The following is a 50,161-nucleotide window of genomic DNA, read 5'->3' on the forward strand; positions in this document are numbered from 1 at the left end:
CTCGTTCACCACCACGTCGCCGGCGTCGACCGCGGCGCGCAGCTCCATGCCGGTACCCACGACGGGGGCCTCGGAACGGATCAGCGGCACGGCCTGGCGCTGCATGTTCGCACCCATGAGGGCACGGTTGGCGTCGTCGTGCTCGAGGAACGGAATCATGGCGGTCGCCACCGACACCATCTGGCGCGGCGAGACGTCCATGTAGGTGACCTCGGTCGGGGAGACGTACTCCATCTCCTCGTTGCCCTTGCGGGCGAGGACCCGGTCGTCGAGGAAGTTGCCGTCGGCGTCGATCGGCGAGTTCGCCTGGGCGCGGACCTCGCGGTCCTCCTCGTCGGCGGTGAGGTACTTGACCTCGTCGGTGACCCGGCCGTCGACGACCTTGCGGTACGGCGTCTCGATGAAACCGAACGGGTTGACCCGCGCGTACACCGACAGCGAACCGATCAGGCCGATGTTCGGGCCTTCCGGGGTCTCGATCGGGCACATCCGGCCGTAGTGCGAGGGGTGCACGTCACGGACTTCCAGGCCGGCCCGCTCACGGGACAGACCACCGGGGCCGAGCGCGTTCAGGCGGCGCTTGTGGGTCAGACCCGACAGCGGGTTGTTCTGGTCCATGAACTGCGACAGCTGGGAGGTTCCGAAGAACTCCTTGATCGCGGCGACGACCGGGCGGATGTTGATCAGGGTCTGCGGCGTGATGGCCTCGACGTCCTGGGTGGTCATCCGCTCGCGGACCACGCGCTCCATCCGGGACAGGCCGACCCGGATCTGGTTCTGGATCAGCTCACCGACGGTGCGGATGCGGCGGTTGCCGAAGTGGTCGATGTCGTCGACCTCGACCGGGACCTCGGCGCCGCCGGGGGCGGTCATCGCGCGGTCGCCGGCGTGCAGGCGCACCAGGTACTCGATGATGTTGACGATGTCTTCCTTCGTCAGCACCGAGCTGGTGACCGGCTCGCCCAGGTGGACGCCCAGCTTCTTGTTGATCTTGTAGCGACCCACGCGCGCCAGGTCGTAGCGCTTCTCCTTGAAGAACAGGTTCTCCAGCAGGGTCTGCGCGGACTCCTTGGTCGGCGGCTCGCCCGGACGCAGCTTGCGGTAGATGTCCAGCAGCGCCTCGTCCTGACCGGCGGTGTTGTCCTTCTCGAGGGTGGACATCATGATCTCGGAGAAGCCGAAGCGCTCGACGATCTCCTCGGTGGTCAGACCCAGCGCCTTGAGCAGCACGGTGACCGGCTGACGACGCTTGCGGTCGATACGGACACCGACGGTGTCGCGCTTGTCGACGTCGAACTCCAGCCACGCGCCACGGCTCGGGATGACCCGCACGCTGTGCAGATCCTTCTCGGTGCTCTTGTCGACGGTGTGGTCGAAGTAGACACCGGGCGAGCGCACCAGCTGCGAGACGACGACGCGCTCGGTGCCGTTGATGATGAAGGTGCCCTTGTCGGTCATCATCGGGAAATCACCCATGAAGACCGTCTGGCTCTTGATCTCACCGGTGTTGTTGTTGATGAACTCCGCGGTGACGAACAGCGGAGCCGCGTAGGTCATGTCCTTGTCTTTGCACTCGTCGATGGAGGCCTTGACCTCTTCGAAGCGCGGATCGGAGAAGGACAGAGACATCGACCCGGAGAAATCCTCGATGGGCGAGAGCTCCTCGAGCACCTCCTCGAGCCCACCGACCAGGCCGACGTCGCCGCGGGCGGCTGCCCGCTCACGCCATTCGGGCGACCCGATCAGCCAGGCGAAAGATTCCGTTTGTAGATCGAGAAGCCCGGGCACCGCAAGCGGCTCCCTGAGCTTCGCGAAAGACACCCGCAACGGGGCCCCGGGGATGGACCCCGTAACTCCCAGCTTCGAATTGGCGCTTGTCTGGGTGGAGACTGCCAAGATGCGTCCTTCCAGCACCTCACGCGCGTCGCGTGGTGGTCCGCGACCGTCGCTTGTCTGCTACGAATTCCGCTGGTTACAACCCGAACGAAACTCGAACAGGCACCAACGGAAGTAACACCGGAAGGTGGAACTTACGTGTGCAAATCGAGGTATGGACAGGAGGCAGCCAGCGCAACGTCCAAACTTACACCTACTGACACGGAGGTGTCAAAGTACCAGCCGTGCGAATTTTCGCGAGGCTGACGCGCCGTGTCCGGCCCACCCTGCTCAGGCCCGGGTCCGATTCCGCTGGCTGCGTCGAGAACCACGGTGAGCCGAGTGTCGACTGTGACGGATTACCGCCACGGTGACAGCTGCCGCTGCTGTGAATAGCGTGACGGGTCCGGCGGGACTCGTCAAGTGGCAGCACCGGGCGGACAGTCGGCGAGATCGACTGCCGCGCTGCGCTTATCCCGGCTGTCCGGCGGCCCTGATCAGGTGCTCGTCAGCGGTCGACGATGTCCTCGGCCAGCCATCGGCCGTCCACCTTGCGCATCTGCAGCACCACCGGCCCGGCCACGCTCTGCTGGGCGATGCCGTCCTTCTCGGCGCTCACCACGAGGTTGACCAGAACCTCGGCGCGGTCGCCCGTCAGCTTGGTCACACCGACCGGCTCGACATGCGCTTCGGTGCTGGTCCCGGCTTGTTTGATGGCCGAGATGGTGGTGGCGGCGTAGCTGTCGAGCTCCGCGCGCATCTTGCCGGTGAGCACCTGGGACACCGCCGCCTGATAGCCGTCGATGTCCTTCAGCTGATAGCCGTAGACGGTGCGCAGCGCGTGCTCGGCGGCGGCGCGCACCTCCTCGGTCGCGGCGTTGTCGACGAAGGCGGCGTTGTCGTCCGGGACGCCGGGCCGCAGCGCGGCGATGACAGCGAACGCGGCCAGCGCGAGCGCGGCGACACCGCAGGCCAGCGGGAGGGTCCACGACCGGGCGCGCTCGGCCTTCGGTCGACGGCGCGGCAGGAATCGGCGCCGGTCCCGTCCGCTGGACACCGGGCGCGACATCCGGGCGGCGCGGGTGACCTTGGCGCGGGGCGCGCGGGTGGCATTCGCGCCGGTCATCGCGGCGGGCCCACGATTGTCCGTACGGCGGGCACCGGCGCGGGCGCCGGCGGCGACGATCCCGCGGGTTCCGGTCGACGGCGTGCCGGTGCGGCGGACCGAGCGCGAAGTACGTTCGACCGGGCGGCGCGAGGAGATCTTGTTGACGGGTCGGCGTTCAGCCATCGCTGTTCCTCCTGGCACCGGTCGGCGGCTGGGGTCGTGGAGCGGACGGTAGCGAGCCGGGCCTGGACGCGACGGCCACGCCGGCCGAGGGCGTCGAGGTGCGGACCGGGTCGATGGCCGCGCCTGGGGGCGGGACCATCGTGGGGCCGCCGGGGCGCGGGCGCGATCCCCGTGCCGTGGCCGCCGAGACATCCAGGGCGGGGCGTCACGGGTGCTCACCTGCCGGGGGCACGTTGCCCGGCGCATCCTGGGCAGGGGCACCGCGGGGGTCGTTCGGCGCGGGTGTGCCGCCGGGCTCACCGGAGGCGGGGCCGGGAGCGGGCGCCGGGTTGTCGGGCGAGGTGCCCTGCCCCGGCGCCGCCGGATCGGCGGGGTTGGTCCCGGCGTCGTCCAGCGGCACCGGCTGCCCTAGCGACGACACCTGTTCGGCCTTCCAGATGTCGCCGTCCTTGGCCATATCGAGACTCCAGGTATATCGATATCCGGCCGGCTGCTCCCCCGGCTTCGCCTCGGTGACCCGAAGCACCACCAGGGCAGAAGCGCGATCCAGCTCCGAGTTCAACGAGGTCAGCGCGGCGCCGAGCACACTCGACGCCATCCGCACGCCCGCCTGCTTCGCCATTGCCTCGGCCTGCTGCTGATGTTCGGTGGCCGAGGCCAGGATCGGCCCCGTCATCGACGAGCGCGCGATCGCCAGCGATCCGGACACGTCATCGATGTTCATCGAGGTCATATTGATCGCCGCTTGCTGAGCAGCGTCCAGCGCCGCATCCCGCGCCGCCGCGCGCGGCCCATCGGTGAAGAAGCCCGCCCGCACCCACCCCGCCCCGAACCAGGCTGCCGCGGCCAACGCGACGACCAGCGCCGCCACCGCTGCCACGGTCACCAATCGAAGCGGACCGGACGGCTCGGCGCGGAAGTCCGGCGATGCGCGGTCGGCGGGTTCGGCCGATGTGTTGCCTGCGGTCTCCGCATCGTCGCGGGACGGCTCCCGGGTGTCCTCGGGGTCGGGCGGGTCGAGATTCAAGGGGCACCTCGTGTCGTTCGGATCAGCGTTTCGGGGTCACTCCCAGCAGCGTGGAGATCTGGACGGCGATGGGGGTGAGGTTGAGCTTGTCGGGGTCGACCTTGGGGTTGTCGTCCCAGGGCTGGGTGATGAGCGGGTCGGCGAGCTCGGCGCGGGCGCCGCCGCGGACGGCGGTCGGGTTGCCGAAGGGCACCGCGCAGTGGGCCTCGGTATTGAAGGGGAACTCGTCGCGGGTGTCGTCGAAGTCCGGGTTCTGTGCCTTCATCTGGTCGAGGATGGCCTTGGTGCCCTCGTAGCCGACGGTGCAGGCGGGCGGGTTGTTGGTCTCGAGGACGAGGCCGAAATGGCTGGTGCCGTCGCCGGGCGCGGTGGCCGAGGCGCCGATGGACAGTTGCGGCAGCATTTGCAGCAGCGGTTTGAGGGCATAGAACTTCGGGGAGATGGCCAGCAGCAGCACCCGCAGATTCGCCAGGTCGGTGGTGAGCGCGGCGCCGCTCTCCGCCAGCAGCGCGCCGATCTGCTGTCCGGCGTCGGTGCCGGTGCCGATCAGCCTGCGCACCGCCGGATCGCTGGTTCGCAACTGGGCGGCGAGCTGGTCGAGGCCCGCGCTGAATTCGCGGATCGACTCCGATTGCGCGGCCTGAGTGCCGAGCGCGACGCGGCCGTCGCGGATGAGTTGCACCGTCTGCGGCAGCGCCGCGCGGAAGCTCTCGGTGAAGGTGTTCAGGGATTCGAGCAGCCCGCGCAGATCACCGCCCTTGCCGTCGAGTGCGCGGCCGAGTTCGGTGACGGTGATACTCAGCGCGTTCAGGTCGACGGTGCTCGCGAGGGTGTCGACGCTGCCGATCAGCTCCTCCACCGGCACCGGTGTGGTCACCGAGTCGATGATCGATCCGTCCCGCAGATACGGTTCGCCCACCGTGTCCGGTTGCAGATCCACATACTGCTCGCCGATCGCCGACCGGTTGGCCACCACCGCCCGCGCCGATGCCGGTATCTTCGGCGAGCTCGCATCGATCACCAGCTTGATCAGCACACCGTCGTCGGTGAGGTCGACGCCACCGACCCGGCCCACCGGGACCCCGCGATAGGTGACCTCGGCGCCGGTGTAGGCGCCGCCGGTGTGCTCGGTGCGCAGCAGCACCTCGTACTGGCCGAAGCCGAGCATGTGGTCGAGCCGGATATAGCGGGCGCCGACGTAGACCACGCCGAGTACCGCGATGATCGCGAAGGCGACCAGCTGCCACCGAACCATGCGGGTCATCGCGGTCCACCTCCGAACGGTTCCAGTAGCGGCCCGAGCTGCGGCGGCAACCCCGGCACGCCCGGCTGCCCCGGCACCGGGACGACGGCCATGGCCGGCGGCAGCGGGAACAACGACACCGTGGGCCAGCCGGGACGCGGCCCGTTGCCGCCGTAATACGGATTGGCCGGATCGACGTTGACCGGCGGCCCGACGGGCGGGATGTACACCGGGTCCGGTTTGCCGACGCCGAGGTTGCTCAAGGTGACGCCGATCTGCTGATCCACCGACAGCCAGGTGTTGACCTGTCCGCCGAAGGTGCCCTCGAGCGTCGAATCCGGGAACGGATAGGTCGGCACCAGCGGCAGCGCGGTCACCAGATCCGGTGCGGCGCGCCCGAGTTCTTGCAGCGCGGGCCGCAAGGCGCGCAGATCGCGGATGAGATCGTCTTTGGCCGTATCGATGACGTCGAACCCGGCCCGCCCCACCCGGTCCAGCTGGGCCAGCAGCGCGATCAGCTGGGGCCGCTGTTGTTCCAGGATCCGAATGCCTTCGGGCAGTTCGTCGAGAATCCGGTCGAGTTGCCGGGTCTGCGCCGCGACCCGGTTGCTCAGCGTCTCCAGTCCGTCGAGTGCCCTGGTGATGTCGTCGACCTGATCCTCGAGCCCCCCGATCAGGGTGTTCGCCTGTTCCAGGACCGCCCGCACCCGGTCCTCGCGCCCGCCGAGCGCTTTGTTCAGCTCGCTGACGATCGGCTGCAATTGCGCCACCCCACCGCCGTTGAGCAGCAGTGACAGCGCGCCGAGTACCTGCTCCACCTCGGTGGCATGCCTGGTGTTGGTCAACGGGATCACCGCGCCGTCGGTGAGTCTCGGCCCCGAAGCATCGCCCTCGGGGGCGGACAGTTCGATGAACTTCTCCCCCAGCAGATTCGATTGCCGTACCTCGGCCAGCGCGTTCACCGGCAGGTCGACCGAGGAGTTCACCACCGCCGAGACATTCGCGGTCCAGCCGTCCTCGGCGAGGCTGATCTCCTCCACCCGCCCGACCGGCACGCCTTCGACCTTCACCGCCGACTGCGGCACCAGATCGAGCACATCGTCGAAGCGGATATCGATGTGCATGGGGTCGGATCCGACGTCCGCGCCGCCGGGCAGCGGAATGCTGTAGATGCCGTCCGACGAGCACGAAGCCATCAGCAGCCCGGTCAGCACCGCGGCCGCCACGGTCGCCATCCGCCGCATCATTTCGGGCCTCCCTGCGAGGGCGGCAACCGGTTCGACGGCGTGCCGGGCACGGTCCCGGGGACGGGGGCGCGCTGCTGGTTCTCGGCGCTGAGAATGCCGAACGGCAGGATCAGCGTCGGCGTCTGCACGGCGGCGGTGATCTGGTCGGTGATGTGCTTGCAGCGTTCGAGCAGCGGGCGCATCTGCTTGCCGAGCGCCTCGAACTTCGGGTCGCTGGGCATGAGCTTGCTCATATCGAGCATCCGGCACATCGCGCCGAAGGGGTCTTGCAGATCGGTGAAGTTGGCCCGCATATCCAGCGTGCCGGATTCACCGTTGTGGATATTGATGAGGTTGCTCAAGGCCACCGGCAACACCGGCAGGGCCTCGGCCAGTGCGTCGCGCCGGTCGGCGAGGGTCTGGGTGAGGGTGATGAGCGAATCGGCATTGCCCTGGATCAGTTGCCGGTTGGCGTCGATGAACCGGGCGACGTCACCGAGGGCGATGGAAAGCAATTCCAAGGCGTTGCCGAGGTTCTGCCGTTCACCGGCCAGGAACGACGACAGGTCGGCGAGCTGGACGTTGAATTGGCGTACCTGCTGGTCGTTGCGGGCCAGCATGGTGATGAACGCTTGCAGATTCTTCACCGTGTCGAATATGTCGCCGCGCGAATCCGACAGCGTGCGCGCGGCCGCCGACAGTTCGGTGATGCCGTCGGCAATCGCGGCGCCGTTGCCCGCCAGGTTCTGCGCCGTCGTCTGGACCAGCTGGTTCAGTGCGCCGTCGGCATTGGCGCCGTCCGGGCCGAGCGCTTCGGACAGTTCGGTGATGCTGCGGTAGAGCCGATCGACCTCGACCGGGGTGGCCGTGCGCTCACGCGGAATCGTCGCGGTGCGGTCCATTGTCGGGCCACCGCGATAGACGGGCGTGAGCTGGATGAAGCGATCCGAGACGATCGAGGGAGTGATCTGGGCGGCCCTGGCATCGGCGGGAATGTCGTAGGAACGGTCGACGCTCATCACGATCTTCACCTGATCGCCGAGCGGTTGCACCGAATCCACCGAGCCGACCGGCAGCCCGAGGATCCGCACATCCGAGCCCTCGTAGATGCCCACCGACCGATCGAAATAGGCGGTGATCGTGGTGGTGTTGAGCCGGTCGAACACCCACCACAGCGCGCCGGCCAGCACCAGCGCGATGACCGCGACCAACGCGATCGCGATCTTGCCGCCACGCCGCAACGCCATCAGTTGCCTCCCAGCGTGCGCACCGGCGGCCGGTAGCCGGGGATCTCCGGCAGGCCGGGCGGGGTGATGTTGACGATCACCGCGTCGAACCAGCGCCCGGTGCCGAGCACATTCGCATACAGCCCGTAGAACGGGGCCGCCAGCTCCAGGGTCTTGGTGATGTTGGCCTGATTGGCATTGAGCAGGTCGATCGCGGCCTGCAGATTGGTCAGCGCGGGCCCGATCTGTTTCTCGTTGTCGGCCACCAGCGCACTCAGTTCGGTGGAGACGGTCTGCGCGCCTGCCAGCAATTGCGAGATGGCCTGCTGACGGATATTCAGTTCGGCGAACAGTTGCCCGCCCGAGGTCAGCAGCCGCTCGAATTCGGCATTGCGGTCGGCCAGGACCTGGGTGGTCTTCTTGGTCGCGGCGAATAGCTTGCGGAGTTCGTCATCGCGTTTGGCGACTGTGTTCGACAGCCGCGTCACTCCGTCGATCGCGCTGCGGATATGCGGCGGCGTGGTGGCGAAGGCGTCGGAGAGCACGCGCATAGAGGTGGCCAGTTGGGTGGTGTCGATCTCGTCGAGGGTGCGGGCGGCGTCGCTGAAGGCGTCGATGACGTCGTACGGGGACACGGTGCGCGACAACGGAATCCGATCGCTGGGATCGGCGACCCGCGAGCCCTGCGGGTCCAGCGCCAGGTACTTCTGCCCGAGCAGGGTCTTGATCTGGATGGACGCCGTGGTCTCGTCGCCGATCCAGGTGTCCCTGGTGCGGAAATCCACCACCACCCGGTCGCCGTCGAGCCGCACCCCGGACACCGACCCCACCTTCACCCCGGCCACGCGCACCTCGTCGCCGCGGTCGAGCCCGGCCGCCTCGGAGAATTCGGCCGAATAGGAGATGCCGGCCCCGATGATGGGCAATCGGTCGAGGAAGAACGCCGACATCGTCACCAGCAGCACCATCACCAGCCCGAGCACGCCGATGAAGGCGGGGCTGCGTTTGCCGAGCAGAACGCGGTCGTCCATCAGCGGCCCCCTTCCCCATGACAGCGCGGTGCGGCGTTGGTGTAGAGCGGCTGGTTGATCGTCGGCAGGCCCGCGGGCAGGTTCAGCTGCGGCGCGTCGGGAGCGCCCGGACCCGCGACGATATCGATGCCGCACAGATAGAACTGGAACCAGGAGCCGTAACTGCCGACGCGGCCGAGCTTTTCCATCTTGATCGGCAGCGTGGCCAGCGTTCGGTCCACTTCGTCGCGGCGCTCGTTGATCACCCCGGTGAGCTGATTGATGCCGGCGATGGTGCCCTGCAGCGACGGCCTGGTCGGCACCAGCAGCTCGGAGGTGGCGGTGGCGACGTCGCCGAGGGAGGTGACCGCGCGGCCGATAGTGTCGCGCTGCGCCGCGAGTCCGTCCACCAGCGCCGCGGTATTGACCACGAGCTGATCGAACTGGTCCTCGCGGGCATTGATGGTGTCGAGCACCTCGGTCAGATCACGCACCAGCTCCCCGATCACCGCGTCCTTGTCGGCGATCTTGTTGGTGAGAACCGCGGTGCTGGCGACCAGATCCGCGACGGTGCCCTGCTCGCCCTGGAAGACCTGGATGATCTCGTAGGACAGCTTATTGACGTCCTCGGGCTGCAAGGTGCGAAACAGCGGCCGGAACCCGTCGAACAGGGTGGTCAGGTTCAGCGCGGGCCGGGTGCGCTCCAGCGGAATCGTCGCGCCCTCGTTGATCTTGCGGCCCTGTTCGCCGGGACCACGCTCCAACTCGATATAGCGCTGTCCGACCAGATTGCGGAAACGGATGGTGGCCATGACCGAGGCGGGCAGCCACTCCCGGTCGGTGAGTTCGAATTTCACCTCGGCCACCCGGCGGTCCACGATCGAGATCCCGGTCACCTTGCCGACGCGGACACCGGCGATACGGATCTCATCACCGGGATTGAGCGAGGTGACGTCGGTGAAGCGGGCCTTGAACATGGTCCCGCCACCGGTGTAGTTGGCGATGGACAGCCCCAGCATCACCGTCGCGAACAGCGTCACCACCACGAAGAGCACGAGTTTGGTGAGCGGCCCGCCAAGACCACGCAGCTGCGCCTTCATCGCACACTCACCTCGCTCCCGCGAAAGGCCGGTGCGGCGATCCTGGTCACCCACCCAGGCACCTGCTCCGGCGAACTACCCTGCGCGGCACCGTAGATCGCGCCGAGCGCATGCTGCTCCCCCGGCGAACCCGCGATGGTCGGCGTGTTGCCCGCGGGAAACACCCCGAACTGGGGTGGTTGCATGGCGCCGATCCGCTGATCGCCGGGATTGCGGCTCGGCGGCTGATAGGAGCCGTCGTTATTGGGTCCGCCCGGATACTGTCCCGGATCCACACCCAGCGGGAACTCGGGGAAGCAGGCCGGGCCGCGGGTGTCGAGCCAGCGCGGTTCATCCTGATTGGGCAGGTAGCGACCGCGGGTGTTGACCAGCTCGATCGTCACCCGGGAGCCGGGCCGGTCGGTGCCCATGCCCATGATCTCGTCGATGCGCGGGCGCATCTTGGCGAAGTTGGCCAGCGCACAGGCATAGGTCGGCGAATAGGTGGCCAGCAGTTCCAGCGCCGGACGGGCGTCGGCGGCCACATCGATGACGTTGTCGTGGTTGGCGATCAGGAAATCGGCGGTCGCGGCGGAGGTGGGCGTCAGGGTGGCCAGCAGGACGTCGATATCGGTGCGTCGCTGCACGATGGTCGCGTTGGTGGTGCGCAGTTTGTCCAGCGCGTCGATCAGCTGCGGTGCCGCGTCGGCGTACGTGATGGCGGTTTCGGCCAGGCTGCGCAGCCCCTCGCGCAGTTCGGGCAGCACCGCGTTGACGTCGGTGAGGATGACGTCGAGCCGGTCCAGCGTCGCGCCGAGCTCATCGCCCTGCCCGGCCAGCGCCTGCGAGAGCGCGCCGAGGGTGGCCGCCAGATCCTGCGGCGGGATCGCCTGCAACAGCGGCAGCAGATCGTCGAGCAGTTTGCTCACCTCGATGGCATTGCCACTGGCGTCCTGATGCAGCGTCACCCCGGACGTCAGATGTTGTGGGCTCGGATCCGGCGGAATCAGCAGATCGACATAGCGTTCGCCGAACAACGTCTTGGGCAGCAGCCGCGCGGTCGAGTTCACCGGAATCTGCTCCGCGCGCTCGGGATCGATCGCGAGTTCGAGGGTCACCTGACCGCCCTCGGCCCGGCTGGAACGAACCTCGCCGACGGTGACGCCGCGCGCCTTCACATCGGCGTTCTTGGTCAGCGCATTGCCGACGCTGTCGGTGATCAGCCGGACCTCGACCGAGTTCACGAAGGTCTTGTTGTAGATGGCCACCGTCGTCCACAGGAACAGCCCGACCACCACGAAGAAGGCGATGCCGAGCAGCCGGTTGCGCACCTTGGCCGTCGACCGCCACCACTGCACCCGGCTGCTCATCCGGCCACCCGCACTGTCGTCGTGGTGCCCCAGATCGCCAGGCTCAGAAAGAAATCGAGCACATTGACCAGCACGATCGCCGCCCGCACCGCCCGGCCCACCGCCACCCCGACCCCGGCAGGTCCTCCGGTGGCATGGAAACCGTAATAGCAGTGCACCATGATGATCACGAAGGCGAACACCAGCACCTTGAGGAACGAATACAGCACGTCCTCCGGTGGCAGGAACAGCCCGAAATAGTGGTCATAGGACCCGCTGGATTGGCCGTTGAACCAGATACTGATCATCCGCGAGGCCAGGAAGGTGCCGAGCAGGCCGACGATATAGAGCGGGATGACGGCGAGGAATCCCGCGATCACCCTGGTCGTCACCAGAAACGGCACACCGGGCACCGCCATCACTTCCAGCGCGTCGATCTCCTCGGAAATGCGCATGGCGCCCAATTGCGCGGTGAAGCCGCAGCCCACCGTCGCCGACAAGGCCAGCGCCGCCACCAGCGGAGCGATTTCCCTCGTGTTGATATAGGCGGTGAGAAAACCGGTGAGCACCGAACTGCCGAGCGAATCGAGCGCCTTGAAACCCTGGAGCCCGACCACCACGCCGACCGAACCCGACATGAACACGATGACGCCGATGGTTCCGCCGATCACCGCGAGCGCACCGCTGCCGAAGGTCACCTCGGCCAGCAGCCGCATCACCTCCTTGCGGTAGTGCACCGCGGTGCGCGGAATCCAGGCGATCGCCCTGGAGTAGAACGACATCTGCTCGCCGGCGCGATCGATGACGTTCAGCGGCGCGCGTGCGATATCCCCGGCCCGGCGGGCCGTTTTCGCGAAGGCCGGATTCCGGTAGCGGACAGCCACCGTCTCAGGAGCCCTTTGCGGGAACAATCTGCAAATAGATCAAGGTCAGGACCAGGTTCACGAAGAAAAGCACCAGGAACGTGATCACCACTGATTGGTTCACCGCGTCGCCGACTCCTTTCGGACCCCCGCTCGGATGCAGCCCCTTGTACGCGGCGATCACGCCCGCGATCAGCCCGAAAACGGCCGCTTTGATCTCACCGATCCACAAATCGGGCAGCTGGGCCAGCGCCGAGAACGACGCGAGATAGGCGCCCGGCGTGCCGCCCTGCAACAAGACATTGAAGAAATAGCCCCCGGCGATGCCGACCACCGACACCAGGCCGTTGAGCAGCAGCGCCACCAGCATCATGCCGAGCACGCGCGGTACGACCAGCTTCTGCACCGGATCGACGCCGAGCACCTCCAGCGCGTCGATCTCCTCGCGGATGGTGCGTGAGCCCAGATCGGCGGCCACCGCGGAACCGGCCGCGCCCGCGATGATCAGCGCCGTCACCACCGGCGCCGCCTGCTGGACGGTCGCGAGCACGCTGGTCGCGCCGGTGAACGATTCGGCGCCGAGCTGTTTGATCAGCGACCCGGTCTGCAATGCCACGACCGCGCCGAACGGAATCGCCACCAGGGCGCTGGGCAGGATCGACACACTGGCGATGAACCAGGATTGCTCGATGAATTCCCGCCATTGGAACGGCCGGCGAAACACCTTGCGCGCGACATCGAGAAACAGCGCGAAGATCTTTCCGGCCTGAGCGAACCCGGACTCGACCGGAGTCCGTAAACGCGCGAGCGTTGGGTTCACGGTGGCCGATGTTACCTGCGTTACACCTTGCGACAGGCCCGCATAACTGCCGTGTCGCGGGGTTTATCGGCAGCCGGGCCCGAAAAAGCCGAATACCGCGCCGGTGCTCCGGCGCGGTATCCGAGGGGGTGTGGTCTTTACCTGTTCGGCATCTGCTGGTGCGGCACGGTGGCGTCGTACGGACCGCCCTGCGACAGCTGGGCGGTGTCGTAGGACATCACCTGGGTGTCGTCGTTTTCGTCCAGCGACTGCTGGATGGCGACCTGCGCGGCATGCGGCAGGGTGTGCATGATCTCGCGCACCCGCTGCTTGCGGCGATGCACAGCCTGACGCACCGGCATACCGGGCTGAGCCTTCATCTGCGGGATGATGCCCTCGATCTCCTCGGCGCCGCCGTGGTGGTGACCGGCGTCGACCATGGCCTGCTCGCGGGCCATCTGCGCCTCGTCCTTTTCCTCCGACATGCCGATCGGGCCGATCATGCGGCCGTTGAGGAACTGCTTGACCACCGGCTCGTCCGAGGTGAGCAGCACTTCGCGGGGGCCGAACATCACCAGCTGGCGGCGGAACAGCATGCCGATGTTGTCGGGCACGGTGCGGGCCAGGTTGATGTTGTGGGTCACGATCAGGATCGTGGCGTCGATCTGGGCGTTGATGTCGATGAGCAGCTGGCTCAGGTAGGTGGTGCGGACCGGGTCGAGACCGGAGTCCGGCTCGTCGACCAGGATGATCTGCGGGTCGAGCACCAGCGCGCGGGCCAGGCCGGCACGTTTGCGCATACCGCCGGAGATTTCGCCGGGGAGCTTGAACTCCGCGCCGAGGAGACCGACCATCTCCATCTTCTCCATGACGATCTTCTTGATCTCCGACTCCGACTTCTTCGTGTGCTCACGCAACGGGAAGGCGACGTTGTCGAACAGATGCATGGAGCCGAACAGCGCGCCGTCCTGGAACAGGACGCCGAACAGTTTGCGGATCTCGTAGAGCTCCTTGTTGGAGCAGGTGGTGATATCGGTGCCGTCGATGTAGATCGAACCGCGCTCGGGGCGCAGCAGACCGATCAGCGACTTCAGGAAGACCGACTTACCGGTACCGGAGGGGCCGAGCAGCGCGCTGACCTCCCCGGCGGGCAGGGTGATCGAAACGTCCTGCCAAATCCGCTGGGAACCAAAGGACTTGGTAATGCCTTCGGTCCTGACCTCGACGCCCACGCCAACCTCCACATTTCTCAGCGAGCCGACCCACCGGCGAACCGCGCGCTCGACCTCGCGGTGTGTCACGTCACAGTGGGTTCGGTCACTCTATCGCATGGGCATGTCGTCGCACACCCCAACCTGACCGAAGAGTAACCACCGAACGGACCCGTTATTCGGGCGACCCCGACATGTGGCCGGAAAACACGAACGGGCGGCCCCTCGAAAAGGGACCGCCCGTTACGGCGTTTCGCTCGGAAATTACTTGACCGAGACCGAGGCGCCGGCCGCTTCCAGCTTCTCCTTGGCGGCGTCGGCAGCGTCCTTGGCGACCTTCTCCAGGATCGGCTTCGGGGCACCCTCGACGAGGTCCTTGGCTTCCTTCAGGCCCAGGCCGGAGACGATCTCGCGGACCACCTTGATGACCTGGATCTTCTTGTCGCCGGCACCCTCGAGGATGACGTCGAACTCGTCCTGCTCGGACTCGGCCTCGGCGGCACCACCGGCAGCGGCGCCACCGACGGCGGCGACGGCGACCGGAGCGGCCGCGGTGACCTCGAACTTCTCCTCGAACTTCTTGACGAAGTCCGACAGCTCGAGCAGGGTCATGTTGCCGAAGGTCTCGAGCAGTTCGTCAACGTTGGCCATTGTTGTTTCCTTTCGGTAGATGATGTCTGGGTCGGACGAGGATCGCGCCCTGTTTGATTTGCGGCGTTCACGGGGCCTGCGTGGTTACGCTCCGCTTCCGCCTCCGGCCCCTGAGCTCACGCCGCGGGGTTGGTGGCGCTTATTCGGCGCCTTCGGCCCGCTTCTTGTCCTCGAGCGCGGCGGCCAGGCGGGCCACCTGCGACGCGGGAGCGTTGAACAGGCCTGCGGCCTTGGCCAGGTTGCCCTTCAGCGCACCGGCCAGCTTGGCCAGCAGCACCTCGCGGGTTTCCAGGTCGGCGATCTTCTCGACCTCGGACACGGACAGCGCGTTGCCGTCCATGTAGCCGCCCTTGATGACCAGCGCCTTGTGGTCCTTGGCGAAGGTCTTGAGCGCCTTCGCCGCGTTGACCGGCTCGCCCTGGATGAAGGCGATAGCGGTCGGTCCGACGAACAAGTCGTCCAGGCCCTCGACACCGGCCTCGGCGGCAGCCCGCTTGACCAGGGTGTTCTTGGCGACGGAGTACGTGGCGTCGGCACCGAGCGCGCGGCGCAGTTCGGTGAGGGCACCAACGGACAGGCCACGGTATTCCGTGACGACGGTGGCCGTCGAGCTCTTGAACTGCTCAGCGATCTCCGCGACCGCGGTGACCTTCTCGGGTTTTGCCATACTTCGCCTCCTCTCTGATGTCGGTTCGGACCCGAACTACCGACCTGAGGTGGCGATACAACAAACGCCCCGGACGCAGAGCGTTCCGGGGCGCAATAGGACATACGATACGAGCCGGGGCCCGTGTCGAGTACCTGCCTCGGCTCTCCCTGCGTGGGCCGCCGGCTGCTGCCGGACCTTCGACCGAACCCATGCGGGAACGGCGACCAACGGTCTTCGGTAGAACGGATTGGGTAGCGATCGAACACGTCGATAACTTCGCTTCAGAGTACCGGTAGGTCTCCCATCTGGCAAAACGGGGTTCAGGCATCCCGTTCCCTGAACTGGGCTGGGCCTCGAGTGCGACCACCCGCAGGGCCGAATCCCCACCGGTCCCGGCCGGGCCACGGTGTCGACTGAACGCTGCTCAGACCAGAGCCGGCGCCGCTCAGCGGCCGGTTCACGGAAGACGCCGGCTGCTCCTGCGTTCGTCCGACCTGCGCTAACCGTTCCGGGCATCGTTCAACTGCTGCATCAACACCTTGCTGCCAGTCCTGACGTCGGGGTGGAGGATCTTCGATAAGGCACGATAAGCATTGTCCCGGCGGTCTCGGCCGACCGCGCGGAACAACTGTTCTGCCCAACTACCGGACACCGGCGCACGGCCTGCCTCCTCGGTCAGCCGTTGTCTCAGTTGCTGGTTCTCCTGCTGCAACTGGTCCAGGTCCTCCTGCAGTCGCATGACCTCGGCCTGCATGCTCTTGGCTGCGAGATCGAGTGCTTCACACTTCTGCCTCCAGCCCGCTACATCAGCGAAATCGGCATGCACCGCTGTGTTCGGCCCGTCCGTCCCGGCGCCGCGTTGTCTACCCGCCATGGCGACTTTCGCGCCGCCCTCTTCGAACTTCGAGCAGAGGAACGCGATATCGGCGGATACGCGCCACTCACGTTTTTTGGGATCCCATTTGCGGTACCGAGCATTCGATTTGAGTACCTCGAGAAGGTCGCCGTCATACTCGCTGAAGGCGACCAGCCAGTCCGCTCCCACTGGAGTGACGGTAACCGTCACCATGTGTATCCCTCCCGTGCATATCGTCGGCCTCCCCGACGGAAAGCTCCGAAATATCACACGCTTTGATCATGGGCAACCAGACCGCGCGGCTCCGGGTCCGAACCAGCAGCACGGAAGGCCTCTCCAATACCGGAGTGTCACCTGTGCGCACCACGTCCGACCGAACCCGATAGTCGCCTCCATTCAGCAGTGCCGGTCCAGGAAGTGACAGACCCGGCCGGCTTCGTTGCTCCCGGTGGTCGACAGGCGCAGCAGCGGGAAGCCGTAGTGATGGCAGATCTCGTCCTTTACTGCGTCGCGGGCGAGCTGTACCGGGTCGGCCTCATGCGTGCGGAAGCCATCCACTTCGATGGCCACCAAGGTGGCATTGGTGATTCGATTGAACAGAACGAAGTCGAATGATGCTCTGTTGCGGATGAATTCGCGCTGCCGCGGATCGAGCCCGGTTAGATCTCGGCGGAAGACATTCGCCAGCAGTACCTGCCGCTCCATGCCCAGGTGCTGGTACTGCGGCGCGCCAAGGATCTCCTCGAGCAACGCAAGAGCGATATCTTCGGAGGGCACAGCCGTGCGGCCCCATGTGATCCGGGGATTCCTGCGCCGGCGCTCGTTGTAGTCGCTGTACAGCAGGTCGAAGATCGACACCACGTCGCTGTCGATGACTGCGTGGTTCGGATCCCGGTGCCGTATATAGCCGATCAGATCGCGGATGTGCCGGCTTTTCGGTAGCTCGGACGGATGCGTGACCAGGATGAACGAGCGCATTGCCCGGGAAACCGCCACATTGATCAACCGTGGATCATCGGCGAACTTCACGACCTCGTCACCGGCCCGGCTGTCGAGCACCGTGGACATGACGATCGCGTCCTTTTCCCGGCCCTGGTACTTGTGGACGGTGTCGGACTCGATGTCCTCGATCAGCGCGTCGGCGGCTTTGTCGGCCTGACGGCGAAAGGGAGTGGTTACCCCGATCCTATGAGGCGGGATATCCGCGGCTATCCATGGAAGAGCTTCGTGCAGAATGACATCGATCTCGCGCTGGTTGCTCCGGCCATTCGACGTGGGATCGTTGTAGCGCTGTCGCATGTGATTACCGGGGCTGGTGCGCACCACTGCCATGGGAGTGGTGCCCGGCGCCGGTTTCGTATAAGGAATCAGCTCGCCGGAGTAGAACTTGCGGTTGCAGAACTCGATGATGTCCGGATCGCACCGGTAGTGTTCGCGCAGCATTGTGCGGGGCACCTCGCCGCCGTACCGGTCGACGATCGCCCCGAGGATGCTGTGGGTGTATTCGAAGACCGGATCTGGTGCGGGCGGAACGCCTGCCAGGTTCTTATCGATCGGCGCCAGCTGATTCAGATCACCGACAACGATGAGGTTCCTCGCTCGGGCCAGCGCCGGCGCGACGGTCACCAGATCCACCTGTGAGGCTTCGTCGATGATCAGGTAGTCCAGCAGCGCCGAGGGTCCAATGCTGTTCGGCAACGAATGGCAGGTGCTCAGGATCAGTGGATAGTCCTGGCTGAACTGCCTGAAGTTGTGCCGATACCGGAACGTATAAACGGTCCGGGTGAGCGCCCTATATCGGGTGCGTAATGCCGCAGCGAGCAGCTCCTGGGACAGCTTCGTATGCTCGCTGCGCAGCCTGTCGAAATTCCGGCCGTCGAGGGATCTGGTCAGCCGGTCGACCCGGCGCTCGAGTTCGGCGATCTTCTTGTCGTAGTACAGGCGTTGAATCTCCAGGACGATATCGACGTCATCGGCATCGACCTTGCGCAGCGCCCAGTACTTGAAGTATCGGTTCATGGTGGCGACCAGCCGTGCCCAGCCGCGGTCGCGGATCCAGGCGGGATCGGTGTCGGCGATGAAATCGAGCAGCTTGTTCGCACTGTAGCGGCGCAAGAGCGGCAGCTTATCGGCGTCCGGCACCTCGTGACGGTCGAGGAACGACTGAAAGTGGCTTTGTTCCAATCGATACGCGTGCAGCTGGTTTCGCAGCTCGGCGCAGTCCCGCTCATGTTCGAGGAGCTCGGTCAGGCGCCCGGTCATGGTGCGCAGGGTGTCCGCTGCCTCCTCGGCGGGTTCCGTGCCATTGTGCAGCAGGGTGTCGACGGCCTCGTTGCGTACACCTTGGCGATCGAAGAACTCCTGCCGTTTGACGGTATTGCCCAGGTTTGCCGCTACCATCCCGAAGCGTTCTCTGGTCAGCTTCTCGAACACGTTGTCGACGGCGGAGTTGGTGAACGACACCACTCCTACGGTTGCCTCCGGCCGACAGATCACCGAGGCGATGATGTTCAGGATCGTCTGCGTCTTCCCGGTGCCCGGTGGACCATCGATCACCGAGAGCGGATATTGCAGTGCCCGGGTCACCGCCTGGCTCTGGCTGATATTGGTGCGGAACGGGTACACCGCCAGGGGGATCTCGTCGTCCGGCCGGCGCTCGATGGGGCCTCGTTCGAGAATCCGAGCGAGTGCGCTGTCCGGATGAACGAAGCTCAGCCCCTGATGGTTTCGCAGGAGGGTGCCGGAGTCGCCGGTCAACCGCCCTGCAACATCGCGCCAGTAGGCCAGAACATTCTTGGCGCTGGCGGCACCGGCAGCATTCCGCACTACCTTGGCCCGGGCTGCGCCGCAGGCGGTCCATGCGCCCGCACGGTCCAGCACATGCCACCACGATCCGGTATGCGGCGGGCCGGTGAAAAGGTACGCCTCGCGCGCGTCGGTGGGAGAGCCGTCGATGAGAAGCACTTCGTGTGGTCGCATCGAAATCTGTTGGGGCCGGCGCAGAACAATTACCCGGTCCCATCCGAAGGGGTACTTCTTGGCCCCGCCGAACCGCACGAAAGCCCGTTCGGGCTGAGGATCGAATTCGACGATATCCAGGGTCTTGTCCTCGTGGCCCTGGTTGTCCTTGTTCCGGATGACAACCGCGATAGCCCGCGGATCGAGCATCTACCCCCCTGGTCTGTACAGACGGCGCGCGCCGCTCGGATCATGGCCGGTCCGTCGGAGCCAGGCCGAGATACAGCGCCGAACCCGATGAAAGTTATTGTGTGGAAGTATTATTCGCGACTCCGCCCCGACCCTGCAAGGTGATCCGGCAGCTATCCGATTGGTACACCGGCCGAGTTCCAGCCGCACCGCCCGGCCGGTTGTCTGGGCCGCGAATACGCCAGTGGGAGGTTCCCGCGGGCCCTCCGGGCGTGATGTTCGGATTGATCGAGCGTGCTCGGCGGCGGTTGCCGCGTCGATGCACAACGCGGTCGAGCCCGGCGGCGAACCCACCGGGCTCGGCACGGCACGCGGTCCGCCATGCGACCCGGATCAGCGCTTATCAGCCGAATCAGTGGCGGTTATCACATTTTGTGGTGCTGATGCTCGGAGCAGCAACGGATCACCCGGCTAAGCACCCAGACCGATGGAGTCGGCTTCCCTTCCGGGCCAATGGACGGGGGGATCCACGACAGGGTCAACGACTCGTACCCTGCCCGGTCGTGTGGGATCCACGCCATTCAGTGAAATCAGCCGCTGGCCATCGGCTTCTTCAAGAGCAGCCACGGCATGCGGCAGTCCGGCACATACCGTAGCGATTGCCGCACCGAGCCCAACCAAGCCTCCGTGCTTGTTGTTCTGCCGGTACTCGATTCGATGCAGTCGAGACTTTGCGATCGCATCGACCTCGCTCGCACGCTTGAGCTGTTTAGTGTCGTTGGTGACGATTGCATCAAAGCCTGCTTCGGCGGCGCGGGCGTAGAGGGCGATGTCCTTGGTCCCTGACCAACCGTCCAGATCGTGTATATGATCGATGCGATGCTGCTTCATGAGTATTCGAACAATATCTGCCATCGGCCGAGGGACATTCTCGTCCAGCAGCAGTCTCAACACGCCACCCGCCGCGGCGCCTGGTCGGCGTAGCTGTCGACGTAGTCCGCGAAATCGACCGCGTCTCGCGCTGCGGCGGCACTGACACCGGGGTAGAAATCAGTAATACGCTCCGGGGCGATGCCGTCACGCATCAACGCTGCTACCTCGGCTGATGGAATCCGAGTCCCCTCGATCATCGGCTCCCCGCCGCGAACGGCCGGATCCACAGAAACGTGTTCCCGGGGGGACAACAACGCCGGTATGTGGCGACCCCCGCGGTAGAACGGCTCGAGTACGTCCACCAGTTCGTGGATCACGACGTTTCCTTTGCCGCGTACCAGATCAACCGCATGGTCGGGTTCGGCGAGATAGATGGTGTCGCGATCCGCGACCAGACGGTATGCCGACAGGTGCTCGCGCTCATCGAGATCAGCACGCAGCGTGTTGAGCGCTCGTCGGATCTTTTGCAGCGATGCTTCTTGCCTCAGCTTGACACATACCCGAAGCGCCACGACATCGCGGAACGAATACAAAATCGGGCGGGAGGCCGAAATCTCGGGCAGCAGCACCGGAGGGCGACCAGGGGCAGACCGGCGCCAGTGTTCAAGTTGACGAATCGTAGCCCCCGACAGGGCTGCCGCCAGCTTAGGCTCATACGACATCCGAACATCACCTCCCGCGCCTCGATCGTTTGCCCCAACCGTACTGCATCTTGCCCGGCCAGCGCGCTTTTCCGTGCAATGCTCCGAAGGGCATTCAGCATGCCGTCGCTGCTGTTGAACCAGCCTGACGAACCGCCCTTGCGGACCCGCTCGATCGGTCCTCAGCGGCTATGGCAACCATTTCGACGGCCGCGACATGTGTACCAACACGCCAGGATCGATCACTTGCGATGCCGTCCCGAACGGGTGTGTGTAGGTGGGGAATCGGCGCTATCGTCCCGGTCGCGGTCGCCGTCGGATCGCTCACCGATTCGGCGTGGTTTGGGCAGACGCCTGTTTCCGACGGCCGGGTCGGCATCGCCAGTTCGCTTCCGGCGCTCGTCGAGATCGACGACACTCCCGTCCCGGTTGCCGTGCGAGTCGGCCGATGTCGTCGTCCCCCAGGTCGTAGCAGCGCTGACCGGCCAGGAACCGGTTTCGCGCTCCAACTCCGATCGCATCACCGGCCTGGTCGGGGCGGGGTCGTAGGCGGTGCCGTACTCAGGACGCCACTGTTTCGGGGGCGCCGGTTCTGCCACTCGCCGCGGGCGCCGCGGGAGCGGAACAACCTTCGGAGACCGCCGCTCCGGTTCTTGCTGATCCGACATCGAGCTAGCAGCCGCCCGATACCACGACAGCGGCCGGCGCACCGAGCCGATGTCTGAGCCTTGTGCTGAGTCCGTCACTCACACCCCCATTGTCTCTCAGCATTCCCGCAAACGCAGAACCGGTCGGCGCCCCCCGCGTGCTGCCGCGCCGGGGCGTTGTGGGCCGCGAACGCCGAAACGGCGGGAACGCAGATCGCGTTCCCGCCGTTTCGGCTGGTGCTCAGGTGCTGCTTACGCGTCCTCGTCGAGGAGGTTGCGGGTGCGGTTCGGGTCCACCGGGATGCCCGGTCCGGTGTTCGTCGAGACCGTCACCTTCTTGACGTAGCGGCCCTTGGCGGTCGAGGGCTTCACACGCAGGATCTCGTCCAGCGCGGCGCCGTAGTTCTCCACCAGCTTGGCATCGTCGAAGGACGCCTTGCCGATGACGAAGTGCAGGTTGGCCTGCTTGTCGACGCGGAAGTTGATCTTGCCGCCCTTGATGTCGTTGACGGCCTTGGTCACGTCGGTGGTGACCGTGCCCGTCTTCGGGTTCGGCATCAGACCACGCGGGCCGAGGACACGCGCGATGCGGCCGACCTTGGCCATCTGGTCCGGGGTGGCGATCGCGGCGTCGAAGTCCAGCCAGCCGCCCTGGATCCGCTCGATCAGATCCTCGGCGCCGACGGCGTCCGCACCGGCGGCCTCGGCCTCGGCGGCCTTCTCGCCGGCCGCGAACACGATGACGCGGGCGGTCTTACCGGTGCCGTGCGGCAGGTTGACGGTGCCGCGGACCATCTGGTCGGCCTTACGGGGATCCACACCGAGGCGAACGGCGACCTCGACGGTCGCGTCGGTCTTGGTGGTGGCGGTCTCCTTGGCCAGCCGCGCGGCGGCCAGCGGGGAGTAGAGCTTGGTGCGATCGACCTTCTCGGCCGCGGCGAGGTACGCCTTGCTTCGTTTTGCCATGTTTTCTCTGTCCTTAGCTGTGGTTCAGAAGTGGTTGATCGGGCCTGGCCGGCCCTCCCACCCGGTGCAGTAGAGCTATCAGCCCCAGTGCCTGATCGAGGGCTTCGCTACGCCTGCGTGGTTACGCTGCGCTGCCGCCTCCGGCGCTGACGCTCAGCCCTCGACCGTGATGCCCATCGAGCGAGCGGTACCGGCGATGATCTTCGCGGCCTGCTCGATGTCGTTGGCGTTCAGGTCTTCCTGCTTGGTCTTGGCGATCTCGCGCACCTGGTCCATGGTCACGGTGGCGACCTTGTTGCGGTGCGGCTCCGCCGAACCCTTCTGCACGCCTGCGGCCTTGAGCAGCAGCTTGGCGGCGGGCGGGGTCTTCAGCTTGAAGTCGAAGGTCCGGTCCTCGTACACCGAGATCTCGACCGGAATGACGTTGCCACGCTGCGACTCGGTCGCGGCGTTGTACGCCTTGCAGAACTCCATGATGTTGACGCCGTGCTGGCCGAGCGCGGGGCCGACCGGAGGGGCCGGGTTCGCCTGGCCGGCCTGGATCTGCAGCTTGATGATCCCGGCGAGCTTCTTCTTCTTGGGGGGCATCTTTCTTCCTTGGTTTCGGTTCCTTACGGTTGCCGTAAGCCTTGCGCGGGTCTACACCCGCAGCCGGGCGCACCCGGCACCGCGCGATGAGTCCGGTGAACTCCCCGATTCTCGCGCGAACCCTGACACCTTACCGGGATCGCCCGCGCGGCTGATCGAGTGGGGCGGGCGGACCGCCCCACGATCAGATCTTCGCGACCTGGGTGAATGCCAGTTCGACGGGGGTTTCGCGGCCGAAGATCGACACCAGCACCTTGAGCTTCTGTTGTTCGGCGTTGACCTCGGAAATGCTGGCGGGCAGCGTCGCGAACGGGCCGTCCATGACGGTGACCGACTCGCCGACCTCGAAATCGACCTCGATGACCGGCTTGGCGACGGCCTCGGTGGCGGCTTCCTGAGTGGCGGAGGCGGCAGCGGCAGCGGCGGCCGGTGCCTTCTTCTGCTGCGAGGCGGGCACCAGGAACTTCACCACATCGTTGATGGTCAGCGGCGAAGGCCGGGAGGTCGCGCCGACGAAACCGGTGACGCCGGGGGTGTTGCGCACCGCGCCCCAGGACTCGTCGTTCAGTTCCATCCGGACCAGGATGTAGCCGGGCAGCACCTTGCGGTTGACGTTCTTGCGCTGGCCGTTCTTGATCTCGGTGACCTCTTCGGTGGGCACTTCCACCTGGAAGATGTAGTCCTCGAGGTCGAGGTTCTGCACGCGGGTCTCGAGGTTGGCCTTGACCTTGTTCTCGTAGCCCGCGTAGGAGTGGATGACGTACCACTCGCCGGGCGCGCGACGCAGCGCGGCCTTCATCTCCTCCACCGGATCGGCCGGGGCCTCGTCGATGGGGGCCTGTTCGGCAGCGGCGGCCTCGTCAGCGGGCGCGGATTCGTCGACGGCCACGGACTCGTCGGCGGATTCCTCGACGGAGCCGGCGGCCGACTCGGCCACCGCGTCGTCGACCGGGAACTCGTCGTTTGTGTCGTTCTCCGGGGTGCTCACTGGGGCACTCGCTTCCTGTGTCGTCACGTAAATCCTCTGCGTGCCGGGCCGGGCATGGCGGAACACTCCAGCCCGCCCCCGGGATCGGCTGCCGGCGTCGGCGTCGTACTACTAGCCGAACAGCCAGTCGACACCCTTGACGAACGCCACATCCAACCCGCTGATGAACGCGACCATGAAGACCACGAACACCAGAACAACGCTCGTATAGGTGACCATCTGCTTCCGGTTGGGCCAGATCACCTTGCGCAGTTCCGCGATCACCTCACGCAGGAACTTGATCAAACGCTTGAACGGATTTCCCGACTTCTTGCGTTCGGCCCGATCGGAGGTCTTGGCTGCCTTGCGCGGTCGGTCGATCGTGGCGACCGCGCCGTTATCGGCCGACGAGGACGACGAACCGGTGCGGGCCCGCCGGGCGGACCGCTTGCCGCTCGGCCGACTCGCTGCGGCGGTGCCATCGCCGTCGTCGCGAGTGTCCCGCTCGTCGCTCACGTCAGAACCCTCTCTCATCGCTGGCATCCAGGGCAGGGGCGACAGGACTTGAACCTGCAACCTGCGGTTTTGGAGACCGCTGCTCTGCCAATTGAGCTACGCCCCTTCGGCTGGACGGTGGTGCTGATGCCCAGCCACATGTGCTGTATTCAGTTGTTCGCTGGTGTCACACAACACGCGCGCCGCTCCGGCAGTTGCCGGCCCCGTCAGCGGAGATTCCGGAGCTGCGCTCCGGGCCGCCTGGAACCAGCCTTGCAGAGCAGCGCGCATCGGCTGGTGACCCCAGAAACCCGAGTGTACGTGAAGACCGGTGGCATTAGCCAATCCGGCCCCCACGAACCAGGTCAGGACAGCTGGACGGTGGCGGTCGCGCGCCCGAAGATCTTGCGACCGGCCGACTTCGCGACGATGGCGACGACCGCGGTCTTGGTCTCGGGATCGACCGACTTCACCTTGCCGGTGAACTCGACCTCGGCCGGTTCGTCCACACCCACGTAGACCGGGCTGGTGAAGCGAACGTTGTACTCCTTGACCGCGCCGGGATCGCCCAGCCAGGAGGTGACGAACCCGCCGCCGAGGCCCATGGTCAGCATGCCGTGCGCGACGACGTTGTCCAGGCCGACGAGTTTGACGACTTCGTCACTCCAGTGGATGGGGTTGGCGTCGCCGGAGACGCCCGCGTAGTTCACCAGGTCGCCGCGGGTGAGCCGGACGGTGCGCGGAGGCAGCTCGTCGCCGGCGCTGATCGAGTCGAAGGCGATGGCGTGCTTGCTCGGCGTGACGTCGGGCACGGTCGGCACCGGCGCGGGGGCCGAGGTCGGCATCGTGCGCGGGTGATGCTGCGGGGTCTCTTCGCCGAGGCCGTGCATGAGCACGTTGCGGACCGCGCCCGCCAGGTTCGGGTCGATATCGCCGCCGCTGCGGCCGATGAGCGTGGTGTAGGTGGTGAGCACCAGTTCGTCGCGCTGATCGGTGACGATGTTCTTGGTGACGATGATGTCGCCGCCGAAGGCCTGCCGGAACGAGTGCAGGTACACGTCGCAGGTCAGCTGGTCGCCGACCTTGATCGGCCGGTGGAATTCCAGGATCTGGTCGGTCTGCATGATCTGGCTCAGGTCGTAGCCGGTGACGACCTCTTCGAACAGCTTGCGCTGGGCCAGGATGCCGACCAGGGAGATGAAGGTCAGCGGCGCGAGCAGGCCGTCGTAGCCGTACTCCTGCGCGACGTCTTCCTCCCAGTGCACCGGGTGGTAGTCCTGCACGGCGCGGGCGTATTCGCGGACCTTTTCGCGGCCGACCTCGTAGTAGTCGTCGACGCGGTAGTGGTGACCGACCATGGCTGCCGCGTGTTCGGCGGGGTCGAAACTTTCGCCCGTCGCGACCGCTTCGTCTGTACCGGTGTTCATTGTCACGGGAGGAATGTACCTATCTGACCCCGCACGGGGAGTCGGTGGAGCGTTGACCACCGCTGGCCAGATGCACCGTGGAAACGCAGTCGGGCCGGACGCGAGGTCCGGCCCGATGCTTGTTTCACGGCGGTTGTGTTCCGGCTGGTGCCGGAAGCGAAGTCCCGGCGCCGATTCACGCGGTAGCTACACGCGTGGTTGGCTCAGCGGGACTCGCGGTGCGCCCGGTGCGTGCCGCAGTTCGGGCAGAACTTCTTCAGCTCCAAGCGGTCCGGGTCGTTACGCCGGTTCTTCTTGGTGATGTAGTTGCGGTGCTTGCACTGCTCGCAGGCCAAGGTGATCTTTGGCCGGACATCGGTGGACTTCGCGGCCACGATATGCCTTCTTTCCGGAACTGGGCTTGATCGGTTGTGGTAGCGATGGCCGGACTTGAACCGGCGACACAACGATTATGAGTCGTTTGCTCTACCGACTGAGCTACACCGCCACGGGTCGCATTGCCTTACGGTGCCGTGCCCAGCCCCTCCGAGCGGGGAGCGATGCCGAGTCGGTCACCACCGGCAATCCGGCGAGCCCCCTAACGGAATCGAACCGTTGACCTTTTCCTTACCATGGAAACGCTCTGCCGACTGAGCTAAGGGGGCATGACCTCTTACGCACCGTGACCCGACTTTCCGTGACCCCGGCGCTTCGAAGTCTTGAACGAGGTTACACACTCACCCGTCTCTGCACCAAACCGGCTGGTCAGAGCAGGTATTTCCGATCTCACGAGCCGGAATGGGCCAGCGGCCACGCACCCATCCGGCCCGGAAACGGAAGAACCCCCGCGGATCATTTCGATCCGCGGGGGTTCTCGGTGGCAGGTGTAGGATTCGAACCTACGTAGGCTTTCACCGACAGATTTACAGTCTGCTCCCATTGGCCGCTCGGGCAACCTGCCGTCGCGCTTCTCGGCGCGCAGAGCAGAATACAACGAACCCACACCCGGATTGCAAACCGGCTGTACAGCGGCATGGTGAGACCGGCCCGTCCGTGCCGGCGGCGACACAGACCGCGTCCGGGGACTAATCTCGTTCGGCCGGGTAGAACTAGGTGGGTGCGGCGAACCATCCGGCGCGACCTCGAACGCCGGACCGTCAGGACAGGAGCGCAGTGTGGCCGATTCGTCTTTCGATGTCGTCAGCAAGGTCGATCGCCAGGAGGTCGACAACGCGTTGCATCAGGCGGAGAAGGAGCTGAACACCCGCTACGACTTCCGCGGCACCGGTGCGGCCATCGAATGGTCCGGTGAGGACAAGATCGTGATCAGTGCCGAGGCCGAGGAGCGGGTCAAGGCCGCACTCGAGGTGTTCAAGGAGAAGCTGATCCGCCGCGATATCTCGCTCAAGGCGTTCGACGCCGGCGAGCCGGTGGTGTCCGGCAAGACCTACAAGATCACCGGTTCGCTGGTGCAGGGCATCGACGCCGAGCACGCGAAGAAGATCTCCAAAAAGATCCGCGACGAGGGTCCCAAGGGCGTCAAGGCCCAGATCCAGGGCGACGAACTACGCGTCAGCAGCAAGAAGCGCGACGACCTGCAGGCCGTGATCTCGCTACTCAAGGGCGAGGACTTCGGCATCGCCCTGCAGTTCGTGAACTACCGGTAGCCGAGTTCACCGCCCCGGACGCCGGGGCGGTAGCGCGCTGGTATCCATGACGTTCAGTGAGCCCGTCAGGGTGGTTTCCTCGTAGTCGAAGTGCGTCTCCAACTCGGTGGCCAGCCGGTCGAACTCGGCGCGCAATCGCGCGGGGCGCCCATCCGGCGCCTCGGCGAGCAGCGCCTGCAGTTCGGTGATGACCCGCGCCACCTCCGTATGTTCACGGGCGAGCCGGTCCAGCACCGGCGCCAGCTCGGGGAACTGCTGGGCGAGTACGGGAAACACGCCGTCTTCGTTGATGTGGTGTTCGTGCAGCGCCCCGCAGAACGCCACACAGTGGGTGCGCAAGTCCTGAGGCAACTCCGGGAGGGCAGCAGAGGCCGGATCCTCCAGATGCCGCGCGAGGCCGGCCCGCACCGCGTCCAGGTCGCGGCGAAGTTGTCCGTGCACCTGCTTCAAGTGGTCACTGATCGCGGTGGACCGCGCGGCCGGGCCGCCGGTGGGAGCAGGCGTGGCAGCCGCGCCCGGAATCTCCGCCGAGCCCGCCCGGAGACCACGAGTGGCGATGAACAGCCCTGCTGCGCCGGTCAGCGCGACGGCGCCGGCGATCACCCCGCGACGCGCGAGCGAGGTTTCCCGCGAACGCCGAAGGGCGAATACCGGAATCACCCGGTCGGTCGCCTCCTGGTAGGCGGCGAAGGCCGGATCGCGCTCGCACTGGGCGGCGTATTCACTATCGCGCTTCGTACCGGTCAGCTCGGTGGCGATGGCGCCGTACCGTTCGAGGCCGTTCGCGGCAGCGATCTCGACCACCACTTTCGGGTTCGCACGCAGATTGTGCGCCCACGCGGGATCACGATCGCCGCCCGCGTTGCTACCGAAGATCAGCAGTCGATCATCCTCGGCGTGATAGACGACAGGCGTCGTATGCGCTCGACCGGATCTGGCCCCGGTGCTGGTCAGCAGGATCAGCGAAGCCCCGGCGAATACGCCACCGACCTTTCCGCCGTTCGCCCGGAACTCGGCGATCACTGCCGCGTTCATCGCAGCCACCGACGGCGGCTGCGCGTTGCCCTCACTCATGTCCGGTCCTCCCGGTCGCGTACTAACCTTGGCGAAGAGTCGAAACCCTATTTGCTTTGCAAGCAAATCCATTTTGTAAGCAAAGGTTATTTCGGAGGTGTCCGGGATGTCAATGGCCGAACCGGCTACGCCGGGAATAGGTGTGGACGAAGGCATCCGCAGTCTGCTGTTGCTGATGCCGCGCGTGGTCGGCCGGGCGAAGAAGCTGCGGATCCCGGAGGATCTACAGTCCTTCGCGCTCGCGCCGCGGCATCTGTCGCTACTGGCGAATCTGGTGTTCGAGGGCCCGATGACGGTGAACACCCTGGCCGCGCATCTCGAGGTGGCGCCGACCACGGTCAGCCTGATGGTCGGGGATCTGAGCCGTCAGGGCGTGCTGGAACGGCGGCCGGACGAGCAGGACCGCCGACGCACCATCGTCGCGATCGCACCGGCCCATGAGCGGTCGGTGAACGCTTGGCTCGGCGGTAGCGCGCGGGCGTGGCGACAGGTGCTCGAACCGCTCACCGCCGAGCAGCGCCGTCTGTTCGTCGACACCCTGCGGGCCTACGAAGAGGCGTTGGGCGGCGAGGACGACTGAGATCGCTCAGCTCCGCGGGCGGCCGGCCAGCTCTTCGAGGCGGGCGATGCGGTCGGCCATCGGCGGGTGCGTGGAGAACCAGCGGGCGGCGCGCTCGCCCGGACGGAACGGATTGGCGATCATCAGGTGGGACTGGGCGGTGAGCTGCGGTTCCGGGGGCAGCGGGGCGGCCTGGACGCCGCGTTCCAGCTTGCGCAGGGCCGAGGCCAAGGCGAGTGGATCACCGGTGAGTTCGGCGCCGGATTGATCGGCCTGGTACTCGCGTGACCGCGATACGGCCAGCTTGATCAGGGTGGCAGCGATCGGCCCGAGCAGCGAGACCAAGATCACGCCGATGATGTTGGGGCCGCCCTCGCGGTTGCCGCCGAAGGCGGTGGCGAAGAAGGCCAGGTTGGCCAGACCGGAGATGACGGCGGCCAGCGCGCCCGCGACCGAGGAGATGAGAATGTCGCGGTTGTAGACGTGCGAAAGCTCATGACCGAGCACGGCGCGCAGCTCGCGTTCATCGAGAATCTGCAGGATGCCGCTGGTGCAGCAGACCGCCGCGTGGCGCGGATTGCGGCCGGTGGCAAAGGCGTTGGGGGCGTTGGTCGGGCTGATGTAGAGCCGCGGCATGGGCTGGCGGGCGGCGGTGGCGAGCTCGCGCACGATCCGATAGATCACCGGCGCCTCCAGCTCGCTGATCGGCTGGGCGTGCATGGCCTTCAAGGCGAGCTTGTCGCTGTTGAAGTAGGCGTAGGCATTCATGCCGACGGCCAGCAGGATCGCGATGACCAGGATCGTCGGGCTGCGGAACATCGCCCCGGCGAACACGATCAGCGCGGAAAGGCCGACCATCAACCCGAAAGTCTTGATCCCGTTCGCATACCCATGCCCGTGCATACGTCTCCTCGCCGCTCCCCCGTCCTGTATGGATTTCCGCGCCGCCCGGCGGCGCACAACGCTCCTCGACTGCTACTGATCTTCATGTAATCCAGCTGTGCGAGTGCTACAGAATGGCAACGATCGCGGCGGCGGCGGAGTTCCGCCCCGCCGCGGCGAGGAACTAGCCCACCCGTTCGATGGTGTATCGCACCAGCCGCACCAGTGCGTCGTTGGCGGGACCCGGCGGCAGCGCCGAGAGTTCGGCGTAGGCGAGGTCGGCGTATTCCTGGAGCTTCTGCTTGGCCTGGGTCATGCCGGGCGAGCGGCCGAGCAGCTCGAGGGCCTCATCGACCTCGGCGTCGGTTTCCAGCGGGCGCGCGAGCAGGGTGCGCAGCCGGTCGCCGTCGGCGCCTTCATCGCGCAGGGCGTAGAGCACCGGCAGGGTGTGCACACCTTCACGCAGGTCGGTGCCGGGAGTCTTGCCGGACTGGGCCGATTCGGAGGAGATGTCGATGATGTCGTCGGAGATCTGGAAGGCGGTGCCGACGGCGTCACCGAGGCGGGCCAGCCGCTCGACGTGCTCGGTGTGGGCGCCGGAGAAGGTGCCGCCGAATCGACCGGCGGCCGCGATCAGCGAACCGGTTTTCTCCCACACCACGCGCAGGTAATGCGCGACCGGATCCTTGGCCTCGGCCGCGCCCATGGTCTCGCGCATCTGACCGGTGACCAATTCGGCGAAGGTTTCGGCGATGATCCGCACCGCGTCCGGGCCGAGGGTCGACACCAGCCGGGACGCGTGCGCGAACAGGTAGTCACCGGCGAGGATCGCGATGCTGTTGCCCCAGCGCGAATTCACGCTCGGCGCACCGCGGCGCATGGTCGCCTCGTCCATCACGTCGTCGTGATACAGGGTGGCCAGATGCACCAGTTCGACGACGGTGCCCGCGGTGATCAGGTCCGGGTCGGTCGGGCGCGGGCCGAGCTGGCCGGTGAGGATGGTGAACAGTGGACGGAACCGCTTGCCGCCTGCCTTGGCCAGGTGCAGGGCCGCTTCCTGAAGGAAGGACGCGCCGTCGGACAGCTCTTCGATCAGCAGCTTCTCGACGTCGGCCAGGCCGGTACGCACCGTGGCGGCGAGTTCGGAATCGCCGAGATCCACCCCTGCCACTACCGTGCTCTCGTCGCTCACAGCAGATGTGCTCATTTCTTCTCCCAGCGATGCGTCCGACCCACGGTCAAAGAACCTAGCGTGTCCACGGTAGATAACCCCATGAACACCGTCACTCCCGGCAATATCCGCTGGGGCGCACCGCACACCTTCGCATACCGGACGCGGCGGCGGACGTCGAGCCCGGCGGTGCGTCGGCGGTGGAGTTCGCCGGCCCGCCGCATGTCACACGGCACCGGCGTCGACACCGATGCCGGCGCGCTGCGAGTATGGGTCCATGGGTGCACCGGATGTCACACCAGCGGGCGGTGACGAGCAGACACACGGCGCGGTCCCCGCGCACGCCGATGTCCTCGTGGTCGGCGCGGGACCGGCCGGCTCGGCCGCCGCGACCTGGGCCGCGCGGGCCGGCCGCGATGTGCTGCTGGTCGATTCGGCGGTTTTCCCGCGCGACAAGACCTGCGGCGACGGCCTGACCCCGCGCGCCACCGCCGAATTGGAGCATCTCGGGCTCGGCGACTGGGTACGCGCGCACACCGTCAACCACGGCCTGCGGATGACCGGCTTCGGACGCGAGGAACTGCTGCCCTGGCCGGGTGGATCGTTCCCCACCTACGGAAGTGCGGTTCCGCGCACCGAACTCGACGACAAGCTGCGCGAGACCGCGGTGAAGTCGGGGGCCGGAATGCTGGAGGGCGCCAAGGTCGTCGACGTCACCAGAGACGGTGAGCGGGTCACCGGCGTGACCGTACGTACCGGGACAGGCACGCGGTCGATCAGCTGCCGGACCCTCGTCGTCGCCGACGGTGTGCGTTCGCCGGTCGGCAAGATCCTCGGCCGCGAGTGGCATCGCCAGTACGCCTACGGTGTGGCCGCTCGCGCCTACATCAGCTCGGAGCGCTCGGCCGACCAGTGGATCACCTCGCATCTGGAATTGCGGGACGCGAACGGTTCGCTGGTGCCGGGCTATGGCTGGGTGTTCCCGCTGGCCAATGGCGAGGTCAATATCGGGGTCGGTTCGCTGGCGACCGAGCGCCGTCCCTCGCATATCGCGTTGAAGCCGCTGCTGGAGCACTACACCGCATTGCGGCGGGAGGAATGGCAGTTCAGCGGGTCACTGCGGGCGGTGGCGTCGGCGCTGCTGCCGATGGGCGGCGCGGTGTCGAATATCGCCGGGCGCAACTGGGTGCTGGTCGGTGACGCCGCCGGTTGCGTGAACCCACTCAACGGCGAGGGCATCGATTACGGGCTCGAAGGCGGGCACATGCTCGCCGACCTGCTCGACGAACCCGATCTGAGCACTGTGTGGCCGGAGCTGCTGCGGGCCCGCTACGGCCGCACCTATTCGGTCGCGCGCCGAATCGCGGGCCTTGCCACCCATCCGCGGATGGTGCCGCTGGGCGGGCCGCCGGTGATGCGGTCGAAGTTCTTGCAGCGCACCGCCGTTCGGGTGATGGGCAATCTGGTCACCGACGAGGACGTGGATCTGGTGGCGCGGGCCTGGCGGATGGCCGGGCGGGTGTCGCGGCGTTTCGACGAGCGTCCGCCGTTCTGTTAGCCGCTGCCGTGACGCCGCGACCGGTGCCCGAAGACCTGCTCCCGCATCTGCGGCGGGCACGGGATCTCGCCGACCGCGACTACGCCCAGCCGCTGGACCTGGACGGCCTGGCCGCCGCGGCGGGTGTGTCGAAGTACCACTTCCTGCGCTGTTTCGCCGCGACCTATGGCAAGACGCCCGCGGTGTATCTGGCCGAGCGGCGCATCGAGCGGGCGCAGGACCTGCTGCGCGCCACGAATGTCACCGTGACCGAGGCGTGCATGCTCGTCGGCTACACCAGCCTCGGATCGTTCTCCCGGAAGTTCACCGAACTCGTGGGAATGTCGCCGTCGGCGTATCAGGCGAAGTTCGCCGCCGATGGCGCGCCGCGGATCCCGGGCTGTTACGTGTTCATGCACGGTTTGTCCGATCGCGCACCGCGGCCCGACAGCGGCCTGTGACGGCGAACCACACCGAGCAATTTCGGAGAAGCCGATGCCAGGTCGGCCGCCCTAGCCTGAGCTCATGACTCCGATCAAGAACATTTCGCTGGTCACGGTGTATGTGACCGATATGGACGCGGCCAAGCAGTGGTACATCGACAAACTCGGTTTCGTCGAGACCGCCGATGTGACCATGGGCGACAGTGGTTTCCGCTGGCTCACCATCGCCCACCCCGATCACCGCGAGCTGGAAGTGACACTGATGGTGCCGGGCCCGCCGCTGGATGAGAACCTCGCCGAAGCCACCCGTCGCGCGCTCGCCAACGGCACGCACGGCGCACTGGGCCTGGCCACCGACGACTGTCAGAAGGCCTACGAGGAACTGTCGGCCAAGGGCGTGGAGTTCGTGCAGCCGCCCTCGGATCGCCCCTATGGCGTCGAAGCGGTGATGCGCGACAACTCCGGTAACTGGCTGGTGCTGGTAGAGAAGAAGGATTACGACCCGAGCGATTTCGCTCAGTAGTCGCCGGATGTGGATGCACGCCACGCCCGGTGTGCATCCACCTCGCGGATCAGGCCGAGGCCTGCCCGGCGAACCACTTCTCGATGAACTTGCGTTCGCTGTCGAGGACGCGGTGATGCAGCTGCTCGGCCAGCGGCTCGATGGCCCCACCGACCAGCGGAACCTTCACCTTCACCGTGCCGACGACCTCGATTTCGCTGCCCTCGGCGGTGGGGCGCAGTTCATAGGTGCCCGACATCTCCGAGTTGACGCCCTTGGACGTGCCCTCGAAGCTGCCCTTGGCGATCTCGCCGGTCAGCGGCTGCCAGGTGTCGGTGCGGGAGACCACCAGATCGCTCTTGAGCACCTTGCGGACGATGCCGGGAATCTTGTCGGGACGGATCTTCTCGCTCATCGCGAGCCGGATGGTGCCATCGCCGCCGGGATGGGCCAGATCGAGGGTGGCGGTCTCGGCGCCGGCGAAGCGGGCCTGCCACAGCTCGTCGCCGGTGAGTGCCCGGTGCAGGTCCTCCACCGGAACGGTGTAGGGCACCGTGAAGCTGAATTTTCGGGACATGGCGTCACGGTAGCCGACCCCGGCCCGCCCGGCCCGGCATCGGCGTACGCATGGTGGGCGGGCATGCGGGGCGGCCTGCCAGTAACCTGTGGCGGTGTCGGAAACCAGTCAGCCGGAAGGGCGCCCGGTACGCCTGCGGCGGGCGCGGATCGCGGTGCTCACCGCCGCGATCGTGGTCAGTGTGCTGATGGGGCTGCTGGTGCTGGCGGCCTGGCGCAACGACTACCTGATCAGTTCGGATATGGGCCGCACCACCGGTGAGGTGATCTCGGCGGGCCGGCTGCGCTCGGCGGTGAAATATGTGACTCCCGACGGTGTGACGCACAATCCGAAGGTCGGGGTGCTCTATCCGACCAACCTCACCAAAGGTGAGCACATCAACGTCGAATACAACCGGGCCGACCCCGACCTGGTGCGCGTCGCCGGGCGCGATGTTCGAGTGGCGATACCGCCCGCACTGTCGGTGATAGCGGTGACCTGGGCGCTCGCGCTGCCCACGCTGTGGATTCTGCGGCGAAACGAACGCAAGCCCGTCGTGGTGGCGACCGCGGAGGTCTGAGCGGGTCCGGGAGCTGTTCGCCGGAACTTCGCATGGCAGTCACGTCGGTGTGACTGGGGCGACGGCGCGGTCACCGACACTGGAGACGTGCGCGTAGCCATCGTGTCGGAGTCTTTCCTGCCGAATATGAACGGTGTCGTCAATTCCGTGCTCCGGGTTCTCGACCATCTGGACCAGCACGGGCACGACGCGCTGATCATCGCGCCGGATACGGTGCGCGGCGAGCCACCGGCGCCGCGATTCCACGGGCGCTTCCCGGTGTATCGCGTGCCCGCGGTGATGGTGCCGAAGATCAGTTCGCTGCCCGTCGGCCTGCCGCAGCCGGGGATGGTGCGGGCGATCGCGGATTTCGACGCCGATGTGGTGCACTTGGCCTCGCCGTTCCTGCTCGGCGCCGGCGGGCTGGGCGCGGCGTTGCGGCTGGATCTGCCCGCGGTGGCGGTGTATCAGACCGATGTCGCCGGGTTCGCGAAGAGTTACGGGCTGGGGCTGACCAGTCGCGCGGCCTGGGCGTGGACGCGGCGGATCCACGAGGGTGCGGCCCGTACGCTGGCACCGTCATCCGCGGCGGCCGCCGACCTGGCCCGGCACGGCATTCCACGGGTGCATCGATGGGGGCGCGGGGTGGATATCGCGCGGTTCACGCCGTCGGCACGGCGGACGGCGCTGCGGGAATCGTGGCTGAGCGGTTCGGAGAAATTGCTCGTCGGTTTCGTCGGACGACTGGCGCCGGAGAAGCATGTCGAAAGGCTCGCGCCGCTCGCCCACGATCCGGACATCCAGCTGGTGATCGTCGGCGACGGCCCCGAACGACCCCGCCTGACCCGCCTGCTGCCCGGCGCCGTCTTCACCGGCGAACTCGGCGGCGACGAGCTCGCCCAGGCCTACGCGAGCCTCGACGTGATGGTGCACGCCGGCGAGCACGAAACCTTCTGCCAGGGCGTCCAGGAAGCCCTGGCCTCCGGCGTCCCCGTCATCGGCCCCGACGCAGGCGGCCCCCGCGACCTCATCGCCCATTGCCGCAACGGCTACCTGCTGCCGGTGGACCGCTTCACCGAACTACTCCCCAGCGCCGTAGCCGCCCTCCGCGACCCCACCCTGCGCACCCGCTTCGCCGGCGCCGCCCGCAAATCCGTCCTGCACCGCACCTGGCCCGCCATCTGCACCGAACTGATGGGCCATTACGCCGAGGTGAGCGGCACCGAATTCCGGGTACCGCGCTCGGCGTAAGCCCGCTCGCGCCGGGCTCGCGGCAGGTGCCGTCACCCGAGCGTCCAGGTCACCGGGAGTTCGTGGACGCCGTAGATGTTCATGTCGGTGCGGAGTTTCACCTGCTCGGGCGGGATGGCGAGGGTGAGGGTCGGGAAACGGCGGAGGAGGCCGGCGAAACCGGCGCGCATTTCGATGCGGGCCAGTTGTTGGCCGAGGCACTGGTGGATGCCGTGACCGAAGCTGGTGTGGCCGCGGGCCTTGCGGTGAATGTCGAGGCGGTCGGGGTCGTCGAAGCGACGCGGATCGCGGTTGGCGGCCAGTAGCGAGATGACGACGGTGGAGCCGGCGGGGATGGTTTCGCCGCAGAGTTCGATGTCTTCGGTGGCATAGCGGTAGAAGATGTCGGCCACCGACAGGTAGCGCAGCAGTTCCTCGACGGCGTCGGGGATCAGCTCGGGGTCGGCGTGCAGTTGCGCCAGCTGGTCGGGGTGCTCGAGCAGGGCGAAGGTGCCGAGGGCCAGCATGTTGGCGGTGGTCTCGTGACCGGCGAGCAAAAGCAGGAAGGCGATGCCGGTCAGCTCGTCGAGGCCCAGGTCCTCGTCGCGGGCCAGGTCGGACAGGATGTCTTCGCCGGGCTCGGCGCGTTTGCGGGCGACCAGTTCGGCGAGATAGCCGTGCATGGCGCCGAACGCGCCCATCTTCTCCTCCAGCGTCTGATCCTTGACCAGGAACTTGGCCGAATTCACCTGGAAGTTCGCCCGGTCCTCGTAGGGCACGCCGAGCATTTCGCAGATCACCAGTGACGGCACCGGCAGCGCGAACTCCGCGACCAGATCGACCGGCGGGGCGAGCCGCGCCATGGCGTCGAGCTGCTGCTCGACGATCTCGGCGATGCGATCTTCCAGCGCCCGCATCCGGCGGACGGTAAACGCGCCGATGAGCTTGCGCCGCAACCTGGTGTGATCCGGCGGATCCATGGCCACGAACACGCCGGGCATCTGCGGCGACGGCTCGGTGGCGGCGGGCATGCCGGGCGTCTCGTAGGGCACATGCACGATGCCGAGGTCTTGGCGTGAGCTGAACCTGGTGTCGGCCATCAGTGCGCGCACCGCTTCGTAGCCGGTCACCAGCCAGCCGTCGTGGCCGTCGGGGAACCGGAGCGGGCTGACCGGGCGGGTCTCGCGCAGCCGGGTGATCGCACTCGGCGGATCGAACGGGCCGGCATCGCGTTGCAGGGGCAGGCCGTAGGGAACTGTCTCGGTCATCGTATTTCCTTGTCGGAGAGCGGAATCAGGTCTGGTCGCGGACGGTGATGGCCGCGGATGGGCACAGCAGGGCGGCCTCGCGCACCGCAGGCTCGTCCGCCGCGGCGGGAGGTCGAGCCGGCAGCACCCGGCCGTCGTCGGGGTCCTGGTCGAAGACGGCGGGAGCGGTGAGCACGCACATACCTGCGCCGATGCACCGCTCCCGGTCCACATGCAGTTCCAGCACGGCTCGGCCTATGCGGCGGCGGCGTGCCGGATGACGATGTTGCCGAGGGAGTTCCGCGCGAACACCCGCACGGTATCCGCGGCGTCGGCGCCGACCGGGGCGAGCGAGTTCTGCACATTGCCGCGGGCGACTTCGGTCTCCAGCCGAACCGCGCTGCCCGGGTGGATGCCCACCTCGAGCGCGCCGACCGAGGTCTCCAACCGCAGGTCACCGCGCACTGCCGCGCCGATGTGGATGTCGCCTTTGGCGGTCTTCGCGGTCACCGATCCCTGCGGGCGCTCGACGATGATGTCGCCGAGCGACACCGTCAGCTCGCAGTGGCCGAGCTCGCCCGCGCCGACGACCCGCCCGACACCGGTGGTGCTGGTCAGCTCCGAGCCGGTGGGCACCTCGATGGTCACCGTGATCGCGGCGTTGCCGCCGAACGGGGTGTGGGTGCGCCAGGTCTTCGGGGTGCGCACGCTCAGCACGCCGCCGGCGAATTCGACGGTGGTCTGCTCGGCGGCGCGCACGTCGGCCTTCCTGGACTCGTCGGCCGGGCGGACCACCACGGTGCTGTCGCTGCGCTCGGAGGCGATGACGGTGACGTCGGCCGCCAGCACGTCGACGGTGACGGCGATCGGCTGCGGGGTCTGGAAGGTGTACATGGCGTTCTCCTCGAGGTCGTGCTCCCGCTGCCTGCTCGCGGCGGTCGCTGTTGCTGTTGCTGTGATGCGACCACTGTCGCGGGACCGGCTGATACGCACCTGACACCGAGCTGATGCCTCGCCTGACATGCCGCGCCGGCGTGCTCGGCACCGAGCCGACCTACTCCGAACAGGGTTTCGCCCGCCGCGATACCTCGCCTCGACCGCTCGAGAGCACGCGCGATCACACTGAATCCGGCCTGTCCGGCATGACTTTCCCGGCCGGCGGGCGCCCGCCCCCGCGACGGACAGCCGCGCGCCCCGTTGACGCCGCGGGCAGAATGAGCCGGTGCAGATCAAGATGCTCGGCCCGCTGGAAATCCGGACCGACGACGGTGGATTGATAGCGATACCGGGCGCCCGTTTGCGCGCATTGCTGATCGCCCTGGCGCTCGAGCCGGGACGCGCGGTGTCCAAGACGAAGCTGGTCGATTGGATCTGGGGCGAGCAGCCGCCCGCCGACGCAGCGAATGCCTTGCAGGCGTTGGTTTCCCGGTTGCGCCGAGTGCTACCGGAGGGTGCGATCGATGTCCAGGCCGGTGGGTACCGGCTAACGGTCGAGCCGGGTGCGGTCGACGCGGTGCGCTTCGATCAGCTGCTCGACCAGGCGCGCGGCGGCGATGACGCGCATCAGGCCCGGCTGTTGCGGGAAGCCGTGGAACTCTGGCGCGGGGCGGCGATGCAGGATCTCGGCGACAGCGACGATGTCGCCGCGGTCGTCACCAGGTACGACGGCTTGCGACTGTCGGCCATGGAGGATCTGTACGAGGCCGAGATCCGGCTGGGTCGTGGCGCGGAACTGGTCACCGAGCTGACCGATCTGGTCGCTCAGCATCCGGTGCGGGAGCGACTGGCCGGCTCGCTCATGCGGGCACTGGCCGCCGCGGGGCGAGGACCGGAAGCGCTGGCGGTGTTCCAGCGCACCCGGGAAACCCTTGCCGATGAACTCGGTGTGGACCCATCACCGGAACTGTCCGCCTTGCATGTGGCGCTGCTGCGCGGGGAGGTGGGGGCGCGGCCGCAGGAGCGCACCACGAATCTGCGCGCCGAACTCACCAGCTACGTCGGCAAACTCACCGATATCGCCGCGGTGCGCGAACTCATCGCGGCGCACCGGCTCACGACCGTCACCGGTCCCGGCGGATCGGGCAAGACCCGCCTTGCCGTGGAGACCGCGCGCACCATGCTCGGCGATCTACCCGACGGCGCCTGGTTGGTGGAGCTGGCCGGCGTCGACGGCAGCGGCGATCTGGCGCAGGCCGCGCTCGCGGCCTTCGGGCTGAGGGACGCGCTGCTGGGTAGCGCGCCGAATGCCGAGCCGATGGAGCGGCTGGTCGCGGCGATCCGCGACCGCGAAACCCTGTTGATCCTGGACAACTGCGAGCACGTCATCGAGGCCGCGGCCGCATTTGCGCACCGGGTGCTCGGCGAATGCACTCGGCTGCGGATTCTGGCGACGAGCCGGGAACCCCTCGGTATCACCGGCGAGGCGCTGTGGCAGGTGGAGCCGCTGGCCTTGCCCGCCGCGACCGCCGATGCCGCCGTGATCGCGGACTCCCCCGCCGTCGCGCTGCTGCGGGACCGGGCGAGCGCGGTCCGCCAAGACCTCGGCACCGATCCGGCCACCCTGGCGACCATGGCGCGGATCTGCCGTGCGCTCGACGGCATTCCGCTGGCCATCGAGCTGGCGGCGGCGCGCTTGCGCACCATGTCCCTCGATCAGCTCGCGCACCGCCTCGACGACCGGTTCCGGCTGCTCACCGGCGGCAGCCGCACCGCGATCCGCCAGCACCGGACGCTGCGCGCGGTGGTGGATTGGAGTTGGGAGCTGCTCAGCGACGCCGAGCGGCTCGTGTTGGCCAGGCTCGCGGTGTTCGCCGGCGGGGCGAGTCTGGAAGCGGCGGAACAGGTGTGTGCCGACGGCAGCACGGTCGAACAATGGCAGGTGCTCGAGCTGCTGACGTCGCTGACCGAGAAATCACTGCTGATCACCACCGACGACGGCCTGCGCTTCCGCATGCTGGAAACGATCAAGCAGTACGCCGCCGACCGACTGGCCGAATCCGGCGACGCCGAGGCCGCCCGCCGCGCCCACCTGACCTACTTCACCGGCCTCGCGGCCACCGCCGAACCACACCTGCGCCGCGCCGAGCAGCTGGAATGGCTGGCGGTACTCGAGGCCGAGCACGACAACATCGCCGCGGCCATGCGTGGTGCGCTAGCGAGTGAAGACACGCCCGCGGCGATGGCGCTGGCAGCGGCGGCGGGCTGGTACTGGTGGCTGGGCGGGCACAAGGGTGAGGGCACCGAGCTGGTGATCGCGGCCGCCGAACTCCCCGGCGAGGTCGATGACGAGACCAGGGCCATGGTGTACGGACTGGTCGTGCATTTCGTGTCGTCGGGCCGCAATGACGAGCAGCAGATCGCGGAATGGATCCGCAAGGCCCATCGCTTCGGCCGCGACGTGCAGGGCGGCCATCCGGCGCTGCGGTTCACCGCGGCCCTCGACCGGATGTTGCAGGGCCCGGACGAATACCTGCCCGCTTTCGAATCGCTGCTGGACGACGAGGAACCCTGGGTGCGTGCGCTGGCCCGGTTGCAACTCGGCAAGCTACGGACGGTGCTCGGTCACCAGGGGCAGGAGGCCGACGAATATCTCGCGCAGGCGCTGACCGAATTCCGCGCGCTCGGCGAACGCTGGGGCATGTCGTTCGCGCTCACCGAACTGGCCAATCGGACCGCGCAGCGTGGCGAATTGCTCCGCGCCGTCGAGCTTTTCGATGAGGCGATCGCGGTGGTCACCGAGGTCGGCGCGCTCGAGGACGTGGTGGCGATGCGCGCTCGCCAAGCGCTCCTGCACTGGGTGCTCGGCGATCCGGACGCGAGCGCGGCCGCCCTCGCCGAAGCGCAACGCTGCGCCGACCAGAACGGCTGGCCCACCGCGCTGGCCGAAGTCGCGCTGGCGCGTGCGGAACTTGCCCGCCTCGGCGACGATCGCGCACTGGCGCACCAGCAGATCGACCTCGCCCGTGCCCTGCTCGCCGCCGACGCCGAGCAACCGAATGTCGCTGCGACGGTGCACATCCTGCTCGCCTACCTCACCGACGACCGCACCGAAGCGGCAACCCACTGCGATGCGGCATACCAAGCGGCCTCCGCGGCGGGCCACGCCCTCTTGACCGCTCACGTCCTCATCGGCATCGCCGACCTCGCCGTGCGCGACGACCAGTACGACCAGGCCACCCGCCTACTCGCCGCCGCCAGCACCGTCCGCGGCCTCCCCGACCACTCCCATCCCGACGCCGCCAGAATCGAACAGAAGGCTCGAAACCACCTAGGCGACACAGCATTCGACCAAGCAACCCGGGAGGGCGCGAAGGCCGACCCGCACGAGCTGGTCGCCCAGGCCCTCGGACACTGATGGCGCGAGTGGGATGACGCTGTAGATATCGGTCATCACCGTCGACTTCAGCACACACCCGTCTTGGTCGAATATTGCTGGCTTGCAGCCTTGGTCGAGTGGACGACGCAGCATCGCCTCGGTGACCGGAGGTCATCGAGGCGATGGGCTGGGCAGTTCGGGCTCGCTGGTTCACGCGCGCTTGGTGAAGGTGGCGCGGGACCACAGGTAGCCGATGATGGCGAAGCCTGCGCACCAGGCGAGAGCGGCGAGGGTGTAACCGGCCGACGGTGTGCCGGTCAGGAAGCCGCGGACGGATTCGATGATCGGGGTGAAGGGCTGGTATTCGGCGAACTGGCGCACGCCGGGGCCCATCTTGTCGGCGGGGACGATGGCGCTGCTCAGGAAGGGCAGCATGATCAGCGGGACCACCGACATGCCCGCGGCCTCCGGGGTCTTGGCGGCCATGCCGAGGGCGACGGTGAGCCAGGCGGCGGCAAAGGCGGTGGCCAGCAGGACACCGAGGGCGCCGAGCCATTGCACAAGCGTTGCCGGGGAACGGAATCCGAGCGCGAAGCCGACGGCGAGGACGGAGACGATGGCGACCACATTGGTCACCAGACTGGCCGCCACATGGCCGGTGAGGACGGCGCCACGGGAGACGTCCATGACCCGGAACCGGTTGATGACACCGTTGGTCATATCGGAACTCACCGCGACGGCGGTGCCGGACAAGCCGTAGCTGATGGCCAGCATCAGCATGCCGGGCACGGCGTAGTCGATGTAGTCCTCGCCGACGTCGAACGCGTCGCCGAAGACGTAGACGAAGATCAGCATCATCATCACCGGCATCAACGCCGCGTTGAAGATGGTGACGGGCGAGCGGGTGATGTGGGTGAAGTTGCGGCGCAACATCACCGACGAGTCGTACAGGGCGGCGGACAGGCTGCTGGTAGCGGACTGGGTACTCATCGTGCTTCGGCCTCCGTGGTGGCGTGCCCGGTCAGGGCAAGGAAAACGTCGTCGAGATCGGGGGTGTGGATGGAGACCTGCGCGGCCTCGATGGTGTGCGCGGCGAGCCGGTCCAGCAGGGCGCGCAAGGATGCCGAGTCGCCGTCGCCGGGGACGTCGAGGGTGAGCGCGTCCCGGTCGGCGGTGCCTTCGGGCAGGATCTGGGCTGCCGTCGTCAGTTGCGCGACGTCGGCGAACCGGAGCCGGATGTGGCCGCCGGGTACGCGGCGCTTCAGTTCCTCCGCGGTGCCTTCGGCGACGATGCGGCCCTGATCGAGCACCGCGATCCGGTCGGCCAGCTGATCGGCTTCCTCGAGGTACTGGGTGGTGAGGAAGATGGTGACGCCCTCATCGGTCAGCTTCCGCACGATCTCCCACATGGTGCGCCTGCTGCGCGGATCCAGGCCGGTGGTCGGCTCGTCGAGGAAGATGATCTCGGGCTTGGTGACCAGCGTCATCGCCAGGTCGAGCTTGCGGCGCATGCCGCCGGAGTAGCTGGCGGCCGGCTTGTTCGCCGACTCGACCAGGTCGAAGCGCTCGAGCAGCTCGGAGATCACCCGTTTGCCGTCCTTGCCGCGCAGCCGGTGCAGATCGGCCATCAGGCGCAGGTTCTCCGCCCCGGTCAGCAGGCCGTCGACGGCCGCGAACTGTCCGGTGACGCCGATGGCCGTGCGCACCGCCTTGGTCTCGGTGACGAGGTCGTGGCCCGCCACGCTGGCGGTGCCGCCGTCGGATTTCAGCAGGGTGGTCAAGACGTTGACCGTCGTCGTCTTGCCCGCCCCGTTGGGACCGAGCAGGGCGAAGATGGTGCCCGTACCGACATTCAGGTCGATTCCGTCGAGGACCTTCTTGTCCCCGTAAGACTTCTGCAACCCGGAGGCCGCGATTGCTGTGCTGTTCATGGGAACTACCGTCGCCGGGCGGACTGATGCCGACCTGACACCGGCCTGATACGCGCGCTGACGCCGGCCTGACCGGCACGCGGACGCCGGCCGCAGCTCTCATGCCAGTGCTGTGTCAGTCGGCCGTCAGGTCGGCGTCAGCCGGGGCGGCGACCGTTCTTCTCGTGAACAGCACCGCCCTCGCCGCCAGTCCCCTCCGTGCCCCGATGACCCGCATCGATGGGAATGCCAGGGCCGCGTGGGGGCGCCTTGAATCCGCAGGTGCGCGCCGAGGGCGGCGGTACAACGTCCGTATCCGGCAAGCCCTGCTCGGTGCCCACCCCTGTGCCCAGCTGCTCCGCTTCGCTCTGGTCGGCGGCGCAAGCAACATCAGCTACCTGCTGCTGTTCCTGGCCTGCACCGGGCTGGGCTCAATGACCGCCAATGCCGCCGGGTCGATCGTGAGCACGATGATCGCGAACGAACTGCACCGCCGGATCACCTTCCGTGCGGCCGACCGGGTCAGTTGGCTCACGGCGCAGTGGCAGGGCGGCGGGTTGGCGCTGATCGGGCTGCTGACCAGCACCGCAGCGCTCGCTGTGATCGAGTTCGTGGCACCCGCCCTCGACGAACTCACCCGAGCGGGCCTGGTGCTCGCCGTCATGGCGGCGGTCGGCGGGCTTCGTTTTCTCGCCCTGCGCGGCTTGTTCTGAGTTCGCGGACCGGAGTCTTCGGGTCAGCCGATGGCGATCACTGCGACCGAGACGCGAAATGCCTTGTTTCCCAGCGCTATTGCGCAGACTCGGGATCGCGGACGAACCCGCCCCGCCGTGCTGTCTCGGCCGCCGATTCCGCGGCGCTATGAGCAGCGAAATCATCGATCGGATCGCCGCTGGCGAGCAGCCGGTAGTACAGCGGGCCCGCCACGGCGGTGAACACAGCGCGCGGATCGGTGCCGGGCGGTGCTTCGCCGCGCTCGATGGCATCGGTCACGCAAGGCGCCCATTCGGTGAGCCGGACGTCGTAGAAGCGGCGCAGCGCGGCGGCGGTGGTTTCGTCGCAGGTGGCGGCGGCGATGACGGCCTGGAACAGCCTGCCCTGGCGTGGGTCGGTGAGGGTCTTCGCGATCAGGCGGGCGTTGGCGGTCAGATCGCCGAGCAGGGAACCGGTGTCGGCGCGCGAGACGGACGTTTCGGCCATGTCCACCAGCAGGTCGGCGATGAGTCCGGTCGGGGTGCGCCAGCGCCGGTAGACGGTGGTCTTGCCGACTTCGGCGCGGGCCGCGACCTCCGCCAGATCGAGCCGCGCGAAACCGTGTTCGGCGAGCAGATCACCGGCAACCTCCAGGACGGCCGTGCGCACTCGGGCGGTGCGACCACCGGGCCGGACCGACCCCGGGACCAGCGGTTCTTCAGTCATAACGGGACTCCAGTTTCATTTATCGCCGAAGGGGTGTACGTTCTGAGTTGTTAACGGAACTATAGACCCTTTAGGAGTCATCATGGAGTACCGGCGGTTGGGTGCCCCGGGGCTGGTCGTTCCCGCACTGAGCTTCGGCGCGGGCACCTTCGGCGGGCGCGGCGAACTGTTCAGCGCGTGGGGCGACACCGACGTCGAGCAGGCACGCCGGATGGTCGATATCAGCCTGGAGGCGGGCGTCACCATGTTCGACACGGCCGACGTCTATTCCGACGGCGCCTCCGAGGAAGTCCTCGGCGCCGCTATCCGCGGCCGGCGCGATCAGCTGCTGCTGTCGACCAAGGCGAGCCTGCCCACCGGGCCCGGCCCCTTCGACGCCGGGTCGGGCCGCTCCCGGCTGATCGGGGCCGTCGAAGCCTCGCTGCGACGGCTCGGCGTCGACCACATCGACCTGTTCCAGCTGCACGCGTTCGATGCCCACACACCGATCGACGAGGTGCTGCGCGCGCTCGACGATCTGGTGCGCGCGGGCAAGATCCGCTACCTCGGCGCCTCGAACTTCGCCGGCTGGCAGCTGATGAAATCGCTGGCCGCCGCCGACCGCCACGGCCTGACCCGCTATGTCGCGCACCAGGTCTACTACTCGCTGGTCGGCCGCGACTACGAATGGGAGCTGATGCCGCTCGGTCGCGAGGAAGGCGTGGGCGCGGTGGTGTGGAGCCCGCTGGGCTGGGGCAGGCTGACCGGGAAGATCCGTCGCGGACAACCACTTCCGGCGGGCAGCCGGTTGCATCAGACCGCCGAAGCGGGCCCGCCGGTGAACGACGAACTGCTCTACGACGTGGTCGACGTGCTCGACGGAATCGCCGCCGAGACCGGCAAATCCGTCCCGCAGATCGCCTTGAACTGGTTGCTCACCCGGCCGACGGTGTCCACCGTCATCGTCGGCGCCCGCAACGAGGAGCAGCTGCGCCAGAACCTCGGCGCCATCGGCTGGCGGCTCACCCCCGACCAGATCGCCCGCCTCGACAAGGCGAGCGCCGTCACCCCGCCCTACCCCTACTACCCGTACTACCGCCTGCCCGACTTCACCCGCCTCAACCCACCCGCGGTGTGAATCGCCCGCGCCGTCGCCCGCAACCACCCGTGCCGTCGAGAGGCACACGGCGGAGGGTCCCATCGCGTGGTCCCCTCGCTCGGTGTGCCGCTCGGCGCGAGGTACGGCGGTGCGAGAAGGCTCGCCGGGTGTTTACCGCGGTAAACGCCGTGGACGCCGCCGGACGGTCAGTACACGTCGCGCATGTAGCGCTTCTCGGCGACCAGCTGCTTCTTGAACGCCAGGGCCCCGTCCTCGTCGAGCTTGCCGTGGATCCGGGCGAGCTTGAGCAGGGTGTCGTCGACGTCCTTGGCCATGCGGGCGGCGTCACCGCAGACGTAGAGGTGGGCGCCCTCGCGCAGCCAGGACCACAGTTCGGCGCCGTGCTCGATCATCCGGTGCTGCACGTAGATCCGTTCCCGCTGGTCGCGGGAGAAGGCGAGGTCGAGCCGGGACAGGTGCCCGGTGCGGAACATGTCCTCGAGTTCGGTGCGGTAGTAGAAGTTCTGCGCGGCGTGCTGGTCGCCGAAGAACAGCCAGTTGCGGCCGGTGGCGCCGAGGGCGCGGCGTTCGTGCAGGAAGCCGCGGAATGGTGCGATGCCGGTGCCGGGGCCGACCATGATCATCGGCACGCTCGGGTCCAGCGGCGGACGGAAATGCGGGGCGCGCTGCAGGAAGATCGGGATCTCGGCGGTGTCGGCGCGGTCGGCGAGGAAGGTCGAGCAGACCCCGCCGCGCCGGGCCGCCGAACCCGCGGCGGCCGGGTCGCCGTAACGGACGACGCCGACGGTCAGCTCCACCTGATCCGGGCTCACCAGCGGGCTCGACGAAATCGAATACTGGCGCGGCTGCAACTTTTTCAGCGCGCCGAGCCATTCGACCAGGTCCGCGCGTACCGGGAAATCGCGCAGCACGTCGACGGCTTGCCGGTCCCACAGATAGCGGGCCAGCTCATTGCGGTTGTCCCGGCGCAGCAGTTTGGCCAAACGCTGGTCCGGATTGCGGTCGGCGACGAATTCCAGCAGATCGTGCGAGATCTTGGTGATGTCGTAGCGGGTGCGCAGCGCCTCGGCCAGCGGCAGCTCGGTCGAATCCACCTCAACGGTGCGCTGCCCGTCCAGGCCGGTCGCGTCCAGCCATTCCTGGACCAGCGAGGAACAGTTCGTCGGCCAGACGCCGAGCGAATCGCCGACCTCATAGCTCACGTCCAGATCACGCAGATCGAATCCGAACCTGCGCACCTCTTTCGACGAATCGGCGCTGGACAGAACCTCGTTGCGAATCAGCGGTGCGCGCAAGGGCGCATTGCGGGTGAACGGCACCGGGGCACGACGCGCGGGCTGTGGAGCGGGCGCGGTGATGGTGCGCTCGAGTACGGCGGCGGCGGTCCCACCGGAAACACCGAGCCCGCCGGAAACACCGAGCCCGCCGGAACCACCGGACGCACCGGGACCCAGGACGCCCGCCGAATCGGCCGAGGCGGGACCGGAGCCCTCAGCACCGCCGCCGTTCCCGGTGAGTAGCGCGATGACGTCGTCCAGCCAGGCCTGGCCGGTGTCGACGAAGTCCGGTTCGCAATCGACGCGCGGAAGTAGCCGAGTGGCACCACCTTCGGCGAACCTCTGGTCCAGTTTGCGGCCGTGCCCGCAGAAGTCGTCGTAGGAGGAATCACCCAGTGCGAATACGGCGTAGCGCATGCCGGTGAACCGGACGGGACTGTCGTCGAGCCGCTGCCAGAAATCGCTGCCGTTGTCAGGCGGTCCGCCGTCGCCGAAGGTGCTGCTGATGACCAGCACGTCACCGGTGAGGGCGCCGATGTCGCAGGAGTCCATGTCGAGCAGCCGCGGGCTGAGCCCGGATTCGGTGAGGCGGTGCGCCGCCGTCGCGGCGAACTCTTCGGCATTACCGGTTTGCGACGCCCAGAGCACGGTCACCACGCGCTGTTCGGCGACCGCCTCGGAAACGGCTGTATCACCCGCGCCCCCACGGGAGTACATGCCTGCCAGCAACCCATCCACCCACAGTCTGCTCTGCGGCGACAGCGGCGCCGACGCGGGCAATACCGGCTGGCCGGTGACCGGCAACGAGTGCAGCGCGGCCAGATAGCCGCCGAGGTAGATCCGTTCGGTCTCGCTCAACGTCGGCGTGGCGGTCGCATCGAGTCCGAGCATCGCCGCCAGCGGATGGGTTCCGTTCCGCGGTTGCGCGATCGGCGGCTGCTGGACCGGGCGCGCCACCGGAGCGACGCGCCGCAACGCGACCGCACAGGCCTTGAACTCCGGTTGCAGCGAATCCGCGTCGACGGCGTCATTGGTGACGGCATTGATGGTCAGGTACTCCCCCTGTTCGTCGTTCCAGTGGAAGGGCGCGAAACAGTCGCCCGGGCGCACCCGGTCGCTGATCCGGGCGGGCAGCACCGCCCGGCCGCGGCGCGAGGTGACCTCGAGATGATCGCCGGGGGCGAGTTCGAGGGCGCGGGCATCGTCGGGGTGGATTTCCACGAACGGTTCGCCGTTGAGTTGGTTGAGCTTGTCGATGCGGCCGGTCTTGGTCATCGAATGCCACTGATGTTGCAGGCGGCCGGTATTGAGCAGGAACGGGTAGTCGTCGTCGGGCATCTCCTCGGGCAGCAGATGCGGGCGCGGCCAGAACACCGCGCGACGGCTGGGGGTGGGGAATGCCAATCGCGGACGGTGCCCGTCGGCGTCGACGAACTCGGTCTGGCTCACGCCGTCGTTTACGTAGCGGATCGGATTACGACGCTGCTCGGGGTCGGCGCACGGCCACTGCATCGGCCCTTCGCGCAACCGCTCATAACTCATCCCGCGCAGGTCATAGCCGGTCGCCGGGTTCGCGAACCGCCGTATCTCGGCGAAAACCTCCGCGCTGGAAGCGAAGTCGAAGCCGGGGAAACCCATGGCGGTGGCGACCTGCGCGATCAGCTGCCAATCCGGGCGCGCGTCACCCGCCGGCGCCACCGAGCTCTGCAACAGGGTGACGTTGCGTTCGGAATTCACCATCACCGCGTCGGCCTCGGCCCACAGTGTGGCGGGTAGCAGCAGATCGGCGTAAGCGTTGGTGGCGGTGTCGAGGTAGGCATCCTGCGCGATCACCAGTTCGGCTGCTTCCAGACCGGCGATGACGGTCTTCCGATTGGCCACCGTCGCCACCGGATTGGTGCAGATGATCCAGGCCGCCTTGATGGTGCCCGCGGACAGGCCGCGGAACATGTCGATGGTCCCGGGCCCGGCCTCGGCGCGAATGGTGCCGGGGTCGAGGCCCCACGCCGTCTCCACGTAGGCCCGGTCGGCGGGGTTCAGCACGCTGCGCTGGCCGGGCAGGCCGGGACCCATGTACCCCATTTCCCGGCCGCCCATGGCGTTGGGCTGACCGGTCAGCGAGAACGGCCCGCTGCCGGGACGGCAGATCGCGCCGGTGGCCAGATGCAGGTTGATCAGGGCGTTGGTGTTCCAGGTGCCGTGCGTGGATTGGTTGAGGCCCATCGTCCACAGGCTCATCCACTCGCCGGCCTCGCCGATCCAGCGGGCCGCAGTGCGCAGATCCTCGACGGGCAATCCGGTGATCTCGGCGACCCGGTCGGGGGTGTAATCGGCGAGGAATTCCGGCATCGCCGCCCAGCCCTCGGTGTGCTCGGCGATGAATTCGGCATCGATATCGCCTGCCTCGACCAGCAGATGCAGCAGTCCGTTGAGCAGGGCCAGGTCGGTGCCGGGGGCGATCTGCAAAAACAGGTCGGCGCGGGCGGCGGTATCGGTGCGCCGCGGATCCACCACGATCAGCTTCGCGCCCGCCTTCAACCGGTCGGCCATCCGCAGGAACAGGATGGGG

Annotated in this window: 45 protein-coding genes and 4 tRNA genes; 10 read left to right on the top strand and 39 right to left on the bottom strand. The window is 67.2% G+C overall.

Annotated features, from left to right (window positions below; all coding sequences use genetic code 11):
- The 28 genes from RJ05_RS22685 to RJ05_RS22815 all read right to left on the bottom strand — a co-directional run.
- Positions 1-1,899 (bottom strand): RNA polymerDNA-directed RNA polymerase subunit B (locus RJ05_RS22685; protein ID WP_506330604.1); only part of this gene is annotated, 1,899 nt, incomplete at its 3' end.
- A gap of 484 nt (positions 1,900-2,383) precedes the next feature.
- Positions 2,384-3,166 carry a hypothetical protein gene (locus RJ05_RS22690; protein ID WP_036540466.1) on the bottom strand — a complete coding sequence of 261 codons (783 nt, stop codon included), beginning with the start codon at positions 3,164-3,166 and terminating at the stop codon, positions 2,384-2,386.
- 205 nt (positions 3,167-3,371) lie between these two features.
- Positions 3,372-4,193: a hypothetical protein gene (locus tag RJ05_RS22695; RefSeq protein ID WP_051016820.1), complete on the bottom strand. Its 822-nt coding sequence runs from the start codon at positions 4,191-4,193 to the stop codon at positions 3,372-3,374.
- A gap of 22 nt (positions 4,194-4,215) precedes the next feature.
- The gene (locus RJ05_RS22700) at positions 4,216-5,457 is read right to left on the bottom strand and encodes an MCE family protein (RefSeq protein ID WP_036540467.1); all 1,242 of its coding nucleotides are present in this window, start codon (positions 5,455-5,457) and stop codon (positions 4,216-4,218) included.
- Positions 5,454-6,683: an MCE family protein gene (locus RJ05_RS22705; protein WP_036540468.1), complete on the bottom strand. Its 1,230-nt coding sequence runs from the start codon at positions 6,681-6,683 to the stop codon at positions 5,454-5,456. Before RJ05_RS22705 ends, RJ05_RS22700 begins: the two co-directional genes overlap by 4 nt.
- A complete protein-coding gene (locus RJ05_RS22710; RefSeq protein WP_036540469.1) occupies positions 6,680-7,909 on the bottom strand; it encodes an MCE family protein in 1,230 nt (409 codons plus the stop codon). Before RJ05_RS22710 ends, RJ05_RS22705 begins: the two co-directional genes overlap by 4 nt.
- Entirely contained in the window at positions 7,909-8,919 is a 1,011-nt protein-coding gene (locus tag RJ05_RS22715; protein WP_036540471.1) for an MCE family protein, read from the bottom strand. Before RJ05_RS22715 ends, RJ05_RS22710 begins: the two co-directional genes overlap by 1 nt.
- On the bottom strand, positions 8,919-9,998 hold the full coding sequence (locus RJ05_RS22720) for an MCE family protein (RefSeq protein ID WP_174343963.1): 1,080 nt from the start codon (positions 9,996-9,998) through the stop codon (positions 8,919-8,921). Before RJ05_RS22720 ends, RJ05_RS22715 begins: the two co-directional genes overlap by 1 nt.
- Positions 9,995-11,347 carry an MCE family protein gene (locus tag RJ05_RS22725; protein ID WP_036540473.1) on the bottom strand — a complete coding sequence of 451 codons (1,353 nt, stop codon included), beginning with the start codon at positions 11,345-11,347 and terminating at the stop codon, positions 9,995-9,997. Before RJ05_RS22725 ends, RJ05_RS22720 begins: the two co-directional genes overlap by 4 nt.
- Complete coding sequence (locus RJ05_RS22730; RefSeq protein WP_373365079.1) at positions 11,344-12,108, bottom strand: ABC transporter permease; 765 nt, start codon at positions 12,106-12,108, stop codon at positions 11,344-11,346. The genes RJ05_RS22725 and RJ05_RS22730 overlap by 4 nt, the downstream gene beginning before the upstream one ends.
- Positions 12,109-12,214: 106 nt before the next feature.
- Positions 12,215-13,009 carry an MlaE family ABC transporter permease gene (locus RJ05_RS22735; RefSeq protein WP_036540477.1) on the bottom strand — a complete coding sequence of 265 codons (795 nt, stop codon included), beginning with the start codon at positions 13,007-13,009 and terminating at the stop codon, positions 12,215-12,217.
- 137 nt (positions 13,010-13,146) lie between these two features.
- Positions 13,147-14,220, bottom strand: a complete 1,074-nt coding sequence (locus RJ05_RS22740; RefSeq protein WP_036540510.1) for an ABC transporter ATP-binding protein — start codon at positions 14,218-14,220, stop codon at positions 13,147-13,149.
- 243 nt (positions 14,221-14,463) lie between these two features.
- On the bottom strand, positions 14,464-14,850 hold the full coding sequence (gene rplL, locus RJ05_RS22745; protein ID WP_014353097.1) for a 50S ribosomal protein L7/L12: 387 nt from the start codon (positions 14,848-14,850) through the stop codon (positions 14,464-14,466).
- 139 nt (positions 14,851-14,989) lie between these two features.
- Complete coding sequence (gene rplJ / locus RJ05_RS22750) at positions 14,990-15,517, bottom strand: 50S ribosomal protein L10 (RefSeq protein ID WP_014353098.1); 528 nt, start codon at positions 15,515-15,517, stop codon at positions 14,990-14,992.
- 481 nt (positions 15,518-15,998) lie between these two features.
- Positions 15,999-16,544 (bottom strand): coiled-coil domain-containing protein, encoded by a 546-nt coding sequence (locus tag RJ05_RS22755; protein ID WP_138445624.1) that lies wholly within the window; start codon positions 16,542-16,544, stop codon positions 15,999-16,001.
- Positions 16,545-16,751: 207 nt separating this feature from the next.
- The gene (locus RJ05_RS22760) at positions 16,752-19,523 is read right to left on the bottom strand and encodes a DEAD/DEAH box helicase (RefSeq protein WP_036540479.1); all 2,772 of its coding nucleotides are present in this window, start codon (positions 19,521-19,523) and stop codon (positions 16,752-16,754) included.
- Between the two features lie 450 nt (positions 19,524-19,973).
- Entirely contained in the window at positions 19,974-20,456 is a 483-nt protein-coding gene (locus RJ05_RS30210) for a PIN-like domain-containing protein (protein WP_211357620.1), read from the bottom strand.
- Positions 20,450-21,004, bottom strand: coding sequence for a DUF433 domain-containing protein (locus RJ05_RS22765; RefSeq protein ID WP_211357619.1), 555 nt, complete (start codon positions 21,002-21,004; stop codon positions 20,450-20,452). Before RJ05_RS22765 ends, RJ05_RS30210 begins: the two co-directional genes overlap by 7 nt.
- A gap of 971 nt (positions 21,005-21,975) precedes the next feature.
- On the bottom strand, positions 21,976-22,689 hold the full coding sequence (rplA, locus tag RJ05_RS22770; protein WP_036540481.1) for a 50S ribosomal protein L1: 714 nt from the start codon (positions 22,687-22,689) through the stop codon (positions 21,976-21,978).
- Positions 22,690-22,842: 153 nt separating this feature from the next.
- The gene (gene rplK / locus RJ05_RS22775; RefSeq protein ID WP_014353103.1) at positions 22,843-23,277 is read right to left on the bottom strand and encodes a 50S ribosomal protein L11; all 435 of its coding nucleotides are present in this window, start codon (positions 23,275-23,277) and stop codon (positions 22,843-22,845) included.
- A 184-nt stretch (positions 23,278-23,461) separates the two neighbouring features.
- Positions 23,462-24,265, bottom strand: a complete 804-nt coding sequence (gene nusG, locus RJ05_RS22780) for a transcription termination/antitermination protein NusG (protein WP_036540482.1) — start codon at positions 24,263-24,265, stop codon at positions 23,462-23,464.
- Between the two features lie 111 nt (positions 24,266-24,376).
- The gene (gene secE, locus RJ05_RS22785; RefSeq protein ID WP_036540483.1) at positions 24,377-24,760 is read right to left on the bottom strand and encodes a preprotein translocase subunit SecE; all 384 of its coding nucleotides are present in this window, start codon (positions 24,758-24,760) and stop codon (positions 24,377-24,379) included.
- A gap of 33 nt (positions 24,761-24,793) precedes the next feature.
- Positions 24,794-24,866: transfer RNA gene (locus tag RJ05_RS22790), tRNA-Trp, on the bottom strand.
- Between the two features lie 238 nt (positions 24,867-25,104).
- Positions 25,105-26,166, bottom strand: coding sequence for a fused (3R)-hydroxyacyl-ACP dehydratase subunits HadA/HadB (locus tag RJ05_RS22795; RefSeq protein ID WP_036540512.1), 1,062 nt, complete (start codon positions 26,164-26,166; stop codon positions 25,105-25,107).
- A gap of 203 nt (positions 26,167-26,369) precedes the next feature.
- Positions 26,370-26,540 carry a 50S ribosomal protein L33 gene (rpmG, locus tag RJ05_RS22800; protein WP_011211653.1) on the bottom strand — a complete coding sequence of 57 codons (171 nt, stop codon included), beginning with the start codon at positions 26,538-26,540 and terminating at the stop codon, positions 26,370-26,372.
- Positions 26,541-26,577: 37 nt separating this feature from the next.
- A tRNA-Met gene (locus RJ05_RS22805) sits at positions 26,578-26,653 on the bottom strand.
- Positions 26,654-26,737: 84 nt separating this feature from the next.
- Positions 26,738-26,810: transfer RNA gene (locus RJ05_RS22810), tRNA-Thr, on the bottom strand.
- A 213-nt stretch (positions 26,811-27,023) separates the two neighbouring features.
- A tRNA-Tyr gene (locus RJ05_RS22815) sits at positions 27,024-27,106 on the bottom strand.
- 214 nt (positions 27,107-27,320) lie between these two features.
- Between RJ05_RS22815 and RJ05_RS22820 the strand changes: the two genes are divergently transcribed.
- The gene (locus tag RJ05_RS22820; protein WP_014353107.1) at positions 27,321-27,812 is read left to right on the top strand and encodes a YajQ family cyclic di-GMP-binding protein; all 492 of its coding nucleotides are present in this window, start codon (positions 27,321-27,323) and stop codon (positions 27,810-27,812) included.
- A gap of 6 nt (positions 27,813-27,818) precedes the next feature.
- Here RJ05_RS22820 and RJ05_RS29525 read toward each other — a convergent pair whose 3' ends face one another.
- Complete coding sequence (locus tag RJ05_RS29525) at positions 27,819-28,886, bottom strand: nitroreductase/quinone reductase family protein (RefSeq protein ID WP_051016821.1); 1,068 nt, start codon at positions 28,884-28,886, stop codon at positions 27,819-27,821.
- Between the two features lie 106 nt (positions 28,887-28,992).
- On the opposite strand from RJ05_RS29525, the gene RJ05_RS22830 reads away from it, so the two are divergent.
- Positions 28,993-29,466 carry a MarR family winged helix-turn-helix transcriptional regulator gene (locus RJ05_RS22830; protein WP_051016822.1) on the top strand — a complete coding sequence of 158 codons (474 nt, stop codon included), beginning with the start codon at positions 28,993-28,995 and terminating at the stop codon, positions 29,464-29,466.
- Positions 29,467-29,472: 6 nt separating this feature from the next.
- Here RJ05_RS22830 and htpX read toward each other — a convergent pair whose 3' ends face one another.
- The gene (gene htpX, locus RJ05_RS22835; protein ID WP_036540486.1) at positions 29,473-30,348 is read right to left on the bottom strand and encodes a zinc metalloprotease HtpX; all 876 of its coding nucleotides are present in this window, start codon (positions 30,346-30,348) and stop codon (positions 29,473-29,475) included.
- Between the two features lie 163 nt (positions 30,349-30,511).
- Positions 30,512-31,534, bottom strand: coding sequence for a polyprenyl synthetase family protein (locus tag RJ05_RS22840; protein ID WP_036540489.1), 1,023 nt, complete (start codon positions 31,532-31,534; stop codon positions 30,512-30,514).
- Positions 31,535-31,775: 241 nt separating this feature from the next.
- Between RJ05_RS22840 and RJ05_RS22845 the strand changes: the two genes are divergently transcribed.
- The 3 genes from RJ05_RS22845 (at position 31,776) to RJ05_RS22855 (ending at position 34,001) form a co-directional block, all read left to right on the top strand.
- The gene (locus tag RJ05_RS22845) at positions 31,776-33,056 is read left to right on the top strand and encodes a geranylgeranyl reductase family protein (protein ID WP_036540490.1); all 1,281 of its coding nucleotides are present in this window, start codon (positions 31,776-31,778) and stop codon (positions 33,054-33,056) included.
- Positions 33,057-33,079: 23 nt separating this feature from the next.
- Positions 33,080-33,496 carry a helix-turn-helix transcriptional regulator gene (locus RJ05_RS22850; RefSeq protein WP_036540516.1) on the top strand — a complete coding sequence of 139 codons (417 nt, stop codon included), beginning with the start codon at positions 33,080-33,082 and terminating at the stop codon, positions 33,494-33,496.
- A 64-nt stretch (positions 33,497-33,560) separates the two neighbouring features.
- The gene (locus RJ05_RS22855; RefSeq protein WP_036540491.1) at positions 33,561-34,001 is read left to right on the top strand and encodes a VOC family protein; all 441 of its coding nucleotides are present in this window, start codon (positions 33,561-33,563) and stop codon (positions 33,999-34,001) included.
- Between the two features lie 49 nt (positions 34,002-34,050).
- Here the strand turns inward: RJ05_RS22855 and RJ05_RS22860 are convergent, their stop codons facing one another.
- Positions 34,051-34,557, bottom strand: a complete 507-nt coding sequence (locus RJ05_RS22860; protein WP_036540492.1) for a DUF2505 domain-containing protein — start codon at positions 34,555-34,557, stop codon at positions 34,051-34,053.
- A 94-nt stretch (positions 34,558-34,651) separates the two neighbouring features.
- Between RJ05_RS22860 and RJ05_RS22865 the strand changes: the two genes are divergently transcribed.
- Both RJ05_RS22865 and RJ05_RS22870 read left to right on the top strand, forming a co-directional pair.
- Positions 34,652-35,116 (top strand): DUF3592 domain-containing protein, encoded by a 465-nt coding sequence (locus tag RJ05_RS22865; RefSeq protein WP_051016824.1) that lies wholly within the window; start codon positions 34,652-34,654, stop codon positions 35,114-35,116.
- 87 nt (positions 35,117-35,203) lie between these two features.
- Complete coding sequence (locus tag RJ05_RS22870; RefSeq protein WP_081597487.1) at positions 35,204-36,346, top strand: glycosyltransferase family 4 protein; 1,143 nt, start codon at positions 35,204-35,206, stop codon at positions 36,344-36,346.
- A gap of 32 nt (positions 36,347-36,378) precedes the next feature.
- Here RJ05_RS22870 and RJ05_RS22875 read toward each other — a convergent pair whose 3' ends face one another.
- The 3 genes from RJ05_RS22875 to RJ05_RS22885 are packed head-to-tail and all read right to left on the bottom strand — an operon-like array spanning position 36,379 to position 38,466.
- Positions 36,379-37,593 (bottom strand): cytochrome P450, encoded by a 1,215-nt coding sequence (locus tag RJ05_RS22875; RefSeq protein ID WP_036540496.1) that lies wholly within the window; start codon positions 37,591-37,593, stop codon positions 36,379-36,381.
- A gap of 25 nt (positions 37,594-37,618) precedes the next feature.
- Positions 37,619-37,819 carry a ferredoxin gene (locus RJ05_RS22880; RefSeq protein WP_199780132.1) on the bottom strand — a complete coding sequence of 67 codons (201 nt, stop codon included), beginning with the start codon at positions 37,817-37,819 and terminating at the stop codon, positions 37,619-37,621.
- An 8-nt stretch (positions 37,820-37,827) separates the two neighbouring features.
- Entirely contained in the window at positions 37,828-38,466 is a 639-nt protein-coding gene (locus RJ05_RS22885; protein ID WP_036540497.1) for a DUF4097 family beta strand repeat-containing protein, read from the bottom strand.
- 328 nt (positions 38,467-38,794) lie between these two features.
- On the opposite strand from RJ05_RS22885, the gene RJ05_RS22890 reads away from it, so the two are divergent.
- A complete protein-coding gene (locus RJ05_RS22890; RefSeq protein WP_036540499.1) occupies positions 38,795-41,926 on the top strand; it encodes an AfsR/SARP family transcriptional regulator in 3,132 nt (1,043 codons plus the stop codon).
- A gap of 171 nt (positions 41,927-42,097) precedes the next feature.
- On the opposite strand, the gene RJ05_RS22895 is transcribed toward RJ05_RS22890, so the two are convergent.
- Positions 42,098-42,877 (bottom strand): ABC transporter permease, encoded by a 780-nt coding sequence (locus tag RJ05_RS22895; protein ID WP_051016823.1) that lies wholly within the window; start codon positions 42,875-42,877, stop codon positions 42,098-42,100.
- On the bottom strand, positions 42,874-43,818 hold the full coding sequence (locus RJ05_RS22900; RefSeq protein ID WP_036540501.1) for a daunorubicin resistance protein DrrA family ABC transporter ATP-binding protein: 945 nt from the start codon (positions 43,816-43,818) through the stop codon (positions 42,874-42,876). Before RJ05_RS22900 ends, RJ05_RS22895 begins: the two co-directional genes overlap by 4 nt.
- Positions 43,819-43,982: 164 nt before the next feature.
- On the opposite strand from RJ05_RS22900, the gene RJ05_RS22905 reads away from it, so the two are divergent.
- Complete coding sequence (locus tag RJ05_RS22905; RefSeq protein WP_249040507.1) at positions 43,983-44,510, top strand: GtrA family protein; 528 nt, start codon at positions 43,983-43,985, stop codon at positions 44,508-44,510.
- 76 nt (positions 44,511-44,586) lie between these two features.
- Here the strand turns inward: RJ05_RS22905 and RJ05_RS22910 are convergent, their stop codons facing one another.
- On the bottom strand, positions 44,587-45,216 hold the full coding sequence (locus tag RJ05_RS22910) for a TetR/AcrR family transcriptional regulator (protein WP_036540503.1): 630 nt from the start codon (positions 45,214-45,216) through the stop codon (positions 44,587-44,589).
- Between the two features lie 82 nt (positions 45,217-45,298).
- On the opposite strand from RJ05_RS22910, the gene RJ05_RS22915 reads away from it, so the two are divergent.
- Positions 45,299-46,333: an aldo/keto reductase gene (locus RJ05_RS22915; RefSeq protein ID WP_036540504.1), complete on the top strand. Its 1,035-nt coding sequence runs from the start codon at positions 45,299-45,301 to the stop codon at positions 46,331-46,333.
- Positions 46,334-46,500: 167 nt separating this feature from the next.
- Here RJ05_RS22915 and RJ05_RS22920 read toward each other — a convergent pair.
- Positions 46,501-50,161: bifunctional nitrate reductase/sulfite reductase flavoprotein subunit alpha (locus RJ05_RS22920; protein WP_036540523.1), on the bottom strand; the 3,661-nt coding region annotated here is incomplete at its 5' end.

This window comes from Nocardia cyriacigeorgica NBRC 100375 (assembly GCF_000308555.1).
In the GTDB taxonomy this organism is placed as follows: domain Bacteria; phylum Actinomycetota; class Actinomycetes; order Mycobacteriales; family Mycobacteriaceae; genus Nocardia; species Nocardia cyriacigeorgica.

Bases quoted from the DNA above. Each gene is read 5' to 3' on its own strand.
- RJ05_RS22690 (WP_036540466.1), bottom strand. From the start codon at position 3,166: ATGGCTGAACGCCGACCCGTCAACAAGATCTCCTCGCGCCGCCCGGTC.
- RJ05_RS22700 (WP_036540467.1), bottom strand. From the start codon at position 5,457: ATGACCCGCATGGTTCGGTGGCAGCTGGTCGCCTTCGCGATCATCGCG.
- RJ05_RS22705 (WP_036540468.1), bottom strand. From the start codon at position 6,683: ATGATGCGGCGGATGGCGACCGTGGCGGCCGCGGTGCTGACCGGGCTG.
- RJ05_RS22710 (WP_036540469.1), bottom strand. From the start codon at position 7,909: ATGGCGTTGCGGCGTGGCGGCAAGATCGCGATCGCGTTGGTCGCGGTC.
- RJ05_RS22715 (WP_036540471.1), bottom strand. From the start codon at position 8,919: ATGGACGACCGCGTTCTGCTCGGCAAACGCAGCCCCGCCTTCATCGGC.
- RJ05_RS22720 (WP_174343963.1), bottom strand. From the start codon at position 9,998: ATGAAGGCGCAGCTGCGTGGTCTTGGCGGGCCGCTCACCAAACTCGTG.
- RJ05_RS22725 (WP_036540473.1), bottom strand. From the start codon at position 11,347: ATGAGCAGCCGGGTGCAGTGGTGGCGGTCGACGGCCAAGGTGCGCAAC.
- RJ05_RS22730 (WP_373365079.1), bottom strand. From the start codon at position 12,108: ATGTCGTTCTACTCCAGGGCGATCGCCTGGATTCCGCGCACCGCGGTG.
- rplL (WP_014353097.1), bottom strand. From the start codon at position 14,850: ATGGCCAACGTTGACGAACTGCTCGAGACCTTCGGCAACATGACCCTG.
- rplJ (WP_014353098.1), bottom strand. From the start codon at position 15,517: ATGGCAAAACCCGAGAAGGTCACCGCGGTCGCGGAGATCGCTGAGCAG.
- RJ05_RS22760 (WP_036540479.1), bottom strand. From the start codon at position 19,523: ATGCTCGATCCGCGGGCTATCGCGGTTGTCATCCGGAACAAGGACAAC.
- rplA (WP_036540481.1), bottom strand. From the start codon at position 22,689: ATGGCAAAACGAAGCAAGGCGTACCTCGCCGCGGCCGAGAAGGTCGAT.
- rplK (WP_014353103.1), bottom strand. From the start codon at position 23,277: ATGCCCCCCAAGAAGAAGAAGCTCGCCGGGATCATCAAGCTGCAGATC.
- RJ05_RS22795 (WP_036540512.1), bottom strand. From the start codon at position 26,166: ATGAACACCGGTACAGACGAAGCGGTCGCGACGGGCGAAAGTTTCGAC.
- RJ05_RS29525 (WP_051016821.1), bottom strand. From the start codon at position 28,886: ATGAGTGAGGGCAACGCGCAGCCGCCGTCGGTGGCTGCGATGAACGCG.
- RJ05_RS22830 (WP_051016822.1), top strand. From the start codon at position 28,993: ATGTCAATGGCCGAACCGGCTACGCCGGGAATAGGTGTGGACGAAGGC.
- htpX (WP_036540486.1), bottom strand. From the start codon at position 30,348: ATGCACGGGCATGGGTATGCGAACGGGATCAAGACTTTCGGGTTGATG.
- RJ05_RS22840 (WP_036540489.1), bottom strand. From the start codon at position 31,534: ATGAGCACATCTGCTGTGAGCGACGAGAGCACGGTAGTGGCAGGGGTG.
- RJ05_RS22845 (WP_036540490.1), top strand. From the start codon at position 31,776: ATGGGTGCACCGGATGTCACACCAGCGGGCGGTGACGAGCAGACACAC.
- RJ05_RS22855 (WP_036540491.1), top strand. From the start codon at position 33,561: ATGACTCCGATCAAGAACATTTCGCTGGTCACGGTGTATGTGACCGAT.
- RJ05_RS22860 (WP_036540492.1), bottom strand. From the start codon at position 34,557: ATGTCCCGAAAATTCAGCTTCACGGTGCCCTACACCGTTCCGGTGGAG.
- RJ05_RS22875 (WP_036540496.1), bottom strand. From the start codon at position 37,593: ATGACCGAGACAGTTCCCTACGGCCTGCCCCTGCAACGCGATGCCGGC.
- RJ05_RS22885 (WP_036540497.1), bottom strand. From the start codon at position 38,466: ATGTACACCTTCCAGACCCCGCAGCCGATCGCCGTCACCGTCGACGTG.
- RJ05_RS22895 (WP_051016823.1), bottom strand. From the start codon at position 42,877: ATGAGTACCCAGTCCGCTACCAGCAGCCTGTCCGCCGCCCTGTACGAC.
- RJ05_RS22900 (WP_036540501.1), bottom strand. From the start codon at position 43,818: ATGAACAGCACAGCAATCGCGGCCTCCGGGTTGCAGAAGTCTTACGGG.
- RJ05_RS22910 (WP_036540503.1), bottom strand. From the start codon at position 45,216: ATGACTGAAGAACCGCTGGTCCCGGGGTCGGTCCGGCCCGGTGGTCGC.
- RJ05_RS22915 (WP_036540504.1), top strand. From the start codon at position 45,299: ATGGAGTACCGGCGGTTGGGTGCCCCGGGGCTGGTCGTTCCCGCACTG.